At 57.3% G+C, this 57,548-nt stretch carries 57 protein-coding genes (2 of these 57 only partly in view); 43 read left to right on the top strand and 14 right to left on the bottom strand.

Translation table 11 applies throughout. The features are described 5' to 3' along the window. From ONV78_RS04120 to ONV78_RS04075, 10 genes are all read left to right on the top strand, one after another. On the top strand, positions 1-1,409 hold the 3' portion of the coding sequence (locus ONV78_RS04120; RefSeq protein ID WP_279501331.1) for an amino acid adenylation domain-containing protein. It extends 2,914 nt beyond the left edge of the window; only the last 1,409 of its 4,323 coding nucleotides appear in the window; the start codon falls outside the window, past its left edge; it ends in the stop codon at positions 1,407-1,409. Positions 1,410-1,432: 23 nt separating this feature from the next. Next, on the top strand, positions 1,433-2,716 hold the full coding sequence (locus tag ONV78_RS04115) for an aminotransferase class III-fold pyridoxal phosphate-dependent enzyme (protein ID WP_279501329.1): 1,284 nt from the start codon (positions 1,433-1,435) through the stop codon (positions 2,714-2,716). A gap of 8 nt (positions 2,717-2,724) precedes the next feature. After that, a complete protein-coding gene (locus ONV78_RS04110; RefSeq protein ID WP_279501327.1) occupies positions 2,725-4,287 on the top strand; it encodes an amidohydrolase family protein in 1,563 nt (520 codons plus the stop codon). 40 nt (positions 4,288-4,327) lie between these two features. After that, on the top strand, positions 4,328-5,533 hold the full coding sequence (locus ONV78_RS04105) for an MFS transporter (RefSeq protein WP_279501326.1): 1,206 nt from the start codon (positions 4,328-4,330) through the stop codon (positions 5,531-5,533). 441 nt (positions 5,534-5,974) lie between these two features. Beyond that, positions 5,975-6,997, top strand: a complete 1,023-nt coding sequence (locus ONV78_RS04100; RefSeq protein WP_279501324.1) for an iron-siderophore ABC transporter substrate-binding protein — start codon at positions 5,975-5,977, stop codon at positions 6,995-6,997. Between the two features lie 20 nt (positions 6,998-7,017). Next, positions 7,018-8,043: an iron ABC transporter permease gene (locus tag ONV78_RS04095; RefSeq protein ID WP_279501323.1), complete on the top strand. Its 1,026-nt coding sequence runs from the start codon at positions 7,018-7,020 to the stop codon at positions 8,041-8,043. Positions 8,044-8,060: 17 nt separating this feature from the next. Then, entirely contained in the window at positions 8,061-9,167 is a 1,107-nt protein-coding gene (locus tag ONV78_RS04090; RefSeq protein WP_279501321.1) for an iron ABC transporter permease, read from the top strand. 3 nt (positions 9,168-9,170) lie between these two features. After that, positions 9,171-10,025: an ABC transporter ATP-binding protein gene (locus ONV78_RS04085; RefSeq protein ID WP_279501320.1), complete on the top strand. Its 855-nt coding sequence runs from the start codon at positions 9,171-9,173 to the stop codon at positions 10,023-10,025. After that, complete coding sequence (locus ONV78_RS04080; RefSeq protein ID WP_279501319.1) at positions 10,018-10,824, top strand: 2,3-dihydro-2,3-dihydroxybenzoate dehydrogenase; 807 nt, start codon at positions 10,018-10,020, stop codon at positions 10,822-10,824. Before ONV78_RS04085 ends, ONV78_RS04080 begins: the two co-directional genes overlap by 8 nt. A 246-nt stretch (positions 10,825-11,070) precedes the next feature. Continuing rightward, on the top strand, positions 11,071-12,819 hold the full coding sequence (locus ONV78_RS04075; protein WP_279501317.1) for a glycoside hydrolase family 16 protein: 1,749 nt from the start codon (positions 11,071-11,073) through the stop codon (positions 12,817-12,819). Positions 12,820-12,935: 116 nt separating this feature from the next. Here the strand turns inward: ONV78_RS04075 and ONV78_RS04070 are convergent, their stop codons facing one another. Further along, entirely contained in the window at positions 12,936-13,358 is a 423-nt protein-coding gene (locus ONV78_RS04070; protein WP_216736139.1) for a hypothetical protein, read from the bottom strand. A 480-nt stretch (positions 13,359-13,838) separates the two neighbouring features. Here ONV78_RS04070 and ONV78_RS04065 point away from each other — a divergent pair, with 480 nt between their 5' ends. The 3 genes from ONV78_RS04065 to ONV78_RS04055 all read left to right on the top strand — a co-directional run bounded on the left by ONV78_RS04065 (position 13,839) and on the right by ONV78_RS04055 (position 15,651). Beyond that, positions 13,839-14,537 carry an alpha/beta hydrolase gene (locus tag ONV78_RS04065; protein WP_279501315.1) on the top strand — a complete coding sequence of 233 codons (699 nt, stop codon included), beginning with the start codon at positions 13,839-13,841 and terminating at the stop codon, positions 14,535-14,537. 158 nt (positions 14,538-14,695) lie between these two features. After that, the gene (locus tag ONV78_RS04060) at positions 14,696-15,247 is read left to right on the top strand and encodes a nucleotidyltransferase family protein (RefSeq protein WP_279501314.1); all 552 of its coding nucleotides are present in this window, start codon (positions 14,696-14,698) and stop codon (positions 15,245-15,247) included. Positions 15,248-15,351: 104 nt separating this feature from the next. Next, positions 15,352-15,651 carry a hypothetical protein gene (locus ONV78_RS04055; protein WP_279501313.1) on the top strand — a complete coding sequence of 100 codons (300 nt, stop codon included), beginning with the start codon at positions 15,352-15,354 and terminating at the stop codon, positions 15,649-15,651. Here ONV78_RS04055 and ONV78_RS04050 read toward each other — a convergent pair whose 3' ends face one another. Next, a complete protein-coding gene (locus ONV78_RS04050; protein ID WP_216736135.1) occupies positions 15,652-16,083 on the bottom strand; it encodes a DUF3429 domain-containing protein in 432 nt (143 codons plus the stop codon). A 164-nt stretch (positions 16,084-16,247) separates the two neighbouring features. On the opposite strand from ONV78_RS04050, the gene ONV78_RS04045 reads away from it, so the two are divergent. Further along, positions 16,248-18,536: a DUF255 domain-containing protein gene (locus tag ONV78_RS04045; RefSeq protein WP_279501311.1), complete on the top strand. Its 2,289-nt coding sequence runs from the start codon at positions 16,248-16,250 to the stop codon at positions 18,534-18,536. A gap of 176 nt (positions 18,537-18,712) precedes the next feature. Further along, entirely contained in the window at positions 18,713-19,690 is a 978-nt protein-coding gene (locus tag ONV78_RS04040) for a zinc transporter ZntB (RefSeq protein WP_216736133.1), read from the top strand. Here the strand turns inward: ONV78_RS04040 and ONV78_RS04035 are convergent. From ONV78_RS04035 to ONV78_RS04025, 3 genes are all read right to left on the bottom strand, one after another. Further along, complete coding sequence (locus ONV78_RS04035) at positions 19,687-20,604, bottom strand: alpha/beta hydrolase (RefSeq protein ID WP_216736132.1); 918 nt, start codon at positions 20,602-20,604, stop codon at positions 19,687-19,689. The genes ONV78_RS04040 and ONV78_RS04035 overlap by 4 nt on opposite strands. Positions 20,605-20,754: 150 nt before the next feature. Then, positions 20,755-21,441, bottom strand: coding sequence for a PspA/IM30 family protein (locus ONV78_RS04030; protein WP_279501306.1), 687 nt, complete (start codon positions 21,439-21,441; stop codon positions 20,755-20,757). Between the two features lie 63 nt (positions 21,442-21,504). Further along, positions 21,505-21,777 (bottom strand): YiaA/YiaB family inner membrane protein, encoded by a 273-nt coding sequence (locus tag ONV78_RS04025; protein ID WP_216736130.1) that lies wholly within the window; start codon positions 21,775-21,777, stop codon positions 21,505-21,507. A 234-nt stretch (positions 21,778-22,011) separates the two neighbouring features. Here ONV78_RS04025 and ONV78_RS04020 point away from each other — a divergent pair, with 234 nt between their 5' ends. Beyond that, positions 22,012-23,049, top strand: a complete 1,038-nt coding sequence (locus ONV78_RS04020; RefSeq protein WP_279501304.1) for an efflux RND transporter periplasmic adaptor subunit — start codon at positions 22,012-22,014, stop codon at positions 23,047-23,049. A 24-nt stretch (positions 23,050-23,073) separates the two neighbouring features. Then, positions 23,074-26,190: an efflux RND transporter permease subunit gene (locus tag ONV78_RS04015; RefSeq protein ID WP_279501303.1), complete on the top strand. Its 3,117-nt coding sequence runs from the start codon at positions 23,074-23,076 to the stop codon at positions 26,188-26,190. Here ONV78_RS04015 and ONV78_RS04010 read toward each other — a convergent pair. Both ONV78_RS04010 and ONV78_RS04005 read right to left on the bottom strand, forming a co-directional pair. After that, on the bottom strand, positions 26,168-27,265 hold the full coding sequence (locus ONV78_RS04010) for an EAL domain-containing protein (protein ID WP_216736127.1): 1,098 nt from the start codon (positions 27,263-27,265) through the stop codon (positions 26,168-26,170). The genes ONV78_RS04015 and ONV78_RS04010 overlap by 23 nt on opposite strands. Before the next feature lie 186 nt (positions 27,266-27,451). Further along, entirely contained in the window at positions 27,452-28,030 is a 579-nt protein-coding gene (locus tag ONV78_RS04005; RefSeq protein ID WP_279501301.1) for a methyltransferase domain-containing protein, read from the bottom strand. Positions 28,031-28,180: 150 nt separating this feature from the next. On the opposite strand from ONV78_RS04005, the gene ONV78_RS04000 reads away from it, so the two are divergent. Continuing rightward, positions 28,181-29,014, top strand: coding sequence for an AraC family transcriptional regulator (locus ONV78_RS04000; RefSeq protein ID WP_279501299.1), 834 nt, complete (start codon positions 28,181-28,183; stop codon positions 29,012-29,014). Between the two features lie 20 nt (positions 29,015-29,034). On the opposite strand, the gene ONV78_RS03995 is transcribed toward ONV78_RS04000, so the two are convergent. Beyond that, positions 29,035-29,325, bottom strand: a complete 291-nt coding sequence (locus ONV78_RS03995) for a DUF6471 domain-containing protein (RefSeq protein WP_253938221.1) — start codon at positions 29,323-29,325, stop codon at positions 29,035-29,037. 148 nt (positions 29,326-29,473) lie between these two features. Here ONV78_RS03995 and ONV78_RS03990 point away from each other — a divergent pair, with 148 nt between their 5' ends. From ONV78_RS03990 to ONV78_RS03935, 12 genes are all read left to right on the top strand, one after another. Beyond that, the gene (locus ONV78_RS03990) at positions 29,474-29,878 is read left to right on the top strand and encodes a YjfI family protein (RefSeq protein WP_011400283.1); all 405 of its coding nucleotides are present in this window, start codon (positions 29,474-29,476) and stop codon (positions 29,876-29,878) included. Further along, a complete protein-coding gene (locus ONV78_RS03985) occupies positions 29,875-30,558 on the top strand; it encodes a PspA/IM30 family protein (RefSeq protein ID WP_216736123.1) in 684 nt (227 codons plus the stop codon). The genes ONV78_RS03990 and ONV78_RS03985 overlap by 4 nt, the downstream gene beginning before the upstream one ends. A gap of 62 nt (positions 30,559-30,620) precedes the next feature. Continuing rightward, positions 30,621-31,622, top strand: coding sequence for a potassium channel family protein (locus ONV78_RS03980; protein WP_279501296.1), 1,002 nt, complete (start codon positions 30,621-30,623; stop codon positions 31,620-31,622). Continuing rightward, positions 31,615-32,259 carry a YjfK family protein gene (locus ONV78_RS03975; protein ID WP_279501294.1) on the top strand — a complete coding sequence of 215 codons (645 nt, stop codon included), beginning with the start codon at positions 31,615-31,617 and terminating at the stop codon, positions 32,257-32,259. The genes ONV78_RS03980 and ONV78_RS03975 overlap by 8 nt, the downstream gene beginning before the upstream one ends. 67 nt (positions 32,260-32,326) lie before the next feature. After that, positions 32,327-32,743 (top strand): DUF350 domain-containing protein, encoded by a 417-nt coding sequence (locus tag ONV78_RS03970; RefSeq protein WP_216736120.1) that lies wholly within the window; start codon positions 32,327-32,329, stop codon positions 32,741-32,743. 11 nt (positions 32,744-32,754) lie between these two features. Beyond that, positions 32,755-33,384, top strand: coding sequence for a DUF1190 family protein (locus ONV78_RS03965; protein WP_127974019.1), 630 nt, complete (start codon positions 32,755-32,757; stop codon positions 33,382-33,384). 3 nt (positions 33,385-33,387) lie between these two features. Beyond that, positions 33,388-34,551 (top strand): glutathionylspermidine synthase family protein, encoded by a 1,164-nt coding sequence (locus ONV78_RS03960; protein WP_279501290.1) that lies wholly within the window; start codon positions 33,388-33,390, stop codon positions 34,549-34,551. 369 nt (positions 34,552-34,920) lie between these two features. Next, entirely contained in the window at positions 34,921-35,901 is a 981-nt protein-coding gene (locus ONV78_RS03955; protein WP_216736118.1) for a TRAP transporter substrate-binding protein, read from the top strand. Positions 35,902-36,004: 103 nt separating this feature from the next. Then, complete coding sequence (locus ONV78_RS03950) at positions 36,005-36,565, top strand: TRAP transporter small permease (protein ID WP_279501288.1); 561 nt, start codon at positions 36,005-36,007, stop codon at positions 36,563-36,565. Continuing rightward, entirely contained in the window at positions 36,562-37,965 is a 1,404-nt protein-coding gene (locus ONV78_RS03945) for a TRAP transporter large permease subunit (RefSeq protein WP_127974024.1), read from the top strand. Before ONV78_RS03950 ends, ONV78_RS03945 begins: the two co-directional genes overlap by 4 nt. A gap of 217 nt (positions 37,966-38,182) precedes the next feature. Further along, the gene (locus ONV78_RS03940; protein WP_216736117.1) at positions 38,183-38,932 is read left to right on the top strand and encodes a transporter substrate-binding domain-containing protein; all 750 of its coding nucleotides are present in this window, start codon (positions 38,183-38,185) and stop codon (positions 38,930-38,932) included. A 297-nt stretch (positions 38,933-39,229) separates the two neighbouring features. Beyond that, positions 39,230-39,712, top strand: a complete 483-nt coding sequence (locus ONV78_RS03935; protein ID WP_127974026.1) for a peptidylprolyl isomerase — start codon at positions 39,230-39,232, stop codon at positions 39,710-39,712. Positions 39,713-39,771: 59 nt separating this feature from the next. Here ONV78_RS03935 and ONV78_RS03930 read toward each other — a convergent pair whose 3' ends face one another. The 3 genes from ONV78_RS03930 to ONV78_RS03920 all read right to left on the bottom strand — a co-directional run bounded on the left by ONV78_RS03930 (position 39,772) and on the right by ONV78_RS03920 (position 41,791). Continuing rightward, a complete protein-coding gene (locus ONV78_RS03930; RefSeq protein ID WP_279501285.1) occupies positions 39,772-40,554 on the bottom strand; it encodes a DNA-binding domain-containing protein in 783 nt (260 codons plus the stop codon). Further along, entirely contained in the window at positions 40,547-41,410 is an 864-nt protein-coding gene (locus ONV78_RS03925; protein WP_279501282.1) for a DUF692 domain-containing protein, read from the bottom strand. The genes ONV78_RS03930 and ONV78_RS03925 overlap by 8 nt, the downstream gene beginning before the upstream one ends. A gap of 120 nt (positions 41,411-41,530) precedes the next feature. Then, positions 41,531-41,791, bottom strand: a complete 261-nt coding sequence (locus ONV78_RS03920) for a hypothetical protein (protein ID WP_279501281.1) — start codon at positions 41,789-41,791, stop codon at positions 41,531-41,533. A 190-nt stretch (positions 41,792-41,981) separates the two neighbouring features. On the opposite strand from ONV78_RS03920, the gene ONV78_RS03915 reads away from it, so the two are divergent. From ONV78_RS03915 to ONV78_RS03865, 11 genes are all read left to right on the top strand, one after another. Then, positions 41,982-42,638, top strand: coding sequence for a thermostable hemolysin (locus tag ONV78_RS03915; protein ID WP_279501280.1), 657 nt, complete (start codon positions 41,982-41,984; stop codon positions 42,636-42,638). A 20-nt stretch (positions 42,639-42,658) separates the two neighbouring features. Then, positions 42,659-44,158, top strand: a complete 1,500-nt coding sequence (locus ONV78_RS03910) for an AMP-binding protein (protein ID WP_279501279.1) — start codon at positions 42,659-42,661, stop codon at positions 44,156-44,158. Continuing rightward, on the top strand, positions 44,155-44,847 hold the full coding sequence (locus tag ONV78_RS03905) for an iron-containing redox enzyme family protein (RefSeq protein ID WP_216736112.1): 693 nt from the start codon (positions 44,155-44,157) through the stop codon (positions 44,845-44,847). Before ONV78_RS03910 ends, ONV78_RS03905 begins: the two co-directional genes overlap by 4 nt. Beyond that, positions 44,837-45,637 (top strand): SDR family oxidoreductase, encoded by an 801-nt coding sequence (locus ONV78_RS03900; RefSeq protein WP_279501275.1) that lies wholly within the window; start codon positions 44,837-44,839, stop codon positions 45,635-45,637. The genes ONV78_RS03905 and ONV78_RS03900 overlap by 11 nt, the downstream gene beginning before the upstream one ends. 49 nt (positions 45,638-45,686) lie before the next feature. Next, positions 45,687-46,331, top strand: coding sequence for a hypothetical protein (locus ONV78_RS03895; protein ID WP_279501273.1), 645 nt, complete (start codon positions 45,687-45,689; stop codon positions 46,329-46,331). A gap of 22 nt (positions 46,332-46,353) precedes the next feature. Further along, positions 46,354-47,013, top strand: a complete 660-nt coding sequence (locus ONV78_RS03890) for a response regulator (RefSeq protein WP_127974035.1) — start codon at positions 46,354-46,356, stop codon at positions 47,011-47,013. Beyond that, entirely contained in the window at positions 47,013-48,401 is a 1,389-nt protein-coding gene (locus ONV78_RS03885; protein WP_279501271.1) for an ATP-binding protein, read from the top strand. The genes ONV78_RS03890 and ONV78_RS03885 overlap by 1 nt, the downstream gene beginning before the upstream one ends. Positions 48,402-48,519: 118 nt before the next feature. Then, positions 48,520-49,452, top strand: a complete 933-nt coding sequence (locus ONV78_RS03880) for an MBL fold metallo-hydrolase (protein ID WP_279501269.1) — start codon at positions 48,520-48,522, stop codon at positions 49,450-49,452. A 38-nt stretch (positions 49,453-49,490) separates the two neighbouring features. Continuing rightward, positions 49,491-50,327: a LysR family transcriptional regulator gene (locus ONV78_RS03875; protein WP_279501267.1), complete on the top strand. Its 837-nt coding sequence runs from the start codon at positions 49,491-49,493 to the stop codon at positions 50,325-50,327. Between the two features lie 92 nt (positions 50,328-50,419). Beyond that, positions 50,420-51,073 (top strand): sigma-70 family RNA polymerase sigma factor, encoded by a 654-nt coding sequence (locus ONV78_RS03870; protein WP_210408475.1) that lies wholly within the window; start codon positions 50,420-50,422, stop codon positions 51,071-51,073. Then, positions 51,070-51,735 (top strand): ChrR family anti-sigma-E factor, encoded by a 666-nt coding sequence (locus tag ONV78_RS03865; RefSeq protein ID WP_216736105.1) that lies wholly within the window; start codon positions 51,070-51,072, stop codon positions 51,733-51,735. Before ONV78_RS03870 ends, ONV78_RS03865 begins: the two co-directional genes overlap by 4 nt. Before the next feature lie 25 nt (positions 51,736-51,760). Here the strand turns inward: ONV78_RS03865 and ONV78_RS03860 are convergent, their stop codons facing one another. The 3 genes from ONV78_RS03860 to ONV78_RS03850 all read right to left on the bottom strand — a co-directional run bounded on the left by ONV78_RS03860 (position 51,761) and on the right by ONV78_RS03850 (position 56,067). Beyond that, positions 51,761-53,305 carry an amidase gene (locus tag ONV78_RS03860; protein WP_279501264.1) on the bottom strand — a complete coding sequence of 515 codons (1,545 nt, stop codon included), beginning with the start codon at positions 53,303-53,305 and terminating at the stop codon, positions 51,761-51,763. Then, a complete protein-coding gene (locus tag ONV78_RS03855) occupies positions 53,302-54,804 on the bottom strand; it encodes an AMP-binding protein (protein WP_279501263.1) in 1,503 nt (500 codons plus the stop codon). The genes ONV78_RS03860 and ONV78_RS03855 overlap by 4 nt, the downstream gene beginning before the upstream one ends. Before the next feature lie 348 nt (positions 54,805-55,152). After that, positions 55,153-56,067, bottom strand: a complete 915-nt coding sequence (locus ONV78_RS03850; protein ID WP_279501261.1) for a LysR family transcriptional regulator — start codon at positions 56,065-56,067, stop codon at positions 55,153-55,155. Positions 56,068-56,273: 206 nt separating this feature from the next. On the opposite strand from ONV78_RS03850, the gene ONV78_RS03845 reads away from it, so the two are divergent. After that, on the top strand, positions 56,274-56,636 hold the full coding sequence (locus tag ONV78_RS03845) for a LuxR C-terminal-related transcriptional regulator (RefSeq protein ID WP_127974043.1): 363 nt from the start codon (positions 56,274-56,276) through the stop codon (positions 56,634-56,636). A 519-nt stretch (positions 56,637-57,155) separates the two neighbouring features. Continuing rightward, positions 57,156-57,548, top strand: the beginning of a protein-coding gene (locus ONV78_RS03840; protein WP_279501257.1) for an NAD(P)/FAD-dependent oxidoreductase. 909 nt of this gene lie beyond the right edge of the window; only the first 393 of its 1,302 coding nucleotides appear in the window; the start codon lies at positions 57,156-57,158; its stop codon lies beyond the right edge, outside the window.

The raw sequence follows: 57,548 nt of genomic DNA, 5'->3' as shown, positions 1-57,548 counted from the left end.
AGGTCTGGCGCGACGTACTGGGCCAAAGCGCCATCAAGCCGGAAGACGACTTCTTTCTGCTGGGCGGTCAGTCCCTGCAATCCATTCAGGTGGCCAACAGACTGAGCGCGCGCATTGGGCGGGAAGTACCGGTCACTTTGATTTTTCAAAGCCCGACTGTCGCCGCGCTGGCTCAGGCGTTGTTTGCGACGGATGACGAGCAACCACAATCACGGGACCTGCGGGAACAGATTCTGGCGGACTGCGACGCTTTCGCCCAATCCCTGCCGCCGGCGCCGGCTGTTGCATTCGACCTGAACGCAGCGCCCAGACAGATATTGCTCACCGGGGCCACAGGGTTCGTCGGCGCGCAACTGCTGCATCAACTGCTCTATCAAACTGACGCCGATATCCTGTGCGCCGTGCGCGGCGCCACCGACGCCGAAGCCTTCTATCGTCTGGAGCAGGCGATGTCGGAACAGGGCCTGCCCTGCAGCGCGTTTCGGCGGGTGCGGGTACTGCTGGCGGATATGGAAAAGCCGCGCCTGGGACTGTCCGTGGCGGACTTCGAACAGCTCGCCCAGCACATAGACGCGGTCATCCATAACGCCGCCGTCACCAGCGTCATGCGTGATTACCAATCCCTGCGCGCCGCCAATGCATTGAGCACCGGCGAATTATTGAAGCTGGCCGCCGTGCGGGGCGTTCCCCTGCATCTGGTGTCCACCATCGCCGTGGCGCCGCCGGCGTCCGCCGCCCCCAGTCTGCGCGAGGACTTCACGCCCATTCATGACGGGCTGGGCGATGGCTATCAACAGAGCAAATGGGCCTCCGAACGCATGGCGGAAATCGCCCGCGACAAAGGCTATCCCGTCAATCTGTATCGACTCGCCCGGGTCACCGGCGCGTCCGATTTTGGCTATATCAACGCCAAAGACTTGGTGTGGAGCATCATTCAGGCGGGGATGCGCAGCGACGCATTGCCGGATCTGCCCATCAGCGAGCCCTGGACGCCAGTGGACGCGGTGGCGCAATTCATCGTCGCCGACGCCATGTCCCGCCCGGGCGGCGGCGTGTACAACGTCACCCCGCCCCAGGACGTCAGTCTGACGCGCATTTTCGGCTGGCTGCGGGAATACGGTTTCGACTTCGACACCCTGCCGCTGCCCCAGTGGAGCCAGCGCGTCAAAGAAAGAGGCGCGGAAGAGGATCAGGCGATCCTGGGCTTTTTTGAACAACGCAGTCATGACGCCGGCGCGCCCAGCTTCGAGCCCGGCGGCATCGACAACGGCAAATTTCGACAACGTATGGAGGAGCTGGGCCTGACGATGCCTGTCATCGATCAGCCCCTGTTCCACCGCTATCTGCAGTACGCCATTGAATCGGGCCTGTTGCGCACCGCAAACCGGACCGCTGTGAATAAACCCTAATTGATCTCATCACGAGGATAACTATGACATTGCCGGTAACTCCCAACAGGGAAACGCTGAACCTGACCAAGTCCTTCGAACTCGCCAAAGAGAGCGAGAAGCGGGTGGCGGGATTCACCCAGTCCATGATGAAAAAGCCGGAGCAGTTCGCTCCCGGCCATTTCCCGGTTTACATCGCCAGCGGCCAGGGCGCCATCGTCACTGACGTCGACGGCAATGAATACATCGATTTTATCTGCGGTCTCGCCGCCAACACGCTGGGACACAATCATCCCACTGTCGTCAGCGCCATCAGCGAAAACCTGTCCAAGGGCTTGATTCACTCCCTGCCGACCCCGGTGGAAGTCAAAGCGGCGCAAACCCTGGCCGACATCATTCCCGGCGCGGAAATGGCGCGCTTCTTCAAGACCGGCGCTGACGCCAACTCCGCCGCCGTGCGTCTGGCCCGCCACATCACCGGTAAAGAAGAAATCATCACCGTGGGCTACAACGGCTGGCACGATCAGTACATGTTCGACACCCCCGGCGTGCCGGAAGTCATTCGTCAGTACACCCACCGCATGCCGCTGTTCACGCCCATGGACGAACAACCAGTGCTGGATCTGATCGCCGAGCGCGGCGACAAGCTGGCGGCGGTATTGCTGTCGGTTCCTTACAACCGCGTGCTGACTGGCGAGTTCCTGCGTCAGGTGCGCAAAGCCTGTAATGACAAAGGCGTGTTGCTGGTGATGGACGAAGTGGTCACCGGTTTCCGTCTCGCTCTGGGCGGCGCGCAGGAATACTTCGACGTCTCCGCCGATCTGGTCACCCTGTCGAAAGGCATCGCCGCCGGCATGCCGTTGTCCGCGGTGGTCGGCTCCGCCAAGCACATGAAGCGCATGGAAGAGCTGCAGGTTTCCACCACATTCGGTGGTGAAATGCTGTCCCTGGAAGTGTGCGACGCTGTGTTGAACGAGTATCGCCGTTCGGATTTCGTCGGCCGTATCGCCGCACTGGGCGTACGCCTGAAGGAAGGCGTCAATAAAGTCTCCGCCGCGCTGGGAACGCCATTGCAGGTGGTGGGCTATGACCCTATCCCCATGTTCCTGTTCTCCAAAAATCCAGTGGAGCATGTGAAGCTCGCCGAGCCTTTCCTGGCGGAAATGGCGAAGCGCGGCGTCCTGCTGCGTCGTGAAGTCAACTTCATCTGCGGCGTGCATACGGAAGAGCAGATCGACTTCACCATCAACGCGGTGGAAGCCTCATTGCAAGCCATGCTGGACACCGGCCTGTTCGCCAAAGCGAATGAAGGGGCGGCGGCTCAATGATCTGCTGCATGAAACATGCGGGGGCGGCGTCCTGGCTGCATAAGCTGATGCTGTCCCAGGCCTCCCGTCCTGCGCCGCTCGCCGCCCAAGCGGCGGGTCCGGCGCAAGGCGAAGCGTTCAACGGGCTGGCGGCGGAACCCCGCCCCCGTGACGGCGGCCCGCAATCCGGCGAGGGCGTGCGCACTCTGATCAAAGGCGGCTTTTTGTACGCCGGCGATGACGCTAATACGGTAATCGAAAACAGCTGGGTGCTGGTGGTGGGCGATCGCATCGCCGCCATCGGTTCCGCCGAGCAGCCGGCGCCGGAGTGCGATCAGGTCATCGACGCCGCCGGCAAGCTGGTGCTGCCGGGACTGATCAATCCGCACTGGCATGAAAGTTTCGTAGCGCCCAACTTCGAGCGCCCGGACGATGCCGGTCTGGAGCCGACCCCCTACTCTAATGGCGGCGATATTGAAGCCCTGGGCTCCATGTTCGCCTTCATCTCCACCGTGGGACAGAAGCTGACCCATGCGGAAGGTGTCGCCATCGCGCGCTGGAGCATGTGGACGCAGTTGCGCTCTGGAACCACGGCGCTGGGCGACGTGGGTTCCGCCAACACCGCCGACGCCATGGCGCAGGCGGCGCTCGATCTGGGCATGCGCATCCGCGTCAGTCGCTGGGGATCAGACATCATGATTCCCAACGGCGCCAAAGAATTTCGCCGCATCGCCGACACCCAGGCGCAGGCGGACGACTGGGCTGCGTTAATGGAAACCTGGAACGACCACGCTTCAGGCCTGATCGGCGGCATGCCTTCCGTCATGGGCGCTTTCGGCAGTTCCGACGAACAATTGATCGCCCTCCGCGATATCGCCGACCGTTATCAGGCGCCCTACGCCACCCACCTGGCGCCGCTGCGTAATGAAACCGCCGCCGTGCAGGCGGTGTTCGGCCGCACGCCTGTGGGCCGCTTCGACGCTTTGGGCATGCTCACCGATCGTCTGCTGGCGGTGCACACCGCCTACGCCAGTGAAGACGAATATCGTCGCCTGCTGGAAACCGGCGTCAATATCTGCCACTCCCCCGCCCATTACGGCATGTTGGGCGAAGCCACCGTCAGCGAAACCGGCCAGATTGGACGCTTCATCAGGGACGGCGGACATGTGTCCTGCAGCACGGACGGCGATATCTCCTATATCGGCGGCATGCCGGAGGCCATGCGCGCCGCGCATCTGGGCCACAACGAAGCGCAGAACTGCAATACCGCCTGCCCGCCCACGTTGGCGCTGCGCATGGCCACCCTGAACGGCGCCCGCGCTTTGGGCTGGCGCGACCGCATCGGCTCCATCGAAGTCGGCAAGCAGGCGGATCTGGTGGTCATCGGTATCGACGACTGGCGCTATCGCCTCGGCAATCATCCGCTGCGCACCTTCCTGGTGGCGGGCGGCAGCCGGGACGTGGAGGCCGTCATGGTGGCCGGTCGCATTGTGGTGCGGGAAGGCCGCAGCGCCCTGTTCGACGAAGCCGAACTGCTGACGGATTACCGTCTGGCGGTGGCGTCGGCGCGCGCGCGCATACAACGCAAATAAACAGGATGTTTAACGCAACATGTCAGAGAAGGAAACCGCTATGACCACGTCCCCAACGGCAGCGCCGACAATGAACGGCCGAAGTCTTTTTCTACTCCTGGCCAGCACCATGACGGTGATGGCCGGCGCCACCCTGGCCCCGGCGCTGCCGGGTATGGAGGCCGCCTTTGCGCAAGAGGAAAATGCGGAATTCTGGGTCAAAATGATCCTGTCCGCGCCTGGCCTGTTGATCGCCTGCTGCGCTCCTATGGTGGGCTGGCTGCTGGATCACTGGAAGAAAAAGCAGGTACTGATTCTGGCGCTCTGTCTGTATGGCGTTTCCGGCGTGTCCGGTTACTTTCTGCATGACTCGCTGATCGCCATTTTGCTGGGACGCATCGCTCTGGGCGTGGCGGTGGCGGGCGTCATGGTCGCCTGCACCACGCTGGCCGGAGACTATTTCGCCGGTCCTCATCTGGCGCGATATATGGGCGTGCAAGCGGCGTTCGGCGGTTTCGGCGGCGTACTGTTTCTGGGCATGGCCGGCCTGTTGGCGGATATCGACTGGACAGCGCCGTTCCTGATCTACCTGTTCGCATTCATCGTGCTGCCGGGCGCCATGTTGTTTCTGGACGAGCCTGAGCGCAAAGCGATTCCCGGCGGCGACCTGGGCGGCGCGGCGCCAGCGCCTCCCGGCGGCCCCCTCGCTCTGTGCTACGCCCTGGCGGCGTTCGAAGTATTAGCGCTGTATATGGCGCCGCTGCATTACCCGTTCTATGTGGCCCAGTTCGGCGTGACGGACGGCTCAGAAATCGGCTTCGCCATCGCTGGCATGCTGCTGCTCACGGCGACGGTGTCCATGTACTACCGCAAATTCGGCGGCCTGTTCCCGTTCCCGGTATTGCATGGCGCCGGCTGGTTATTGATCGCTATAGGATGGGGACTGCTGGGCTTCGCTCCCAGTTACGGCGTCGCCCTCGCGGGCATGGCGGCGGCGGGCGTCGGCTTCGGGATGATTCGTCCGAACCTGATTGTCTGGCTGTTTTCTTATACTCCGCCGATGCTGCGCGGTCGCATTATCGGCGGCGTCACCACCTGTTTCTTTATTGGTCAGTTCCTGTGCCCGCTGTTAACCCAGCCGTTGATCGACCATTACGGTATTACCGCCACTTTCGCCGTCGCCGGAGGCGTATCGCTGATTTTGGCGGCGCTGTTGCTGGCGGCGAGTCTGAAAGCTGCGCCGGCGCCGTCTGCAGCTAAACCCTGATCACTCGCGGAGAGACAGACGGTTCGCCGCACTCTCCGTTACAAGTCAACCATTTCTATTTGCTAAGAGTTCCACCAAAGCGGAGAGTCATCTCCGCTAAGGAGGTGGAAGCCATCTTCACCCCCACACCCTTAACACCTCGCCCCCACCACCTGTCTCCAGCTATCGCGCTTTCAATTTGATCCGCCTGCATCATGCGTAGACATGTGTAAATAATAAAGGTGTTGATTATTTGAACACAAACGATAATGATTATCATTTTACAAGCATTTCATTCTATCGTAGAGTGTGCTCCGATAACGGCAAGAGTCCGGTTAAATTTTCGCCGGAGATGATAAACCCCCTTTCGTTTCCCAGGCCGCGCCACAGTTGCGTAGACCGTCCTTATTCTTGCCGAAGGAATCCACCCTGATTGCGACAGCATGCTGGAAGCAGGTGACTATGGCAGATAACAACTCCTCCCCGACCAAGAAATTCGCACTACTGGCTATCAGCGCCGCACTGGCCCTGGGCTTCACTGCGCTGGCCATGCAGAAACCGGATGCAACGCCGGAGACGGCGCAAACGGCGTCCGCAGCGCCCGCGGAACAACCCATATCCGCAGCCGCTACCGCCACCAAAGATATTACCGACGCCGCCGGCCGCCGCGTCAGCGTGCCGGTGGAGCCCAAGCGCGTACTGGCCCTGGGCGAGTTTGATATGGACGCCATGCTGGCGTTGGGCATGAAGCCGGTGGGAGTGACTGACGGCCGCGGCCAGCAGACGCCGCCCAACTACTTGAAGGATCTCAGCGTCGACATCGAGTCCATCGGACGCTTGGCGCAGCCCAGCATCGACAAAGTAATCGCCGCGCAGCCGGATCTGATTCTGACCGGCACCATTCAGGACGAGAAGCTGATTTCCCAGCTCCAGCAGATTGCTCCCACCGTGATCACCTCCGCGTCTTCGGAAAACTGGCGCGATATGTTCAAACGCATCGCCGTCGCCCTGAGCAAAGAGAGCGAAGCAGAGAATTTCCTGGCTAAATACGATGAAAAAGCGGCGAAAATCCGCGAAAACCTGGGAAATCCGGAAAATGTGTCCGTCAGTGTAGTGCGCTGGAGCCCCAAAGGCCCCACTTATATGCTGCGTGACGTATTCATCAGCCAGGTCATTGCGGATGTCGGCCTGTCCCGGCCTTCCGCGCAACAGGAAAGCGGCATTCACTCCGCGCCCTTGAGCCTGGAAGCCCTGCATGAAATCGACGGCGACTGGATCTTCGTCGGCACCCTCAGCCCAGTGGGCGACGCGGCGGATACCTTTGCGGAAATTCGCGACAACGCCGCCTTCAAACAATTGTCCGGCGTCAACAAAGGACATCTGGTGTTGATCGACGGCTCCTTGTGGACCAGCGTCGGCGGGCCTCTGGCCGCCATGGCGGCGCTGGACGACATTGAACAGGCCATGCTGGGCAAACAAGGGTAGTCGAGGTTAAAGGAGCATTGATGTCGCAGGCGCATCGCCCGGCTGTCAGCCGTCGTAACTGGGCGTCCGTCGCCATGTTGATGCTGGCGCTGTTCGGCGTCGTATTAACTTCCATGCTGGTGGGGTCCGGGCAACTGGACGCCGCCCACAGTCTCTCCTATCTGCTGTCTCCAGCGGACAACGCCGACGCCTACGTCAACATGGTGATGACGGAATTGCGTCTGCCCCGCACCCTCGCCGGCGTCATCATCGGCGTGGCCCTGGGCGTCGCCGGCAGCCTGCTGCAGAACGTCACCCGCAATCCTCTGGCCGAACCTGGCCTGCTGGGCATCAACGCCGGCGCCGCGCTGGGCGTGGTGATCGGCATCAGTTTCTTTCACGCCAGCAGTTCCTATTCCATGCTGATCTGGGCCATTTCCGGCGCCTTGGTCGGCAATGGCGCCGTCATGCTGGCGGCTCAAGTGGGCGCGGCCAGCATGACGCCATTGCGTCTGGTGCTGGCGGGCGTAGCCATCAACGCCGCGTTCCAGGGATTTACTTCCCTGCTGTTGCATGACCACATCGCCGCCTTTGATCAATACCGTTACTGGATTCTGGGCTCCTTGTCCGGCATCACCATGGAGGCGGTCAGCCAGATCGCTCCAGCGGTACTGGCGGCGCTTGCCCTGGCGGCGGCGCTAACGCGGCCGCTTTCCGCACTGACGTTAGGGGATGACTCCGCCAAAGCGCTGGGGCACAACCCAAATCTGATTCGCGCACTCTTGTCCCTCAGCATCACACTGCTGAGCGCCGCAGCGGTGGCCCTGGCCGGCCCCATCGTTCTGCTGGGACTGATCGCCGCTTACATCGCCCGGGCGCTGGCCGGACACCATCTGCGCAACCAGTTACTGTATTCCGCCGTCGCCGGCGCGTTTCTGCTGCTGTCCACGGACATTCTGGCGCGGGTGATCAATCGTCCTTTCGAAGCCCCGGTCAGCGCCGTGGTCGCCTTTATCGGCGTCCCGATCATTATTCGCATCGTCCATTCCAATCGCATGTTCAGTTAGGCCTGGAGGTATCCGCGATGAGCCGTATGTCGCCCTCTGTCGAGCAGGCCGCCCCATCTCTTGGGCTTCCTGACGCCACATCCTTCCTCCCGGCCGGTAGCCGGGTGGTCCGAATCGGCTCCCTTTCCATGACCTTCAACCTGCATGACTTGATAAGCGCTCTGCTTATCCTGCTGGTGATACTGTTGGCGGTTTGCGCGTCCCTGATGCTGGGCTCCACGCACCTGTCTCTGTCCCAGGTGTGGCAGGCCATATTGGGAGAAGGCAGTCCCGCCCACCAACTGCTGACCATGCAGATCCGTCTGCCCCGCATCGCCGCCGGGCTGGTGGTGGGCGCTTGTCTGGGCGCCGCCGGCTGTCTGTTGCAAGGGCTAGCACGCAACCGTCTGGCGACCCCTGACATCCTCGGCGTACATCAGGGCGCCACGTTGGCGGTGGTAATCGCTATGTTGGCGGGAGCGGGAAGCGTATTGGACACTTGGTGGGCGGCGATTATCGGCGCCTCCGCCACGCTGTTGGGCGTGTTGGCCTTCAGCGGACGCTTCGGCTCCAACGGTTACCGAATTCTGGTGATTGGTCTGGGACTGACCTACCTGCTGCGCGCCATGACGGAAGTGCTGGTGACCTACCTGCCTCTGCATGAAGCCAGCGCCATGTACACCTGGAGCATCGGCACGCTGCTGGGCAGAGATTACGCCATCGCCGCTCCCGCGTTTTTCGGTCTCTGCCTGTTGCTGCCGGTTGCGGTAGTGCTGGCGCGACAACTGACCTTATTGCAGTTCGGCGAAGACACCGCGGCTTCCCTGGGTTTGAATCCCGAGCGTCTGAAGATCGCCGTCGTATTGACCGTGGCGGTGCTGACCGCACTGTCAGTGACTGTATCCGGCCCTATCAACTTCATAGCGCTGATGGCGCCGGTGACCGCCAGCTTTCTGGCGCGCCCGGATCAAACGCCGGTGTTGCGCTCCAGCTTGCTGGGGGCCCTGTTCGTGATCGTGGCGGACACCATTGGGCGCATTTACAGCGACGTGGAGACGCCCATGGGCGTCATCGCCACCATGATGGGCGGGCCGTTCCTGCTGGCTGTCATCCTGTTTCAACCCCAATCCAGGCAAGGTAATTGATTGATGTCCGAGCCAAGACTCGCTATTCAGAACGTTTCCCTCAGTTACGCGAACGGGCGCGGCGGTAAAACCGACGCTGCGCCAACGGTGAAAGAGGTCAGCCTGCAAGCCCGGCCGGGAGAATTGATGATCATCGTCGGCCCCAACGGGTGCGGCAAATCCACCCTGCTGCGCGCCGTGGCGCGTCTGCATCGACCGGATTCCGGCCGCATTCTTCTGGAAGGCGAAGACGTTTGGTCGCTCAGCAGAAAACAGGCGGCGACCCGATTGGCCCTGTTGCCGCAAACGCCCACCGCGCCTGAAGGCATCCGCGTCGCGGATCTGGTCCGACATGGTCGCCATCCCCATCAGGGCTTGTTCCGCCAGTGGGCCAGCGCCGACGAAGACGCCCTGCGCCGCGCCCTGCTCGCCACCGACACCGCTGATCTCATGGACGCGCCTCTGGATCACCTTTCCGGCGGTCAGCGCCAACGTTGCTGGCTGGCCATGGCGCTGGCTCAGGAAACCAACCTTTTACTGCTGGACGAGCCCATCAGCATGCTCGATCTGGGGCATCAGGTTGAAGTGCTGAATCTGGTGCGCGACCTTTCCGCCAAAGGCATCACCATCATGATGGTGCTACATGACCTCATCGCCGCCGCTCGTTACGCCGACACCCTCACCGCCATGCGCGAAGGCAGGGTGGTGGCGAGCGGTCCACCCCGTGAGATTCTGACCCGGGATATGGTGCGCGAACTCTACAACGTCGACGCGCACATTCTGAGCGATCCTGACGGCAATCCGGTGGTTACTCCGGCGGTGGGCGGCGCGTTTTCTTCTCTGTCCCCCTCCAACAGCAAGGAGCAATCTTATGTCTGATTCCACTACACAGAGCGCCGGCGTGGATTTCGCCGGTAAAGTCGCCATCGTCACCGGCGCCGCGCAAGGCATTGGCGCCGCCGTCGTGGCGACACTGGCTGAACGCGGCGCCAAAGTCGCCGCTCTCGACGTGCAGGAAAAAGCCCTGCGCGACACCACTTCCACTCTCACCGCGAGGGGTTTGCAAGTGCGTCCTTTTGTCGTGGACATCAGCGACGCGGCGGCCATCGAAGCGGTGGTCGGCGATATCGAAGCCGGCCTGGGCGAAGTGGAAGTGCTGGTCAATGTGGCCGGTATTCTGCGCCTGGCGTCCGCCACGGAACTGACGTCCGACGACTGGCTGGACACCTTCGCCGTCAACACCCATGGCGTATTTTTCCTGAGCCGGGCAGTGGGCCGCCTGATGAAGGAGCGTCGGCGCGGCGCTATCGTCACGGTCGGCTCCAACGCCGCCGCCATACCCCGCACCAAAATGGCGGCCTACGCGGCGTCCAAAGCGGCGTCGACCCATTTCACCAAGTGTCTGGGACTGGAGCTGGCGGAATACGGCGTGCGCTGCAACATTGTCTCGCCCGGCTCCACCGACACCGCCATGCAGCGCCAGTTCTGGACAGACGACCAGGCGCTGGAGGCGGTATTGAACGGTTCTTTGGACTCCTATCGCACCGGCATTCCTCTCAAACGCATCGCCACCCCGGAAGACATCGCGGAAGCGGTGGCCTTCCTCGCCTCGGACAAAGCCTGTCACATCACCATGCACAATCTGTGCATCGACGGCGGCGCGACGCTGGGCGTCTGACATAGCCATCGATAATCACAAGGCGCACTGAAGCGCCTTGTTTCTATTCCCCGCCTCCCCGCCTGATTTTTAACTGTCTTCTAACTCTACGCCTTATTCCACATGGCCTAACTCAATCCGCCAATCCCACTCCTGGACAGACGCGGCTACAATGAAAGCGCTTTCAAAAATTTATCGGAAAGACGCCGGATCGGTCGCTCATTCACGCGCACTGGCTCCGCCGCAAAGCAACTCAGGAGGATGGCCTTGAAGACACGCACACTGACTATCGGGGCGCTGGCCCTGGGCGCGAGCGCCCTGCTTGCGCCCACCACGTTCGCCGCGGCCTACAACGCCGGCGTCGCCGCTGCAGGATTCGATGCGGAACAGGCGCAAACCGGCGTGAATCTGCATCCCTACGCAGAGCTGCGCAACTTACGCGATACTGGAATCTTCACCCTGTATGTGGACGTCATGAAACAGGGACAGGAAAGCCCGGCACATAGCTTTCAATGCCGTACGCCGGAACTCGCCACCCGCGCTCAGTTCCGCTGCGACGGCGACTTTCAGACTGATGAGCCAGGCGCTTATTTCGTTCGCGCCAGAGCGGGCAGCATTCAGGCCGGGGATTACTTCAACGGCAATAGCCGCTACCCCGGTCAGCAGGATTCAGCGACTTTGACCCTGGCGGAGCCTGAGGCTCCAGTGGATGACCTGACCATCGACGCTTTCGGCGACGCGTCCCGGTACGAAGGCTTACACCAGAATCTGCTTGGCGGCTGGACCGACGACGACGGCAGCCTGCAAAGCGATCAGGTCAGCAACGGCGCACTCAGGTTAATATCCGGAGGCAGCGGCTACTGGTACAGCGTGCTCGCCACGGACACCTGCTTCGACGCTTCGCCCTACACACACCTCAAGCTCTCCCTGAGCGCCTCTCAGCGCGCCGATCTCTCACTCAGCCTGCATACCCGCGACGATAGTTGCTCCACCCGTCAGGGAGCTTCACAGGCTGTTACCGTAACGGTGGAGCCCGGCGCTCAAGAAGTGTTGATTCCTCTACAGGACTTCCAGCTCGCCGATCTCAGCAAAGTCCATGCGCTGGTGGCGGATCACCTGCAAAGCGGAGTGGAATACGACATCGCGGACATCAGTCTGGTATCCCGTGACGATAACGATGATGGCGACGACAATGGCGATCCCGATCCGGGCGTTCCGCAGATCAACGATGAATTCACCGCCAACCAGGGCCAATGGTATTCACGCCGGCAGCCCAACGGCGCCGTGGATTTTGGCGCCGCCGACGCTGCGGCGGGGGATAACGCCTCGCTGTCATTGCTGTTCCCGGGCAATCCTGATCTGAACAGTGGCGACAATGCATCGCCGTACTACGCATCCGAAGTGGGCTACAACCAGAAAACCCATTACGGCCGCTACGAGACCCGAGTGAAATTCGCCTCCTGCAGCCCAGGCGAAGAGGCCGTCAATGGCATATTCATCTACGACAATGACGGCACGGATAAGAACAGCAATGGACTGGCGGACAATACGGAAATCGACATCGAGCTGTTGTGCGGCGAGCCTAACATACTGTGGCTGACCACCTGGACCGACTACGGCGGCGATAGTGAAAACCAGTTCCGCAAGAAGAGCCGCGCCATCGACATGGCCACTGGCGCATATCGCGAAACCCCGGCAGGCATGGAGGGCACGTATGAAACGGTTCCCGCAGGCGCTCTGCCCAATATCGGACTGGCGGATTTTCCCCGCGCCGACACCTATTACACTGTCGGTTTCGACTGGCATACCGATCGCATCCGCTGGTACATCAAGCTGGACGGCAAAGAGGTGACATTGTGGGATATGCGCGACGCGGCGATGGTTCCACAGCGTCCGGCCATTTTTATGCTGAATCTGTGGCATTCGCCCTGGCACTGGTTTGACTATGGTCCGGCGGACTATCCGGCCGCCAATGCGGAGATGAAAGTGGACTACTATCGCTTCACGCCCTTCTGAGCCAAAAAGCGACGCCCCGGGGAGTTATCCGCTCCGCGGGGCGTCTTGGTTGAGGTTGTAGTTATTATTTCTGTCGTACAAACACGATTAAAAGGGTTGGCGGTGAATACCCTGACTTACAAGTTTTCCCAATCAAATATATGCGGGGAGTTATTACTGCTGTCGGAACCGGCGTTACGACCCAGCCAGTTCAGCTCCGTCGCACAGTCCGCATCGCTGGCGCGCACGGGACCATACCACAGACTGGAAATACAGGATTTATCGGCCAGCGCAGATAAAGCGCCGCGCCAATCGGACAACTGCTGAAAACCAACAAAATCACCGGAGCCGGCGAAAGGATCAGACTGACTCCAAGCCGTTCCCACCACACCAGCGCTGGAACTGGATACAAAAGCGGAACTACGCGCTGAATCCGAAGGCGCAATGGAATAGGCAGTGAGGGACAGGCCGGCGGCGAATACCGACGCCAAAAACGCCGGAATGTGAGCGGATGTTTTCTTTACAAGCGCACGTCTTTTTAGAATTCTAGAGCACTTCACTGTGTTCGCCCCCTACGCGGGATGAAAAAGAGAGAGATGAAAAAACTATCTCACCGCCTTCGCCACCAGGAACGCGACTGGCTATGAGATAGTTTCTACGTGGCGTTGATCCACGGAGCTACCATAGCGATTGTCTTTAGGGAAAACACTCGGTTAAAGGGTGTAGAGCAATGCGCCTAGCGAGGGAGAGAAAAGGCTTAACACTTGGATAATCCGCCCGCTGAAAATCATGCAGAAGCGCCCTTCGGCACAGTAAAGTCAACGCTTGCGCGGGCGCTCTTGTTTTAGTGCATCCCGTTGATTATATTTGCTTTTCGCGACCGACCAGGACAAGTCGGATCGTTATGGCCGTTATGCCTAGGCGTACGCTGGAGATCACCGGCGCCGTCGCCCTCAACGGCCTGGGTGACGCGTAGTCAGGATAGTGCGTCACGTCAAAAAAATGAAAAAAGACTACTCGATAGGATAAAGGGAACTTAGATGGAACGATCCTATGACTATGCGGATATTGGTGACGTCAGCCTGCGTTATCTGGCGGAGGGTTCGGGCAACGCCACAGTTATTTTCGAATCTGACCTGGGCGGAGGCATCGATGATTGGGAGCGCGTGCAGCCCCTGATCAGTCTTTTCACCCGCACACTTTCCTACGACCGCGCCGACCTGCAGGACAACGACCCCAGCCTCTCCCCCAAAAGCGCCGAAAATATGGTCGCCGACCTGCGTAAACTGCTGCAGGTCGCCGATATCAAACCTCCCTACATCCTGGTCGGTCATTGCGCCGGCGCCGCCCATATCCGTTACTTCGCGCATAAGTATCCCAATGAAGTCGTCGGACAGGTGTTCGTGGACGGTTACGACGACGCAAAAGCCGCAGACAAAATAGAAAGCCATGACATTCAGGGCGCAACGAAAGGGGGGCAATCCATCCCCTTTCTCAATAACGCGCCAACCAGTATCCTTGTGGGCGACAATCCGCCAGAGACTTCGGCGCAAACGCCGGAACCGACTCGCCGCGACCGCAGGCAATGGATTGAAAGCCACCGCGAGTGGCTGCGGCATATGCCGCAAGCGCGATTCAGGGTGATCGCCAACGCCCGCCGTTATCTTCCGCTATCCCACCCGGACTTTGTGGTGGAGGAGATCAATCGGGTGTTGGCGGACGCTCGACGGGCGCTTTAAAACGGTTGCGGAGATTGCAATGGTTCCCAATGGATAATTTCTCACGCTGCTGTGCGAAACTTTCACGGACGCCGGGGGCCATCTGGAGAGACAATTCGCAGAACGCGTTCTCGCGAACGCCCCGATATCAAACAATAAACAGGAATGGAGTTTGTCATATGGAACAAGACACTATTGTACTGCTGAAAAAAGATTTACTGCGTATGCGTTGTCTGGCCGCCGCCAGATCGCTGGGCCTGAAGGACTGGTATCTTGCAGCAGGATTTCTGCGCAACGCCATCTGGGACCACCTGCACAAGCTCGCCCAGGCCACCCCGCTGAATGATGTTGATCTGGTGTATTTCGACTCCGACGACACCTCCGAAGAACGCGATAAGGAAATCGAAGCCAAGCTGAGAAAAATGGTCCCCGGCGTGAAATGGGAAGTGAAAAACCAGGCCAGGATGCACCTGCATCACCAACATGAACCCTATCAGGACACCGCCGACGCCATCTCTCACTGGGTTGAAGTGCCGACCTGCGTGGGCGTAAGACTGGAGCATCTGGACAAGTTCAAGTTCACCGCCAAGTTCGGCCTGTTGGAGAACTGGTCCATGCAAGTGCGACCGAATCCTGACGTGCGTTACGCGGAAGATATCTTCGTCTCCCGCGTATACGGCAAGCGTTGGCACCGCATCTGGCCGATGCTGCAAATTTCCGCCCTGCAATAGCCCCATCCTGCGCAGCGCCCTGGCCTAATTCCGCCAGGGCCCGCTATACTGAAGCGTCGCCCGGACACAACTCTTTTTCACGGCGCCGACCCGAGGTAAGCTCCATGCGCAAAATTCTTTTGTTGATTTCCATTTTCACACTTTCTCTCAACTTCAACGCATACGCCAAGGATGACAAAAAGCACGATCTGCCGCCGGGATTACAGAAAAAAGTCGACCGGGGCGGCCAGCTGCCTCCGGGCTGGCAAAAGAAGCTGCATAAGGGCGATATTCTGGATCAGACTGTTTACGACCACGGCGTGATTTACCCCGACGACGATGGCGTCGAAACGGTCTACGTAGAGGACAAGATCATCAAAATTATCAAGTCCACCCGGGAAATCATCGATATTCTGAATCATTGATCAGGCGAGCATGACCAGCGCCTGCATGATCGCGGCGCACAAGGTCAGGTGACAGCGCATCTGCTGATAATCCGCGCGCCAGTAGTCTTCCAGAACGAATCGATCCAGTCCGTAAAAGAACAGGAACGCCGCCGCCAGCGTCAATGAGCGCAGGCCGGGCGGCAGACCCGGCGCCATCCAGGCCAGAATCAGACAGACAATACTGGCCCACAATAACCGCGATGGCGTAGCCGGCCCTTCTCCCCGCAATCCAATCAACCAGACGCCGCCGGCCATGAACGCCAACAACGCCATGCTGTAGTAGTCGAACATAGACCGCAGCAGCGGGCCCTCCTCGCCGCCGAGAATGCAAGCCACGCCCAGAACCAGCAGCGGCGCGGCGCCCAGAATGGCGCTTATGCGCACGTATTTTTCACTTTCCCCGGCGATCATGCCTCCCCCCGTAGCCTCCAGATAGGCGAAACGTCGCCCTCCGCATCAGCTTTTACGCTCAAAAATCGGGGAAAGATCAGGGATTATTTTGCATGAAACGGAAGATATGCATTATGTTCATTAGTGCAGGGCTGTAAGCACTCATCGCCACAAAGGAAAGACCTATGTCCGCCAGTGATCCGCTGCAACTCGCCCGGGCCGGCAAACAAGGCAGTTACGCTGTGCGCACCCGTTACCGGCGTCGAGACGGAATTCCCGTCTATACCAATCACCTGATACTGGAAGGCTCGCCCTACCTGCTGCAGCACGCCCATAACCCCGTGAACTGGCGCGCCTGGAACGACGATACCTTCGCCCTGGCCAAAGCGGAGAACAAACCGATTTTTCTCTCTATCGGTTACAGCACTTGCCACTGGTGCCATGTCATGGAGGAAGAGAGCTTCGATAATGAAGAGGTAGCGCAAACGCTCAACCGCTACTTCATCCCTATCAAAGTGGACCGGGAACAGCGGCCCGATCTGGATGAGATTTATATGACCGCCGTGCAAATCATCACCGGGCATGGCGGTTGGCCCATGTCGAGCTTTCTCACCCCGGAAGGAAAGCCTTTCTTCGGCGGAACCTATTTCCCCCGCCCTCGTTTTATCAGCCTCCTGCAAAGAGTGCATGAATTGTGGGTGGAACAGCAGGAGAACTTGCTGGAACAGGGGCGTCGACTGTCGGACGCCGTCAGCGTTTACCTCAGGCCAAAGCCAATCTCGGAAGCTCTGGCGGAAAATCTGATCGAAACGGCGGTGGAGAAGCTGATTGGCTATAGCGATCGCGAATGGGGCGGCTTCGGCAGCGAACCCAAATTTCCCCAGGAACCCAACCTTCTATTTCTGCTCGACATCATTGAGCGCGATTCCCGACCGCTAGACCGACAGCCCGCCTGGAGCGTAGTAAAAAGCACACTGGACGCGCTGTTCGCCGGCGGCGTTTACGATCAGGCAGGCGGCGGCTTTCATCGTTACGCGGTGGATCAACGCTGGCAGGTTCCTCACTTTGAAAAAATGCTCTACAACCAGGCGCAGTTAGCGCGCTGCTACGCCCGCGCCTATAACTTGAGTCAAAATCCTGAGTATTTGAGGGTATGCCGGGAAACCCTGGATTACGCTCTCAGAGAAATGCGTTCTCCCGAAGGCGTATTTTATTCCGCCACGGATGCAGACAGCGAAGGCGAAGAAGGCAAATATTTCGTATGGAGCTATCAGGAACTGAGCCAGCTTCTCGACACACCGGGCCTAGCTCTCGCGGAACAGGTCTACGGCGCCACCCGTAAAGGCAATTTTGAAGGCGCCAATATTCTGCATCTGCCCTGCTCTTTACAGGAAAGCGCTGCGGCGTTGAGCCTGACTTACGAGGAGTTAGTGCAGCAACTGGCGGAACTGAAAGCCACCCTGCTACAGGCCAGAAGCCAACGCATTCCACCTTTACGTGATGACAAAGTGATAACGGAATGGAACGGCATGATGATCGCCGCACTGGCTGAAACCGCCGCCATCACCGGCATCAGCGCTTACGGAGACGCAGCTGTCGCCGCAGCAAACCAATTATGGCGCAGCCAGCGTGGGGAAGACGGCCTGTTCCATCGCATCAGCCTGGACAATCTGCCCAGCGACGACGCTCTGCTGGAAGACTACGTGCATTACATGGAAGGACTGCTGCAGTTGTACGACTACACCCATGACCACCTTTGGCTGGAGCGAATGGAAGCGTTGGCGACCACATTGGAAGAGCAGTTTCTGGACGCAGAACAGGGTGGATTTTTCATCACCCCCAAGAATGCGCAAGGTCCACTGCTGGTGCGCAGCAAGCATTGCGGCGACAACGCCACGGTCAGCGGCAATTCGCAGTTAGCGTCAGTGCTGGCGGCGCTGCGTCTGCGCACTGGCGACCTTAACGTACAACGCATGGCGGAAAACCAGATCGCCGCTTTCACCGGGCAAATCAACCGTCATCCTTTGTCTGCGCCGGTGTTTCTGAAAGGCCTGAACGAATGGCTGACGCCGAACCCGGTCAATCTGCAATACGCCGCATCCGGCCAAATGTGGGCCACCGTGGCGGTGAAGGAATACAAGGAAGATCACCTGTTGGAAGTACAACTGGATATACACATGAGCGAAGGCTGGCGCATTCAAAGCCACAACTGTCCCGCTCCCGATGGTCGCCGCACACAAGTAGAGTTGCTGTCGCACACTGATCACGACCTGCTGGACATACGTTACCCTCCTGCCAGCGTATGGACAGACCTCAATGAAAGCAACGCCTTAGAGGTCTATGACGATCACTGTCGCATCGAACTGACTTTACGTCGCTCCACACGGTCGCCGGTGCGTCTGGCTCTGCATTTTCAGACGTGCAACGAGCAGGTTTGTCATCGCCCACACACGCTCAACTTCAGCCTTTGGTGAACCGCCCGGTGAAAAGACGCAGGCATCTTGGCCGATTGCGCCTGCTGGCGACTGCATCTAGTCTTAGCCAAAAGCGTTCCCGGCTCTAGGCGCCCGCTAAAAGTTGATGTTTAATCCGGCGACTTGCTTAATCCGATCAACGTATTCCCGATCAACCTTAACGGAAGGAAGAGACGGTGACTGACTCCCAGCCTATTATTCACGCGTTTCAACTGGACGGCGGCGGCAGCGCAACGCCCATCCCCGTAGAAGAAGCCGCACAGGCGGCGCAGGACAAATCCCGCCTGACCTGGTTGCACATCAATGTGCTGCATCCCGGTGCGCTTAATCTGTTGGAAAATGAACTCGGCCTGGACTGGCTCATCGCCGAAGCGCTGATGGCCGACGAAACCCGCCCTCGGATGATGGAGCTGAATGAAGGAGTGTTGATCATTCTTCGCGGCGTCAACATGAACCAGGGGGCGGAACCGGAAGACATGGTGTCGCTACGGGCCTGGATCACCGAATATGGCGTCATCAGCGCCGGGCGGCGGCAACTCAAGGCGACGGCGGACATTATCGAAAAGCTGGAGCAGAATATGGGCCCCTGCGGCGCTGGCGAGTGGCTCACAGAGATGTGCGTAGAGCTTTATGACCATATGCAAAGCGCCGTCACCACACTGAACGAAACCACCGACGATCTGGAAGATCGCGTGTTGGTGTCTCAGGACGAGTCTATTCGCGAGTCCATCATTTCGACCCGCAAACGGGCGATCGTATTCCGGCGCTATATCTCGCCGCAGCGGGATGTGATCGCCCGACTGCAAACCTCGGAACTGCACTGGATCAGCGCCAACGACAAGCGCAGGCTGACGGAGGTGATGGACTGGCTGACCCGCTACGTGGAGGATCTGGACGCCATCCGCGAGCGCTCCCAGGTCATCAAAGACGAACTGGCGGCGGCCATGAACGACCGCCTGAACCGCCACCTGTATCTGCTCTCCATTGTCGCCGCAGTGTCACTGCCTCTGGGCTTGCTGACCGGCTTGTTCGGCATCAATATCGGCGGCATGCCGGGCGTGGAGGACGGCAATGCGTTCTGGATGTTCTCCGCCCTGCTGGGACTCCTGCTGGTGCTGGAAATCGTCTATCTGCGCAAAAAAGGCTGGATTTAGCCGACAGATCGCGCATGTTCGATGACTTTTTGCGCCAGTTTCGGCAATAAAGGCAGCGGCAGATCATGTCCCCAGCCGGGAATCATCTCTAACCTGGCGTGGGCGATGCTTTGCTTCAGCATCTGCCCATTCTTGGGTTTCATCAAGGGGTCCGCTGAACCATGCAAAATCAGCGTGGGCATGGTGATGCTTCGCGCCAGCTTTTCCAGGCTGCCGGTGGCGAGTATCGCCCGCATCTGCCGAACAATGCCCTTGGGGCGATAGCTACGCTGATAATCCCTGGCGATGCGCTGCAGAATGCGTTCTTTAGGCGTTGGGAAGGACGGACTTTGCACCGTTTCCCAAAACGCGACGCCTCGTCTCAGCGCGGCTTCCTGATGGTGTCCGCGCACGCCGCCGCCGTTGATGCGCCATAGCGTGCCGAGATCAGGCATGGGTTGTTTGGGGCTATTGTTGGAAGTCATCATCAAAGTCAGAGACTTGATCCGCTGCGGCTGCCGCGCCGCGACAATCTGCGAAATCATTCCTCCCATGGAGACGCCCACCAGGTGCGCGCGCTCAACCTTCAATGCATCGAGCAACGCAATGGCGTCATCCGCCATGTCGTAAAGGGTATAGGACGCCGTGACCGGCAGCCCCAGCTTGGAGCGCACAAAGTCCACCGGCACAGGAACCCGATGGGGACACTCGATTTCTGAGGAATGCCCGATATCCCGGTTATCGAGCCGGATCAGACGATAGCCCGCTTCAACCAGGGGCTCCAGAAACTCGGGCGGCCAAGCCGTCATCTGACAGGCGAGCCCCATGATGAGCAACATCGGCTCGCCATCAGGATCGCCCAGTTCTTCGTAACAAATCTGAATGGAGTTTACCTTGAGGTACTGCTCCCGGGGGTGGTAATACGCGTGGGTCATGGTCCGTACAATCGTAAAGCCGCTGTCTCAGCCTTCATTAAAGGTCAGGCAATCATATACGGGAAATTAAGGGCAATTGATTAACTTTCCAAGTTTTAACGCAAAAAACCGCGCAAATGCGCGGTTCATTACGGTTTATGTAGCGAACTGTCAGGCTGATTTTTTACGAATGCGATCCAGCACGGCGTCCGCCTCAGTTCTCGGGCCAATACCCGCTTTCCGCAATTTATCCTCCAGACCATCGTCATTCAGCCCTTCATCCAGCTGCTCCATGGCGCGTTTCATATCATCGAAACGCTCCTGACGATCCCTGATTCGTTGCAGGGAATCCTGCATATCACTGATGCGCGATCCCATGGAATTGGCGCGAACAGCCAGGGAAGCCGTCGCCTGTTGCGTGCTCTGTGTGGCCTGCACCATGCGCAGCTCACGTCGATAATTCTGAATGCTCTGGGCTGCGGATTGCAGACTCAGGCGCAACTTTCTCTCATGTTCTCCCAGCTTTTCCGACGCCTTGCGCTCATCCGCAAGCGTTTTTTCCTGATCCGCGATCACGGTGGCGAGATCATGAGCCAATTCCTCCAATCCCTTTTCCAGCGCCTGTCCAGCTTGCGTTTCCTTTTCCGCCAGATATCTGGCGCGACGGGCGATGCCGCGCTCCAGTCGCATTTTTTCCGCCATGACCCGGGCCAGATCGTGTTTGGCCTGTCCCATAGCGCACTCGCATTCATAGATTTCCTGTTCGAAGATGCGGATAGCGTTGGCGTCCACCACCCGCTCGGCGCTCTCACGCGTGGCGCCGCGTACGGCGGTCATCATTTTTTGCATGTAAAACATATAAAGCACCTCGTGATTCATAAGTCGTCCCTGGCGGACGGGTTGCGGTCTGCTTGCATCCGGTTACTCGGCGTAGTCCCGCAGCATTTGGTTGGTTCTGGCTTCATTGATCTTGTGGATAAGGCGATGGGATTCATGTTCATCGCGCATGGTTTTAGACAGCGTGATAGTCGAGCTGATGAGAAACAGCGTACTGATGCTGAAATAACCTTTGATAAGCAAATCCACCGGCATGAAAAAGATGCCGGCGGCCACTGCAGCCAGCGCAATGACGAAAGAAGACTTCACGTAAAACAACCAACCTTTGGAGTTACTCTGTATTTGTTCAACTGTCATGAGTTGTCTCTCTGTGTTCCGATGTCCCGCTCACTCTGCTGTCGCCCCCGCTATTTTTGAATCTATATCTGAATGGGTGCTGAATGGCCGCCTCCAAGTATCGCGATTCGATACCTTCGTTAAAAAACAGCACTCCTGATCCAGATATCACACCTTCACTCACCCAAATGTTGACACTGAATATTTTACAAACCTAAAATGTTTACACATAAAACATAAACAAGGATCACCTCCATGCGCCCCCTTTACCATGCCGTGACCTTCTCTCTGGCGACGCTGATCTATGGCGTTGCCCCTGTGGCCGCCGCAGACGAGCCTGTTGTGCATACGGAAACCGTTCGCCTGGAAACCTATACCCTCCCCATAGAAACCAGCGGCGTCCTCGCCAATCAATCGGAACAAACGCTGTCCTTTAAAACGCCAGGGATCGTGGCGAGAATCACCGTGAAAGAGGGTCAGAGAGTGCGCGCCGGGGAGCTAATCGCCATCCTCGACAGAGAGGAAATCGCCGCGGAAGTGGCGCAGGCGGAGGCTTACCGTGACGACGCCCGCCGCAATCTGGAGCGATTCAATAAGCTTTACGGCAGCAAGGTCGCCCCGCTGGAGCAGGTGCAATCCGCCGAAACCGCCTTACGGGTGGCGAGCGCCCGTCTCAAAGTCGCCCAATTCAATTTCAAGCATTCTGAAATCCTCGCCCCCAGCGATGGCGTCGTGCTGCGTCGCCTGATTGAGCCCAACGAACTGGTGAGCGCGCAGCGCCCCGCATTCGTTTTCGCCCAGGAAAATGCGGGTTGGGTTATTCGCGTTGGCGTCAGCGACAAAGAAATCGTTCGTCTAAGAGAGGGAGATAACGCGGAAGTGCGCTTAGACGCTTACCCGGGTCAGGCCCTGACTGGAGACGTTTACGAAACCGCAGCGAAAGCCAGTCCTGGCAGCGGCGTTTTCGAAGTGGAAGTGCGTCTGCATCCCCATGAGGCGCGCCTGTTATCAGGTATGGTCGCGCGCGTGACGCTGACGCCCAAAGCGGAGGAGAAATTGGTGATGATACCTCTCAGCGCCATCATCAGCGCCGGCGGTAAAAATGCGGAGGTTTTCGTACTGGACGCCAATAATCGCGCTCACCGCCGCCGTATCGTATTGCGTGACTTTTCCGCGTCCCAGGTCGCTGTGGTCCATGGTCTGAAGGCAGGGGAAACGCTGGTGACTCGCGGCGCCACCGGTCTGGTGGAAGGCATGCTGGCGACGCCTGTCGCGCTGGCTTCCAATCCCTGACTTATCTAACCGGAGTATCCCGCCATGCGCCTGCCGGAATTAGCGATTCGCAATCACGCCTTCGCCTGGGTCGCCGTATTACTTTTGCTCGGCCTCGGCCTGGTTTCCTTTCTCACCATGCCGCGCTCGGAAGATCCACAATTCGACTTCCCCACCACTCTCACCACCGTTCTGTATCCTGGCGCGACGCCCGTGGACATGGAGCGCCTGGTGGTCGATCCCATTGAAGACGCCATCAACGAACTGGAGGATCTGAAGTCGGTTTACACGGAGATCGAAGACGGTCTGGTGCTGGTGCGCACGGAGTTTCTGTACGGCAGCGACCCGGAAGATAAGTTTGAGGATGTCGTCGGCGCCATCCAAAGCATTCGCAGCGAGCTGCCCCCGGATCTAGCCCGTTTGAACACAGAGAAATTGTCGCCGGCGGATGTCAATATTCTGCAGATCGCTCTGGTTTCCAGCTCCGCGTCCACCAAAGAGTTCAAATACTACGCGGAGCGTTTGGAAACCCGCCTGGAGAGAGTCCCGGGGGTCAAACGCGTTGATGTAAAAGGGCTGGCGAATCTGGAAGTGCAGGTGAAAGCGGACTGGGTATTGCTGCGACGTCATGGCGTATCACTGGACGAACTGGCGGAAGTGGTGCGCAGAGCGGCGCAAAATCTGCCCGGGGGATACGTCAACGGCGACGACCGCCGTTTCAACGTTCGCACCAGCGGCGATTATAAAGACATTGCAACGCTCGCCCGCACTGTCGTCCGCACGCGCGACGGTCATGCGGTCTATATCGGCGACTTGGCGGATATCCGCCTGCAAGACGGCACGCCCACCTACAGCGCTCGCTATCAAGGCGAGCCCGCCGTCTTCATCACCGTGGTGCAGCGCAAAGGCAGCAATATCTTCGATGTCATGGCGGGAGTGAAAACCACGCTCAATGCCTTCTCGGCAGAGCTGCCGGAGACCTTCCAGACGCATCTCGCCCATGATCAGAGCGAGAGCGTCGACGAGCGGGTCGACGGCTTCTTCGAAAACCTTTGGCAGGGCCTGTTGTTGGTCGCCGTCGTAGTACTGACGTCTCTGGGCGCGCGCGCCGCTTTCGTTATTGTACTGGCGATCCCTTTTTCCATCCTCATCGGATTGGGATGGCTGGACCTGACCGGCTTTGGATTACAGCAAATGTCCATCGTCGGGTTGGTGATCGCTCTCGGCTTGCTGGTGGACAACGCCATCGTCGTCACGGAAAACGTCGAACGCTACCTGCGTCAGGGCGACAGCCGGGAAAACGCAGCCATTAAAGGGACTTCACAAGTCGGCTGGGCGGTGGTCAGCGGCACCGTCACCACCGTGCTGGCGTTCCTGCCAATCCTGTTACTGCAGAGCGGTTCCGGCACCTTTATTCGTTCAATGCCGGTCACTGTCATTCTGACCCTGGCCGCATCGCTGCTGATCGCCCTGACCATTACACCACTTCTGGCCAGTCGCTTTCTCAAAAGCGGCGTAACGTCCTCCGCGCCGGGGTGGTTATTGCGCTCACTGACAAACTTCGCAGACGGCCCCTACGCTCGCGGTCTGGCATGGAGTCTGCGCCGGCCATGGCTGGTGCTTCTGGTTTCCGTGCTGTTTCTGGCGGGAGCCATGTCTCTCTTCAGTCATGTAGGTGTGAGTCTGTTTCCAAAAGCGGAGAAATCCATGATTCTGGTGAACGTGGAAACGCCAGAGGGCTCCACTTTTGAATCCACCCGCAAAGCGGCGCAGGAAGTGGAGCAAAACCTGATGGCGCAGCCCGGAGTCACCGCAGTCGCGACTAATATCGGCAAGAGCAACCCGCGGGTTTACTACAACACCATGGACAGCAAACAGCAGCCTAATTACGCGCAACTGCTGGTGCAGCTGGCGCCACGTCCTTATCAGGAAATAGAACAATGGGTGAGCGAGCAGCGTGAACACTACAAGACATTCGCTGACGCACAGGTGCGCTTTAAGGAGTTTCATCAAGGACCGCCCGTGCAGGCGCCCATCACCATCCGCGTCACCGGAGACAATGTAGAGCGTCTACGGCAGGCGGCTCAGGATGTCAGCGACATCATCGCCAACACGGACGGGGCCATTAACGTGGACGCTCCTATCAGTCGCCATAAGGTGGATCTTCGCGTCAACATCAACCGTGACAAAGCGGCGTTTCATCATGTCAGTCTGGACGCCATCGACCTCACCGTGCGTGGCGGTCTGGTGGGGCTGAATGTTGGTTCGTTGCGGGATGACGAAGGGGAAGACTATCCGATTATCGTCACCGCCCGAGAGCGTGCAGAGCCGGAGCTGGACCAGTTTCAGCGCATGATGGTCGCCAATGCGGAAGGCGTGCTGACGCCGCTTACTCAGGTTGCAGATGTTGAGCTGGAGACCGCCGTTCCCAAGTTTCAGCACTATAACCTGGAACGTATGGCGATGGTGACCGCGGACGTCAAACCCGGATATCAGACCGAGGCCGTCACCAACTCGATCGTAGATAAACTGGACGCCTACTCCTGGCCACAAGGCGTGCACTATACCGTGGGCGGCGAGCAGGAAAACCGCAAGGAGTCATTCGGCGGCATGGCGAAGGCTTTGCTGGTGGCGATCATCGGCATCTTCGCCGTACTGGTGATGCAGTTCCGCTCTTTCTCACAGCCGTTGATCATTTTCGCCGCCTTGCCCTTCGCCATTATCGGGGCAATTCTGGGCCTCTATTTAACGGGCAATACCTTCTCGTTCACCGCCTTTGTAGGACTCACCTCACTGGTAGGCATAGTCGTCAACAATTCTATTATTCTGGTGGATTACGCCAACCAGATTCGCGCGGAAGGCGCGGATGTCAGCGAGGCGATGACGCTATCCGCCCGAACTCGCTTGATTCCAATCTTATTAACGTCGCTGACCACGATTGGAGGATTGCTTCCCCTGACTCTCACCGGATCATCAATGTGGGCGCCCATGGGCTGGACAATTATTGGCGGCCTCACCACCTCAACATTGCTGACGTTATTTGTGGTGCCAGTTCTATATCGCCTGTTTGAAGGTTCCGGTAGACAGGTCAAAACCACGAATGATACGCAGGACAATCAACGGGAAAGCGAAGCAATGACTACTTATTCAGCCACTCAGTGATGGGCATGGGGTAACCGAAGGCGAAGCCCTGGATAAGATCGAAATTCATGCGCTGGCATACCACAGCCTCTTCTTTGGAGCCGACGCCTTCCGCCAGCGCCTTCACTCCCATCTTGTGCACCATGGACACCAACAGCTCCAACAACTCCTGACGCTGCGGCGATTTGTGAATATTGCGAATCAGCGCGATATCAAACTTCACGACATCCGGCGGGGCTTCCGCCAATTCCACCAGACGCGCCTGCCCGGCGCCGAAATCATCATAGGCCAAGCCAATTCCCATCGTGCGTATTTCTTTGGCGAGGGCCTGAATCACCATAAAGTTGGTGACCGCCTGCTCATGAATCTCCAATACCAGCTCCACATTGGGATGGGTCTTGCGCACGTGCTCCAACGTGGCCAGCAAACGCGGGCCATCCAACAACTCTTGCGGATGCGTATTCACAAACAACGGCAACTTCAGTTTATGTTCGGCGGCGTCTTTAATGCCGATCACACGGAACAACTCGCTGAGTTCCACCGCCATATCAACACTCTCAGCAATGTTGAACAACGGCCCCGGACTGGGCAGCAGATTCGGGTGCGCGCCTCTTCCCAACAGCTCGTAGGCGACCGCCTTGCCTTTAATGTTGACGATGGGTTGAAACACGGCGTTCACCAAAGTTTGAGCGATCAATTCCTTCAAGTCTCTGGCGCCCAAGGGGATGCGCTGCGATAGATCGCCTTGCATTACCATGGTGGAATAGGTGGACTCCGTGGGCGTGGGCGGACGGTCTTCTTCATCCACCACACGCGCCTCGATGTGGGCGAAATGGATAACATCTCCGCTACAAACCGGGGTGACTTGATTGATGCGACAGTGATTGACGAAAGTGCCGTTGGTGGAGGACAAATCACGGACGAACAGCTGCCCTTCCTCTTGATGGAACTCTGCGTGCTGCCGGGATACGTCGGTGGCGTCTATGGTGAAACTGACGTTGTCACTGCGACCGACAACAAACGGAAACTCCCTGACCGGTAGACGCTTTAATTGATTACCCTGGCCTGAATAACATTCCAGATACCAACGTGTCACCGGTGCTTACCTCACAAACAACAGGCTTCCGAGCGGATTCACGTACACGCCCTCCCCGGGCGAAATGCTTGAACGCGATTATCATAATTGTGGCCCATAATCCCTATTAGTAAAGGAGATAATGGTGAAACAGTGTAAACCGCCCGACAGCCGCCATTATCGCCAAAGGCCCGGCCTGAAAGGCGTTCAGCCCTGTCCCCTGCGACATTGGTAAAGGTAACAAAGTACGTCTCCCCGCTGAGTGGGAACAATTCGAAAGTCCGTAAATCCCGCCTGCTTCAGGGCGCTTTGCAGCGCTTCCTCACTCAAAGCGGAGCGGTCCGTCACGTCTGCATCCTCGGCAAGGATCAACTGCCCACCTGGACGAATGACACGCGCCGTCTCAGCCAGCCCCGCCGGTATATCGCGCCAATGATGCAATGTATTCACCGCCCAGGCGATATCTATGGAGGCGTTCGCCAACGGAAGGGATTCCGCCGCGCCCGCCAGATACTCAATCGAAGCAGCGTTATCCTTATGCTCTTTGGCGAATTGCAGCATCAACGGAGTGGGTTCCACGCCCACCAGACGCCCCTTGGTCACCACCGCGGAGGCCAGCCGCAAAGCCTGTCCGCCGCCGCACCCAATATCCAGCACGCAGCTGTCCGGCTTTAAGTCCGCCGCCTCCACCACAAACTCGTTGCTTGGCCACTCACTGTAGTTTTCACAATACCAACGCGTGACCGCCTCATCCCATTCAGGCTGATAATGATTGCTCTCCGACATATTCGCTTATCCCTTGGTTGAACACTCGAATGATGTTAAACCCCGCAAGCGCCTGGACGCAGAGCGGAATATGGGAATAAATCGGCTGATATTTAGATTTTTTGCTGGATGAACTACGCTGGAAAAACATAAATCGGCTATATTCCTCCCATGCACGCAACACAACCCATTGCCGTCGAGCACGGCGTCATGAGCTTTAACGAACACAGTGAAGAGGCTTCCCACGCAGAACACGTGTTATCCCTGATTCTGGATGGCAGCGCGCGCATCAGGCACGGCGATGACATCACGCTGGGCGCGGGAGTCGTCACCCTGGTTCCTGCCGGCATGCCTCACCGCTTACTGTCGGCGAACAATCTGGAAGCCTGGTGGCTGGGCTTTTGCGCCGGCTGCCTGGATATCGATGAAACCCACCCCTTAATGTCCCCTTTCAAACGGGTCCGCTCAGGCATGCCTCCGATGATCACCGTAGACCCCACGCGGCGGGAACGTTTGCTGTCATTGTTTGCGGATCTGCGCGAGGAGTGCCAGCACAACACGCCTGAAACCAGCATTGTCACGCGTTGCCTGTTGCTGCTGATCTTATCGGAAATTAACCGCGCCATGCGGACGGATGCGCCAAGCGCGGCGCCACTTACGGACAGTCTGACAACGCGGGCGCTGGAGTATATTCAAAGTCACTGTCTGGAGAAGATATCGCTGCAGGATGTCGCCGCTGCAGTGCACCGCACGCCGGCTCATGTCGCCGCGGCGGTTAAGAAGTCTACGGGCTTTTCTGTCGGAGAGTGGATTACCCGCAACAAATTGCAGGCGGCCAGCCTGAAGCTGGCGCACACGGGGGAATCAGTGGAGAAAATCGCCGTCAGCGTGGGTTGGGGCGACGTCACCCATTTCATAAGACAGTTTAAAAAGCACTATGGCTCCACACCCGCCGCCTGGCGCAAGCAGGTCAGAGCCAATCATCGTACGGAGGAGGCGGTTTAGTGGAGCCAAGGCCGTGGAGTTCATTCCAGATCAGAGTGGTTCACGCCAAGGTCATGCAGGATGTCCATTAATTCTTCTCGCGCCAGTTTCCTCACATTCAGCACCAGAATGATCTGCAGAAATAAATCTGCGCCGAGAATCCCTTTATTTATCTTGTTGCGGAGATTATCCGCACTCTGCTGTGTGCCGATTCGGGCCAGTCTGTCGCTAAGGTCGCTATACTTAACGCCACGTTTGGCCATTTCGAATTTAATGATGCGCGAAGCCAGTTCTCTCCAGGAGTTCATTGACGGTTTGGTTTCGTTTGCCATGGCGTCCATTTCTTCTTTATGTAAAAAATAATTTACGTTTATGAGTTAAAATTTACTATAGAGCAAAAAAAGGTTTGTGCAAATAAAATTCTTGGTGTACATTTTTCTACAAGCCTTCAATCGGGGTAAAAATTAATAGGAGAACAAAATGAGCTGGGATCTCTTAAAGCTGGAAAGCCTTTTGAGTCAACGCGATGACTACGCAGTCACCAGAGAAGCGACCTGCCTGTGCATTACTAATAGCGACGGCATCGACGCCTATCTCGCGATCAGCGGCGAACAAATTATTGTCGAGTCTCTGCTGTTTGCAAAAGGCCAAGTTAAAGATTGCGCACTTCTGAATGACGACATTCTGAAGACGCATCAAATATTCCCTCTCACCACCATTGGCATCACCAATGTGGAAGGCGAGGACTATTACATGGCTTTCGGCGCCCTGTCGGCCCAATCCAAAGAAGAAAGCATCCTGATCGAGGTTGATATGTTGTTCCAAAACGTTGAAGCGTTTTTGGACGCGTACCAGAACCATCTTGTTAACGGAGTTGAATTATGAGCGTTTGGAAAAAATTAGTGACCGCCATCAAAGGCGGAGCCAACGAAGCGGCGGAAGCGGTTGTAGACAGTCAAGCGCTGCGCATTCTGGACCAGGAAATCCGTGAAGCCAAAGAAGAGTTGCGTAAGTCCGATCACGCACTGACCCAGATCATGGCGAAAAGAAAGCTGGCCGACCAGAAAGTGGCGAGCCTGAAAGCGTCTATCGCTGAATACGAAAGCCATGCCCGCAAAGCAGCGGACAGCGACCGCAACCTGGCGCTGGAATGCGCGCAGAAAGTGGTTGAGCTACGCGACCAAATGGACGCTGAGCAGAAATACGTGGATCAGTTCAATCAGTCTGAACAGACGTTGCGTCGCAATATTTCGCAAGCCAAGTCCAACCTGCGTCGCATGGAGCAGCAAATCGACATGGTGAAAGCAACTGAGTCCGTACAAAAAGCGCAAGTCGCTGTGTCTTCCCGTCACATGGGCGCCAACAGCAAAATGAAGACGGCTGCGGAATCGCTGCAACGCATTCAAAGCCGCCAGAACCAACGTTCGGCCGAGCTGGATGCAGCGGAAGAGCTGGCTTCAGAAGAAAGCGGCGACTCTCTGGACGCAAAACTGAAGGCGGCTGGCATTAACGGCTCCAACGCTAACGCAGACGACGAACTGGCGCGTATACTCGGAGGAAACTGAGTTTAAGAGTTCGTCCGATGCTAATAATAAATAAGATTAAGAGAATCTTTATCCGACACTTTATGGAGCTGCGATGGCAAGGAGTCGCCATCGCATTGCTTTCCTACGTGGGACTAAGTTATTTCTTTCTTTATTTGTCCGGCGAGACGGATTTACTGTCTCTGCCGGATTTTGCTTATTGGCTCGTCGTCACCGCATCCACTGTCGGATATGGAGACTTCTCTCCACAAACCTCCGGCGGCAAGATCGCCGTCTCCATATTCATCATTCCATTCGGTCTGAGTTTATTTGCGTTATTCGTAGGCAGAGTCGCTGTATTCGCCTCCTACCACTGGAAAAAGGGAGTGAAAGGTTTGAAACAACTTGATTGCGACAATCATATTCTCGTCATCGGCTGGAACGAAAGACGCACGCTGCACTTGATCCGGCTCCTGTTGCGTGAGCAACTCGGCAGTGAGGAAACCCGCCAGATAGTTCTCTGCGCCAAAGCGGATATTGAAAATCCAATGCCAGAGGAAATCGGCTTCGTCAGAGTTGAAAGCTATAACAACGACGAGCAAATGAGCATGGCCTGCCTGGAGCGCGCGTCCACCATCATCATCGACGCCCCGGAAGACGACGTCACCATGACCGCCGCCCTCTATTGCTCCAGTCGCAACAAAGACGCTCACATGATCGCCTATTTCAACGACGACAATCTGAGCCGCCTGTTGAAAGTTCATTGCCCCAACATAGAATGCACGCCGTCAGTGGACGTTGAGTTGCTGGCGAAGTCCGCCATGCATCCCGGCTCCAGCGCGCTGCATCAGGACCTGCTGAACGTGCAGGACGGCATGACGCAGTACTCCATAAAATATCCGGCTGAAGCCAATAGCGTCCCGCTGCGGGATTTGTTTCTGCCGCTAAAAGAACGTTATGATGCGATCCTGATTGCCGTCGGCGACGGCAAAGGGGCCGTTACTTTGAATCCACCTATGAGCCATACGGTTGCGCCGGGAACCACGATTTACTACATCGCGGACGAACGCATCGATGGACTTGATTGGGAGAAACTCTGTGTTTAGCAAGTTTTTCAAAAAAGATGAACCTAAGTCCCCTTCCGCACCGGAAATCATGGGCTTACGCCTCGGCGGCGCATTCGAACTCGACCAACTCAGACTACGACTGATAGAGCCTTCCGTGATTTTCGAAGGCGCAGCCAAAACCCAGTTAATTCAGGCGGTAGGTCAGGTGCAGTTGGACGCCAGCAGCACCCTGCTGCGCTTCTACACCGACGACGACGGCTTCATTCAGGTGGTGTTGAACGGCGGCATGACGGAAAACCATATTGAAGACGTCAAGCTCTGGTACTACTACGAAACCCGCGCCGTTGGCAGTCAGGCGGACTGGGATATGTTGATCAACTCCCAGATCAGCCAGCCCGAATACAGTATTGAAGGCCATCGCTTCCAACGTGTTTGGGAAAGTGTGGGAGAAGCGTCGCCTCCCGTGGCTATGACGGAAAAAACCACGACCGAAGCTGGCGAAGTCACTGAAACAGATCAGTTCGCCATGCTGTATGAAAGATCCGTGAATGAGGACCTGGACGAGTTTCTTATGGTCTGCGGCGAAGAAAAAATCATCGATAACCGCGCCGACCGCTGTCTGGTGCTGTCTACTGGCATTAATCTGCGGCCAGCGGACATCGTTATCATCGGATAAATGCGGGCTCCCGCATTTATCCTCCTCAACCCACAATACCTCATAATTATTAAAGAAGGAGCTGTCCATGGACGCTATCGCACATTCGCTGTTAGGCCTAACGAATTTTGCGATTTACTTTTCTTCCTCATTAGTCCTGCTGTTGGTGTTCAAATTCCTGTATACCCTGATTACGCCTCACGACGAGTGGAAGCTGGTCAAAGAAGATAAAAGCGTCGCCGCCGCGACAGGCCTTATCGGCGCTGTGATTGGTTTTTCCGTCGCACTCGCCGGAGCCGCCTCCAACTCCGTATCCCTGTTGGATTTCTGGGTCTGGGCGGCCGTGGCGTTGATTGCCCAGGTCGTCGCCTTCGCCATCATCCGCTTTATCTTCATGCCTAAAATCGTGCAGCGCATCACCGACGGCGAAGTGTCCGCAGGCGTCGTACTGGGCGGATTTTCCGTGGCGGTCGGCATCCTGAACGCGGCTTGCATGACCTACTAAGGAGCAGTGGAATGAAGCGTACGAAAGAAATTAATCTGGACAGGATGAAGAAGAACGGCCAGAGCTTTCTGCTGCGGCCCATCACTGTCGCTGTCGCCGGCGTCACGCTCACCGCCTGCTCGGATACTCGCGAAGCTCAGGTTTATAAAGACATGAGCGAGTGCATTAATGAAAACCCAAGCTATGCCTCAGAATGTGAAGCGGCGTACCAGCAAGCGCTGAAGCGGGCGAATGAGACCGCGCCCAAATATATGTCCATGCGGGACTGTGAAGCGGAGTTCGGCGCAAACGCCTGCACCAGCTACCAGGGCAGCTCAGGTCAGAGCTGGTTTATGCCCGCCATGGCCGGTTTCATGTTCGCCAAGATTCTGGACTCGAACCGCCGTTATGATTACCAGCCGGTGTTCACCTCCTATTATCGCGGCTCGCCGTTTTACGGCAGCTGGGTGACATCCGACGGCTATCGCTATGGCAGCACCTACAACCGCAAAGTCACGGTGGACAACAAAGCGTTTCAACCCAAGCCAGCGGTGACGCGGACCATTTCCCGCGGCGGCTTCGGCTCGACAGTGAACGCCAAGTCTTCCTGGAGCAGCTCTTCCAAGTCCAGCTCCAGTTCAAGAAGCAGCTGGGGCGGTTAAGCTATGCTGCGCATTCCGATCCAGGAGCGGGCCCATTGGCGTGATCTCGCCCATGAATACGGCTTCCAGTTTCACACCATGCATGGCGAGGCCTATTGGGACGAGAGCGCTTACTATCAGTTCTCTCTGGAGCAGATAGAAACCGGGCTCGAAGATCCCACGGCGGACATCCACCAGATGTGTCTGGAAGTGGTCGACCGTGTGGTGGAGGACGAGCGCCTGTTGCGGAAGTTCAGTATCCCTGAAATGTTCTGGGAAGCCGTGCGCGCTTCCTGGCGCGACCAACAGCCCAGTCTGTATTCGCGCCTCGATTTCGCTTACGACGGCCGCACCCCCGCCAAGTTGTATGAAAACAACGCCGATACGCCCACCAGTCTGTATGAGTCCGGCTTCTGGCAATGGTTGTGGCTGGAGGAAAGCGTGCGTAATGGACGCTTACCCCGCGCTTGCGACCAGTTCAATTCCCTGCAGGAAAAGCTGGTGCGCAGGCTCGCTGAAATCTATGCGCAAACCGACGGGCCGGAGTTCTACTTCAGTTGCTGCAAAGACACTGAAGAAGATCGCGGGACGATTCAGTACCTGCAGGACTGCGCCGCAGAAGCCGGCATTCCCAACCGCTTTATCTATATTGACGATATAGGACAGGGCGAGAACGGAGAATTCACCGACCTGGATGACCGGGTGATTGAGCTGATGTTCAAGCTGTATCCCTGGGAGTTCATGCAGCGGGAGGAATTCGCGCCGCTGATTCTGCAGAATCCAACGCGCTGGATTGAGCCCTTGTGGAAGTCTGTGCTGTCCAATAAAGCGCTACTGCCGATGTTGTGGAAAATGTTCCCGAATCACCCTAATTTGCTGCCGGCTTATTTCGAAGATGAAGTCGAGCATGCGCCAGGGGTGGATTTGGTGAAAAAACCGATATTCTCCCGCGAAGGCGCCAATGTGGCTCTGTATCGCGACGGCGAAGTACTCTTCGATACGGACGGCCCTTATGGCGAGGAAGGCTTTATCTTTCAGGCCTACCACCCTCTCCCCAAGTTCGGTGAAAACTACACGCTGATCGGCTCCTGGCTGGTGAACGATCAACCGGCGGGGATCTCAGTCAGAGAGGATAAAGCCCTTGTGACGCAGGACCTTTCCCGCTATCTGCCCCATGTGATTCTGTGAGGCGTTACTCACAGAATCACATGGGGATAGGATGGTTATTACCTGACCGTCCATTGATTACGCTACAGAACTTCAGCCGTTCTCCCTCTTCCATAGTTTGTTGCGCCAGGATTTAAGCGTTCAGACTTGCCCTCCGACACTGTCTCCGCAATTCCACCGGAGAAAAATATGCGGATTCCCGCCCACCGCCGACCAGGTAAATGGGTGGATTTCCACCCATTTAAAAATCCCGCTTTTCTGACAAATCCCAGTAACACACTGTTATTACTAAAATTTCACGTTAAAGCAGAAATTGGCCCGGAGGTTGCTCTTATGTAATCGACTATGGCTTTCGCCTAAACCCAACAAAAACAACATGCGAGGTATAACATGCGTTTCAAAAAACTCCTGACCGCCCTTGTTGGCGCTACGCTGTCTTTCTCTGTTTTCGCTGCTCCCATCCAGATCAAGTTTTCCCACGTTGTGGCGGAAAACACCCCCAAAGGACAGATGGCGATTAAATTCAAGCAATTGGTGGAAGAACGCCTGCCCGGCAAAGTTGAAGTAAAAGTATTCCCCAACTCTCAGTTGTTCGGCGACGACAACGTATTGGAAGCTATGCTGCTGGGCGACGTGCAATTGGCCGCGCCTTCCCTGTCCAAGTTCGACAACTACACCAAGAAACTGCAAGTGTTCGATCTGCCTTTCCTGTTTCAGGATATGGCGGCGGTAGAGCGCTTCCAGAATGGCCCCGCCGGTCAGGAACTGCTGTCCGCGCTGGAGCGTAAAGGTCTGGTTGGCCTGGGCTACCTGCATAACGGTATGAAGCAACTGTCCGCGAACGCCCCTATTCGCGTTCCTGCTGACATCGCTGGTAAGAAATTCCGTATCCAGACTTCCGACGTACTGGCTGCGCAATTCGAGGCCGTTAAAGCGGTTCCGGTGAAAAAGCCGTTCTCTGAAGTGTTCACCTTGCTGCAAACCAACGCTATCGATGGTCAGGAAAACACCTGGTCCAATATCTACTCCAAGAAGTTCTACGAAGTTCAGGACAACATCACTGAATCCAACCATGGTCTGCTGGACTACCTGGTGGTGACCTCTAAAGAGTTCTGGATGGATCTGCCTGACGACATGCGCGACACCATCAAGAAGAGCCTGGATGAGTCCATCGCCTACGGCAACAGCATCGCCGCGGAGAAAGACAACAGCGATAAAGAAGCCATCATTGCTTCCCGTCGCACCAAGGTATCGTCTCTGACTCCTGAAGAACGCAAGCAGTGGGTTGACGCAATGAAACCCGTCTGGAAGAAGTTCGAGAAGGAAATCGGCGCAGACCTGATCAAAGCCGCTGAAGCTTCCAATCAATAACCCTCTCGTAGAAAAGGAGCAACCGCCAGGTTGCTCCTATACTTTTGTTATTCGAGCTGTAGAACCGTTTTAAGCCGTACAATAACCAGAATTAGGTCCCATCATGTTTGGTCGAATCGTCCATCGCTTTGAAGAAAGCGTTCTGTGTCTGTTGTTGGTATCCATGACCCTGCTGGTGTTCTCGGAAACCATGCTTCGTTTCTTTTTCAACACCGGCCTGTTGTGGGCGGAAGAGGCCACCCTGTATTTGGGCGCCTGGATGGTGTTGTTTGGCGCTTCCTACGGCGTCAGGGTGAACGCGCACATTGGCGTGGACGCTTTCGTAAAACTGCTGCCCAGCGGTCCGCGCCGCGCGGTGGCCGCCCTCACGGTGGTGATGTGTCTGGTCTATTGCGGACTGTTCCTGTACGGCGGCTGGATCTATCTCGCCAAGATGTACAAGATCGGCATTGAGCTGAGCGATATTCCTGTGCCTCGCTGGGTCGCGCAAAGCATTCTGTTTATTGGATTCATCCTGCTGGCTATTCGTTTTCTGCAATTGCTGTGGGGAATCATCACTGGCAAATCCAACGGCTTTGAGTTCGTGGATGAAGCCAAAGAAAGCATGCATCTCGCCGATGAGACGGCGGACTCCTCCTCTCAAGCGCAAGGTAACCGCTCATGACCGCCGCCGTATTATTCATCCTGCTGTTCACCTGCATGCTGATGGGCATGCCGATCGCCGTGGCGTTGGGCCTGTCCAGTATTGTCACGATTTTGTTTTTCGCCCCGGACACGTCGCTCGCCTCCATTGCATTGAAGATGTTTGAGGCGACTTCAAGCCACTATACGTTGTTGGCGATTCCGTTTTTTATTCTGTCTTCGGCGTTTCTCTCCACCGGCGGCGTGGCGCGTCGTCTGATTGATTTCGCCGTCAGCAGCGTGGGCCACATTCGCGGCGGCCTGGGTATGGCGTCCGTCATGGCCTGTATGCTGTTCGCAGCGGTATCCGGGTCTTCACCCGCCACCGTGGCGGCGATCGGATCTATCGTCATCGCAGGCATGGTGCGTGCGGGCTATCCGCAAAGTTTCGGCGCTGGTCTTATCGCCAACGCCGGCACACTGGGGATTCTGATCCCGCCTTCCATCGTCATGCTGGTATACGCTGCGGCGACGGAAGTCTCCGCCGCGCGCATGTTCATGGCGGGCTTGATTCCCGGTCTGATGATGGGCGGCATTCTGATGATCGCCATCTATATCGCCGCCCGTATCAAGAAGTTGCCCTCGCAGCCGTTCCCAGGCGTTAAAACGCTGGTGAAAACAGGCGTTGTCGCAATGGGCGGACTCATGCTGATCGTGATCGTCCTGGGCTCTATTTACGGCGGCGTCGCCAGCCCGACGGAAGCGGCGGCGGTAGCGGCGGTATACGCGTACCTGATCGCCGTCATCGGCTATCGCGATATCGGCCCTCTGAAAAACGTCGCTTGGCGCAACCAAGGCGAAGCGATTCCCAGCGCAGTGATTCGCAACACCCTGCAGTGCGCTTTGGCGCTGCCTAAGTCAGTGGTGAATCAAGAAGTGCGTCATGTGGTGCTGGATGCCGCCAAGGTCAGTCTGATGCTGTTGTTCATCATCGCCAACGCCATGCTGTTCGCCCACGTGCTGACCTCCGAAGGCATTCCACAGGCCATCGCCGCGACCATCGTAGAGTGGGGCTTGCCGGCCTGGGGCTTCTTGATTGTGGTGAATATTCTGCTGCTGATGGCGGGCAACTTCATGGAGCCTTCCGCCATTCTGCTGATCATGGCGCCGATTCTGTTCCCCATCGCCACCCAGTTGGGCATCGACCCGATACACCTTGGCATTATTATGGTGGTGAACATGGAAATAGGCATGCTAACGCCGCCAGTAGGACTAAACTTATTTGTGACGGCGGGCATCACCAATCGCTCCATCGGTTGGGTTATTCGCGCCGCCCTGCCCTGGCTGGGCCTCCTCCTGGGCTTCCTGATTTTGATTACGTACGTGCCGCAGATTTCTTTGTTCCTGCCGGAATATATCGACAAGCTGCAGGGATACAACTAAACGGCGCATAACTAACGGAGGCGTTAGGGAGAGCGTAACGAGATTCGCAAACATCCGCAGACTCTCGCGGATATTCAGGGGTAGATCCCACTACCCCCTTTTTTGCTGACTGATGAGACAGAAAAACATAACAAATAATTATATAAAACAAGGAAATACAACCGTCGGGAATAACATGAAATAATAACAAGCAATATTCACATACCCGGAGGCAATAATGAAAATCCTAACTGCGGCCCTAACCGCTCTGTGCATGGGGGCGGCGACGCTGGCTTCCGCTGAAGACAAGCTGATCTTCAACACGCAGGATTTCAGACCTTTCACCTATCTCGAAAAAGGCGAAGTCGCCGGCCCAGGCACAGAGCTGGTAAAACTCATCTGTAAATCCTCCGAGATCCAATGCGAGTTCAATCTGTTGGACTGGACAATCGCCCAGCAACAGGCCAAGGAAAAGCAGGTGGACGGCCTCTATGTCATCGGATGGAATGATCAGCGCAGCGAATGGCTGCATTATTCCCTGCCCATCCTGAAAACCAGTTACGGCTTCTTTGTTAACGAAAGCGACACCCGGCAGTACTCGACGCTATATAACTTTTCCGAACATCAGGTTGGCGTCTTCGGTCCTTCCAACACGTCCAAAACGCTGGAGACCATTGGCACCGCCATGCCCACGATGAAAATCGTGCTGGCGAAAGACGATCTGGTGTCTTTCCGTATGCTGAGCGATAAAAAAGTGGATTCGGTCTATTCCAACCGCGATGTCGGCTTTGAAATTCTGCGCCAATTGGGCCTCAAGAATATTCGCTTCGCCTGGAACCATAAGTCGATCAACTACTATGTCGGCTTCGTGAAAGGCCATACGTCGCGCAAAGTGATCAACAAGTTCAACAAGACTCTGCGGCAGCTATATAAAGACGGCGAAGCCCAGAAGGTTCTGGATAAATATCAGTTGGAATCATCCATGTAAGCGGCGCTGCTGCAAACGCCTCAGCGCCTGCCGCAATCTATCCTCCGCGGATTGTCCGGCGGCCCTTGAGAACTGGGCATAACCTCACTAGACTGGCGGGTACGGCAGGCGGTCCCCTTTTGACAATGGGACCGCTCCAACTTAACTCTGAATATCGTTCCCTTGTTTTAACGCCAGTTGCCTATCTGCGCTTTTAAACCCGGTCCGATTGAGTTTTACGATAACGAGGCGGAAACACACGAGGGAACGCCCACGGCGGCGTGCTCAACCACCTCACCAAACCTTAAAGGTGCTTTTATGTCTGATATCAAACCCCGGGTTGTGAGCATTCACTACACTTTGACTAACGACGACGGCGAAGTGATCGACAGCTCCGTCGGCGGCGAGCCATTGGCCTATCTGGAAGGCGCGCAGAACATTATCCCGGGACTGGAAAACGCCCTGCGTGAACTGTCCGCTGGCGACAAGAAAAAAGTATCGGTCGACCCTGCCGACGCTTACGGCGAATACTCTGCTGAACTGGTTCAGGTCGTTCCGTTGGAAGCTTTCGAAGGCGTAGAGAAAGTTGAGCCTGGCATGCAGTTCCATGCACAGACTGCCGGCGGCGCGCGCGTCATTGTGGTAATGGAAGTGTCCGACGACACCGCCACTATCGACGCCAACCACCCTCTGGCGGGCCAAACTCTGCATTTTGACGTAGAAGTGATGGAAATGCGTGAGCCGACTGAAGAAGAAATGTCTCACGGCCACGTTCACGGCGAAGGCGGTCACCACCACTAAGTGGTTGATCCCTCACCTGGAAAGGCGACCTCGGTCGCCTTTTGCATTTCTGGGACCTGTCACGTCTCTTGCGTGAGTCCCTGCAGCAGCCCGGCCTGAGTCCAGCTTTGTAGCAACTGCGCCGCTCGTTGCGCCGCCGCGTCGCCATGCCACTCCCATAACAGCTCACACAAATCAGCGAAATTAGCGCCTTCGCTCACCGCTGTAATGGCGGCGGCTTCATCCACCGCCAGGGAACGAAACAAGGTCACCCACTCTGAACGCCACAATAGCCAGGTTTCCTCTTGCTCCAAAACCTGAGGTTCCGGCGGCGTCAGTTCTTCTTTCAACGCTTTCCAGATCGGCGCGGTATTGAAGCGATGGCGATGCAGCGTCAGCGCCGGGATGAAATCAAAGCGCAAGGTCGGCCAGGCCTCCGGCGCAATCGACTGAAACGCCGTCATGTCGATGGGCTGCGCGTCGCCGGCGTCAAACATAAGACGCAACAGGCGCTCCCATTCCGCCAGTTCAGCCAGCACGCCATGACGGCTATAGGGGTCCGTGCACGCCAGATAATCCGGCAATGCCTCGCCGAACCAGCGCACCGAGGTGTTGGAGGATGGATGCAGAATAATAAAGTCGCGACTCATCTGCTTGAAGGCGTCATCACCCAGTAGTCCGCGCACGGTAGGATAATCTTCCGACAACACACCGATCAGCTGGGTGAAATAGGCGTTGCGATAAATTTCGATACGTTGCGCCGCGCTTAATGGTCCCGCGCTCAACGCAGAATCCACCGAGCCGCCCTCCTGCGCACTAATCGCTGTCAGGAAATCGTGTTGCAGCCGGGATAAATCAGACATAGGCCGCCTCGCTCCGCACCGTTTCCAGTTGCGGGAACTCCGCTTCCGCAATACGGCGTAATGTCGCCAGTTCGCTCATCAGCTCTGAAAACTCGGGCATATTGTCATCCCGCTCGATCATCGCCGAGACTTTGCCGAAACGGCGCACCGCCAATCGATAAAGCTCCCATACCGGGTCCGCCACCGGAGCGTCATGGGTATCGACGATATAGTCGCCATAATCAGAATGGCCGGCGACATGAAACTGAATCACCCGATCCTGGGGAATGCCGTTCATATAAGTCAGTGCGTCAAACTGATGATTGCGCGCGCTCACGTATATGTTATTGATGTCCAGCAACAGCCAGCAGTCCGCTTCCTCGGCGACGGCGGCGACAAACTCCCACTCCGTCATGTCGGACTCACTGAAATTCACATAGCTGGATAAGTTTTCCAGGACAATGCGGCGTCCTAAAAACGATTGCACCTGCTTTACCCGCTCCGCCACATGACGCACGCTCTCAGCGTTATAAGGCAGCGGCAAAAGATCATGGGAATTATGGGCGCTAAGACCGGTCCAACAGAGATGGTCGGACACCCACAGCGGATTCACCCGCTCGATTAAGGCTTTCAGGCGAGTTAAATAACCCATATCCAACGCGGCGGTTGAGCCGATGGACAGAGACACGCCATGCATCGCCAGGGGATAGTGTTCACGAATACGGTCAAGGAAATACAGCGGTTTGCCGCCCTCAACCATGTAGTTCTCGCTGATGATCTCAAACCAGTCCACCTGCGGTCTGGTTTCCAGAATATGGGTGTAGTAATCGGGCCTGAGCCCTAGACCAAAACCGGAAAAAGCGGGACGGGTATTCATAGAGATTCAATGCGTCGTGATGAAATAAGAAGTCGAAAACAATATAGACCGTTTTCCTGAAAAGGCGCGTCCGGCGTCACCGCCGGACCAGCGCATATCAACGGTCAACAGGCCCCGCGATTACTTAACTGTGCCGCCTTTCGCTTTGCACTCGTCCGCAGTCATGCTCAGGAAACCTTGGCCCTGACAGCTGGCCATACCTTTGCAATCGTTGTTAGCGGTTTTACAGTCATTGTGACCGGCGCAGCTGTTAACGCCCCAGCAATGAACCTGGGCTTCCGCTGCTACTGCAGTAGTGGAAGTCAGCGCAGCAGTACCGAAAAATCCAGCAGCAGCGATAGCCAGAGCAGCGCCAGTGAGTTTCTTTTGTGATTGGTTCATAAGAGTATCCTTAAGCAGAAAATAGTGATTGAGATTTTTTTGTCGTCCCAGTTTTGCGACAACGATTGATTTGACCGGGCCGTTTCTGAAAAGTTCACGGGTTCTCATACTCAAAGAAAAATATTTTTCACTTAAGGGTTCCTTAAGCTTGCCAAATTAACCTGCATAGAGACATCCACGAGGAGGCTTTATGCAGCAACCGGACACACTTCCCGCCCCTGAGGCGACAACGGCTATCGACAATCGTTATATCCATGTCGGACCAGGACATCGTTCGCGAGCTGTCGCCGAATCATTCATCCGTCAACGCTTTGATCAGGAGTACGGCGCCAGCATCCGTTACTTCATGGAAAACTTTGTTCTCTGCTATGAGCAGGACAGGCTGATCTCCGTCCTGGGCTATCAAAGCGCCCAGTTCCGGCCGCTGTTTCTGGAGCAATATCTGGATGCGCCCATCGAACAGGTTCTGGCGCAGATTCAGGGCGCACCCTGTTCACGCAGCGGGATTATTGAAGTGGGCAATCTGGCGTCCACGACCCAGGGAGCGCTGCGCCGCCTGATTCTGGTGCTGGGCCGCTACTTTTCCGAACGCAAATATCAGTGGCTGACCCTGACCGTTATTCCAGAACTGTTGAACAGCTTCCGTCGCTTTGACCTGCCCATGATCGAACTCGCCAAAGCGAAGCCGGAAGCCTTAAGCCAGGACGCCGCCGATTGGGGCAGCTACTACGACAAATCCCCTACGGTTATGGCCATTTCCATTCCACACGGCATCCACCACCTGATCAGCAACCCGGTGATGGCGAAGGTTCTGGAGCGCTGTCCACAACCGGAACATGAAGACTGACTAACGCAGGGAGAGCTTGCATGACTGCAAACGCCTTAATACAACGCCTGCGCGAACACGCGCAGACCACGCCCACCCAAGTCGCGCTGGAGAATGAAAAAGGGGCGCTGACTTATGAGACGCTATGGCGCACGGTAGAAAATCTGTCCCGCAAACTGCAGGATCTGGGCGTTCGCCGCCTGGCGCTGGAGGCGGACAATGGGCCTGCCTGGATCTGCGCCGATCTGGCATGTTTACACGCTGGCGTCACATTGATACCCGTGCCTCTGTTTTTCTCCGCAACCCAGCGGGAACACTTGCTCAACGACGCCGCCATTGAAACGGTGATCGTGCAGGCCGCGCAGTCGCCAACCGCGGATGCGGTAGTCCTGGATGCGGACCTGGGCCTGTACGCGGTAGCGACCCAGGCTACATCGCCTGCTCAAGAGACCGCCGAAGATATCATCAAAGTCACTTACACCTCCGGCTCCACTGGTCAGCCCAAAGGCGCCCGTTTGAGCGCCGCCGCATTGGAGTCCGTGATGCTGAGTCTGGCGGAAGCCGTTGAAATCGATGACCCCATCGGCCACTTGTGTACGCTGCCGTTGGCCACCTTGCTGGAAAACATCGCGGGAGTATATGTCGCGCTATATAAAGGCGGCAGGGTTATCGCCCCCGGGCTCGCCAGTCTGGGACTAAGCGGCTCCAGCGGACTGGATCTGACGCAGTGGGCGCAGACACTGCAACGCTGGGATCCGCAAACGCTGATTCTCACGCCGGAGTTGCTGAAGGCGATGTTGTTTCTCATTGCGGGCGACCAACTGCGTTTGGAAAAACTGCAATTCGTCGCAGTAGGAGGCGCCAAAGTATCGCCCGTCCTGCACGCTCAGGCGACGCAACTGGGCGTCCCTGTGTACGAGGGCTACGGTTTGTCCGAATGCGCGTCCGTGGTCAGCCTCAACCGTCCGTCGGCGTCACGTCCCGGCAGCGTAGGCAAACCCTTGTCTCACGTTAGTCTGTCCTTCGCCGATGACGGAGAAATCATTGTCGCCGGCGCCGCCTATTGCGGCTACCTGGGAGAGCCTCTCCAGACCTCGGAAGCGGTGCACACAGGGGATATCGGCAGACTGGACGAAGATGGCTTCCTTTATCTCGAAGGCAGAAAGAAAAACCTGATCGTCACCGCATTTGGCCGCAATCTGTCGCCGGAATGGGTGGAAAGCGAGCTATTATCCGCACCCTGCATCGCCCAGGCCGCGTTATTCGGCGATGGCGAGCCTTTCAATGTCGCCGTGGTGACGCCCGCCAGACCTGACATCGGCCATGACCTGTTGATGCAGGCGGTGGCGCAGGTTAATCAGCGCCTGCCGGATTACGCCCAGGTGCGCAGCATCATTATCAGCGACGCTCCCTTCAGCGCCGCCAACGGTCAACTTACCGCCAACGGCCGGGTGCGCAGATGCGTCATCGCCGCCCGGCACAAGGACCGTCTCAACGACTTATTTCAATCTTCCCAGCCTTTCACCAGGAGCATGCCATGAGCTTTTACCAACGTCTGCAGGCGGAAACCCAACAGGAACGCAACCGACTGCTGTCCAGCCCGATTATCCAGGATGCGCTGCGCGGCGAAATTACACTGAGTCAGTATGTCGCGTTCCTGACTCAGGCCTACCACCACGTCAAACACACTGTGCCTCTGTTGATGAGTTGCGGCGGGCGTCTGCCGGAGCACTATGAATGGCTGCGGGAAGCGGTGGCGGAATACATTGAGGAAGAATGCGGCCATCAAGAGTGGATTCTGAACGACATCGCCGTTTGCGGCGGCGACAAGGAAGAGGTGCGACGCAGTCGTCCGCATCTGACCACGGAACTGATGGTGGCGTACGCTTATGACACCGTCATGCGGGTCAACCCACTGGGCTTTTTCGGCATGGTGCACGTGCTGGAAGGCACCAGCGTCACAACCGCCACACAGGCTGGCGAAATCATTCAGAAAACGCTGGGACTGCCTAATCAGGCGTTCAGCTACCTGTTCTCCCACGGCAGTCTGGATCAGGACCATATCTGCTTTTTCGAAGACCTGATGAACAAAATCGAGCGCCATGAAGACCAGCAGGCCATCATCCACGCCAGCAAGGTCTTCTACGAACTGTACGGCGCTGTCTTCCGCGCCCTGCCTCGCAACCATGAGAGCGAGGCGCTTAATCAGGAGAGTCACCATGCAGCTTAAAGATAAAACCATTCTGCTCACCGGCGCCACCGGCGGCATTGGCGAAGCTCTGGCGTTGCGGCTCGCCAAACAGGGCGCGGCGCTTGTCATCACAGGTAGAAACGCCGACAAACTGCAAAAGCTGCAGGCGCGCATTCTGGCCAACGGCGGACGCTGCCGCAGCATCGTGGCGGATATCAGCCTGGAGGCTGGGATCTCCATAGTCACTCAAGAGGCGGCGCGGGAGCCCAAGGTGAATATGCTCATCAACAACGCCGGCGTCAGCGATTTCAGTGAGTTTGAAGACCAAAGCCCGGAACGCATCCGCACTCTGATGGAAGCCAACGTCACCGGCCCCATGCTGCTGACCCAACGTCTGCTGCCGCTGTTGCGCATTCAGCAGGGCACCATCGTCAATATCGGCTCTACGTTCGGCTCTATCGGCTATCCCGGTTTCGCCGCCTATTGCGCCAGCAAGTTCGCCATGCGCGGTTTCAGTGAGGCTTTACAGCGGGAGCTGGCGGACTCGCCAATGCAGGTGCTGTACGTCGCGCCCCGCGCCACCCGCACCGCCATCAACAGCTCCGCCGTCGAATCCATGAATGCGGAGCTGGGCAACCACATGGACGAGCCGGACTGGGTGGCGGAGCAAATCTGCGCCGCCATCATTCGACGCTCTCCACGGGTGTACCTGGGCTGGCCGGAAAAGCTGTTTGTGCGTCTCAACGCCTTATGTCCGGCCCTTGTGGCGGCTTCCATCAGCAAGCAGCTGCCCATTATTCGCAAATATCTGGCGCGTCAGAACGCCTGAACCATTGGCTCACAACGTCATAGCGTCCGAACAATAGAGGAGAATTTTTATGTCATACACACTTTTCGCCCGCGCACTGATCGTAGCCGGAGCCATGTCCCTGGGAGCCGCCTCCGCGCATGCGGAAGAGGTCGCGGGTTACGTCAAAGACCTTTATCACGGCTGGGCGCACGTTCGTTATGAAGTCGACGCCAAAGAACAGGAAAAAGGTTATCAGAACCTGAAAGGTCAGGCGGATCAGGCGGTGGACGCACATCCTGAAGATCCTAATGTGTGGATCTGGAAAGGCGTCATCACCAGCACCTATGCCGGCGCCAAGGGCGGCCTCAAGGCCCTGTCCCTGGTGAAAGAGGCCCGGGACTGCTTCGAAAAGGCCATGACCCTCAACGCCAACGCCTTTGGCGGCTCCGCATACACCAGTCTCGGCGCGCTGTATTACCAGGTGCCAGGCTGGCCGCTCAGCTTCGGCGACGACAAGGAAGCCGGCAAACTGTTGCGCAAAGGCCTGGAAATCAACCCGGATGGTATTGACGCCAACTTCTTCTACGGAGACTATCTGCGAGAGCAAGGCGATCTTAAACAAGCTAAGCTATACCTTGAAAAGGCATTGCAGGCGACGCCGCGCCCTGATCGCCAAGTCGCCGACGCCGGACGTCGCGGCGAAATTCAGGCGCTGCTGAAAAAAATGAAATAAACACGGAGCATGATGTAGCGCAATGCGCATTTTATTGGTGGAGGATGACGAGTTACTGGCCGACGGCATCCAAACCAGTTTGACCCAACAGGCCAATACGGTGGACTGGGTGGCCTCTGGCGAGGCCGCTCTTCACGCTCTGAAGCTGGAGCAATTCAATCTCGTCATCCTGGACCTGGGATTGCCTGATATCGACGGACTCACTGTCTTGAAGCGCCTGCGTGATCGCGGCGACGAGATACCGGTTCTGATTCTCAGCGCCCGTGACCAGGTGCAGGATCGCGTCAAAGGTCTCGACGCCGGGGCCGACGATTATCTGCTAAAGCCTTTTGATGTGAGCGAACTCAAAGCCCGGTTGCGCGCGCTGAGCCGACGCGGCTCCGGTAACGCGCATCCGGAAATACAGATCGCCAATATCCGCATTCTGCCCTCTTCCTATCAAGTGTATAAAAACAACGAGGAAGTGCGCCTGTCGCGCAGGGAATATGCGCTCCTGTACGAGCTAGCCTCCCATCGCGGCAGGGTGCTGTCCAAAGATCAGTTGGAAGAGCTTGTCTACGGCTGGTCCGACGATGTGTCCAGCAACACCATGGAAGTCCATATTCACAACCTGCGCAAAAAGCTCAACGCCGACCTGATTAAAACCGTTCGCGGCATGGGTTACATGATCGAGAAGGAATAATGCGCTCCATCAAACGTTTTCTGCTGATTTCACTGATCGCCATTATCTGTCTGGGCGGTCTGTTCACCGCTCTGGCCAATTACCACGACTCCCAGGAGCAGGTGGAAGAGCTGTTCGACGCCGAGCTGGCGCAAATGGCCCGCATGCTGCAAAGCCTGCTGGCCAGCCAGATGAAGCGGACCAACCTGGATCACCTGCAAGACGCCCTGGTGTATGAAGACTACGCCATCGACGAGAGGGAAGAAGCGGGATTGAGCGATGGCGAGGAATACACGCCCCTGGGTCATAAATACGAGAAAAAGCTGGCCTTTCAGGTCTGGAGCGAGAGCGGCAAGCTGTTGATTCAGACCAAATCCGCGTCGCAGGGTTTCACCCGGCATCAGGCGGGTTTCAACTCCGACCAGGTCGATGGCGAGCCCTGGCGCACCTTTACCTTGTTCGATGAGAATCTGCGTATCTGGATTCAGGTAGCGCAGCAGGAAGACGTGCGCAGCGAGCTGACGGAGGAAATCGCCGAGCATGTGATTTGGCCGTCGCTGCTGCTGATTCCCATCATTCTGCTAGGCGTCAGCTGGGCGGTCACGCGGGCTTTGAAGCCTCTTTCCACCATATCCAAGGAGCTGAAGCAGCGGGACTACGCCAACCTGCAAGTACTGGATGACGCCAATTATCCCTCGGAACTCGCCATCCTGGTGGACGCCATCAACGACCTGTTCCAGCGTCTGCAGGCCACATCGGACCGCGAACGCCAGTTCACCGCCGACGCCGCCCATGAATTACGCACTCCTCTCGCCGGAGTGAAAGTGCATTTGCAGAACGCCCAGGAAATGGCGCAATCCGAGCCGGTTTCCGACTGCCTGCGCAAAGCCCTGCGCGGACTGGATCGTCTGATTCACATGGTGGAGCAGTTGTTGCAGCTCAGCCGTCTCGATCATGAGCGCGCGCTCAGCGACGCTCAGCCGGTGCAGATAGACATGCTGTGTCAGGATATCCTGCGGGAATCACAGCCCTTGATAGAAGAGAAGAATATCCGCGCAGAGTTCAATGCGGACGCCTGTGCGCCGATTCAGGGCAATCCCGCCGCCCTCAGCATCCTGCTGCGTAATCTGGTGGACAACGCCTTGCGTTATTCGCCCAAAGACTCGCAGATCACACTGCAAGTGAAGGATAAAACGCTGGTGATTGAAGATCAGGGTCCCGGCATTCCCCCGGAGCAGCGTCAGCAGGCGATGGAGCGATTTCACCGCGGCAAGCAGCAGAATGAGATCGGCAGCGGACTGGGCCTCTCCATCTGCCAGCGCATTGCGGATCTGCACAGGGCGCGCATTTCTTTGGATGATCGGCAGGACCAGCAGCCCGGGCTGCGCGTACAGGTATCGTTCCCTTGATCTTGATCACTCACGCCTTATCCATATAGTTTTTATTGCTTTTGCATAAAAACACTATATTTTAACTATAAAAACGTCTGTCTTATTCTGCTGGGACACCCACCCACAGGAATAAGACATGACGTTCTGGAGTCTTCACTCACGCACAGTTTTCATCAGCCGCCTGCAGGCAGTTGCGGCGGCCATGGTATTACAGCTCCTGGTAGCGCCATCCGGGCGCGCCGAGGAAATCAGTTTTTCTTACATTGAAACCGGGGCCTCCAGCGGCGCCCAGGAAGCCATGGTGGTGGCCAGCGGCAGCTGGTTCACCCGACGCAAGCTATCCCATGGCGCGGTGCTGATCCACCATCCAGACGGCGACTTGCTTTACGACACCGGACTGGGACGTCAGGTGGACGCTCAGTTCGAGGTGAATCCCTGGTGGGCGCGCTCGTTGTTCGCTTACGAGAAAGGCGTCCCTGTCGCCGACCAGTTGGCGGCGAACGCTTATGACGCCCATAACCTGAAGGCGATCGTACTGTCCCATCTGCACTGGGATCACGCCAGCGGCGTGGTGGATTTCCCCGGGGTTCCCATCTGGGTGCAACAAAAGGAGTACGATGCAGCCTTACAAGGCAAGCCGCCGGCCTTTCTGCATTCACAACTGGAGGGGCCGAATACCGACTTGCGTTTCCTGACGCTGGAGGACACTGAGTTCAAAGGTTTCAAGCGCAGTCTTGATGTCTACGCCGACGGGTCTGTCGTCTTGGTGGAGATTCCCGGACACACCCGCGGTCAGTTAGGGCTGTATTTGACTCTGAACGCGCAGACCCGGTATTTCTTTATCGGCGACGCCACCTGGACCCTGAAAGGGGTCCAGGATACCAGCCCACGCCCCGGATTCGTGCGCTGGCTGGCCAGCCTCAATGATGACGACAGCCTGACAGAGCGCATGGTGGCGCAGCTACACGCCCTGCAGGAGCAGGAACCGGATCTGACCATTGTGCCGGCGCATGATGAGTTGATCGCCGCCAGCCTGCCCCATTACCCTGAGTTCTCTTCGCAACAGTAAAGAGATCAAAGGCTTAACTTTCTAACAACGGAGCCAGTATGGATTTGAGAGCCTTGCGTTATTACGTCGCCGCGGTGGAGACCGGCAGCATCACGGCGGCGGCGGAACAGTGTCATGTGGCGCAACCGTCCATTTCCCTGGCGGTCAGTAAGCTGGAAAGCGAATTAGATACGCTGTTGCTGGAACGGGGCAAAAAGGGCGTGCGCACCACCCGCGCTGGTCGTGAACTGCATCATATGGCCCGCCGCTTATTGGCGCAAAGCGACGCCCTGGTGAAGCATTTCCAGCAAAGCGCCCCGTTGCCGCCGCTGCGTATTGGCCTGGATCTGGTGGTCAGCCTGGAGCGCGTCAAAGCGCTGCTGGCCCGCTTGACGCCACTGCAATCCCGGATGCAGTTGGAGCTGCTGCGCGGCGAGGAAAATACCGATATTCGCATCGTCAGCCGCGACCGCTGCCCGGAAAACTACCAATTCACCCCCCTCTGGCGGGATGAGTACTGCCTGTTGCTGCCCGCGGATCATCCCTTGTCCCTGCGAGGCCAGCTTGGCGTCAGCGACCTGAACGGCATTGGATTGGTGGAGCGCTCCTTCTGCGATCTGTCCGGACAATGGCGCGCCTTCGCGGAGCGGCATCAGCTGGATTTCACCATCACCGCCCGCACCGACAATGAAGAGTGGGCCCTGGCGCTAGTCGCCGCCGGCGTCGGCGCCAGCCTGGCTCCACAGGGCATCGACGCCAGCGCGCCCGACGGGATCATCGCCATCCCTCTGTCGCAGATTGAGGGATTCCCGGACATCAAACGGGAGCTGGGACTCGCCTGGTCTCCTCTGCTGCGTACGGAAATAAAGGAAGCGCTGCTTCCTTTGTTCGACTGAATTTAACTATCACTCGACTGACCTGATCCAAAACATCACTGGCAGCGTATTTAGAACATTATTTGCCCGGTTTATTTTGGAGCTGCTACGCTATGCAGGTAAGTAACAACGTCATAGTGCTACCGATTAATCGAAAGATGGACCCTAACCAACAGGACCCTGACGCAGGCGAGGACTCCGCCTCCTCTAGAGATGTCCTGGCGCCCTTAATAGAAGCGGTAGCCGCACAGCGGGACCGGGATGCGTTCCGTCAACTGTTCCAGGCGTTCGCCCCCAAAGTAAAGGCATACGCCATCAAACAGGGTATGCTGGAGCACGCAGAGGAGCTGGTGCAGGAAGTCATGGTCAACGTGTGGCGGCGCGCCGCCCAGTTCGACCGCGAGAAGGCGGCGGCTTCAACATGGCTGTTCGCCATCGCCCGTAATGCGCGCATCGACCTGCTGCGTAAACTGGGACGCTCCAGCCAGGAAACCCAGGTGGAAACAGACTATCTCTGGAGCCTGCCGGGGTCAGATGAACCTACCGGCGCGTTTCAGCAGGCCGTCATCGTACGCAATATTCGCCAATCGCTGGGAGATCTGCCGCAAGAACAACGAGACGTCATCGCCAAAGTCTATCTGGAAGACAAGTCTCATCAGCGGGTGGCGGAAGAACTCAGCCTGCCGCTGGGCACCGTGAAAAGCAGGGTCCGTCTGGCTCTGCAGAAACTGAAGGTGATTTTGCAGGAACGGGAAAAAGCAGTATGAGCCAACATCACCCCAGTGATGACATTCTGATGGAATACGCCGCGGGCTGCGCCTCAACGCATCTGGCCCTGTGCGTCGCCGTTCATCTGCAGTACTGCCCCCGCTGCCGCGCCGACATTCAGCGCTTCAACGCGCTGGGCGGAGAAATGCTGCAACAACTCCCCCAGGAAGACCTAAGCGAAGCGTTATTCGAACGCATCATGCTGCGTATCGATCTGGAGGAAAGCGCGCCAGCGACGCCGCAAAAACCCGTCGAAGACCTGCTGCAGCGCTGGCTGCCTGACGGCTTGAACGCCGTGAGCTGGCGCAAACAGTGGTTCAAAGTGTACGAGTACGTGCTGGAAGTCTCGCGTAAAGGCCGGCAGCGTCTCAGTCTGCAAAAGATCTCCGCCGGCGGCCGCGCGCCTCTGCACGGGCACTATGGCCAGGAGGTGACCGTCGTGCTGCAGGGAGGCTTTTCCGACGAATTGGGCGTGTATGAAGAAGGCGATTTCGTCATTCGCAGCGGGGATCAACGTCACCGCCCTCGCGCCCTGGAAAACGAGGACTGCATCTGCCTCGCTTATCTGGACGCGCCGGTGTGTCTGGCTGGCCCCATCGGTCGCTGGATCGAACGCTTTAGACGGTTGTTCATGCCGGATCTGAACGCGCCCGCCAGCTAACCAACACTGTCACGGCGGCGAGGCGTCACCCCTCCGCCGCCATCCGACCTCCCCAGTCATAACCCGGCGTTCTACGCCACGCCAAATGCGCGGCTGAAGTCATATCGGGAGGCTCCGCCAGCGGCGGTCGTCGCTGAAACCAGGGCAAGGCCCGCTCCATCTGCGCCGCCAGACTGAACAGAAGACGCTCCTGACCAATGCCCGCGGCAAACTGCACGCCAATGGGTAAATCATCCTGATTCCACCAAACCGGCAACATCATGGCGGGTTGGCCGCCCATATTGAACAAAGGAGAGAACGGGGTCAGAGAAAAACTCCTGGCGCGAATATTCTGCGCCAACAGATTCAACAGCGGCGTCATCGGAAAACTGCGCGCCAGCTCCAGCAACAGCTTCTCCTGTTGGGTATGGGCCAGCTCGCCAAGGCGCATCGGCGGCCCGGCCATCGCCGGGGTGAGCAATACGTCAAACTGCTGGAACAAGGCTTCCAGCCTGCGTCCCGCCTGATTCATAACCTGGGTCGCCCAGGCGAATTCCGCGGCGGTCTTGCTCAGCCCCAGGTTGAATAGAAGATGCGTCGCCAACTCCAGGTCGCCTCGACGCGGCCGACCGCTGGGGCTGACCTGCCGCACCATTTGCGCAGTTTCTCCCGCCACGATAGTCAAATAGGCCTGCGTCAGCTCTTCTTCATCCAGACTGAGCGTATGCTGGATCACCTCATGGCCCATGTCCTCGCAGACCATGGCGGCGCGATCCAGCGCCAGCAGGCTGTCATTATTCAGCGTGGCGCTGAAGAAAGGCTTTTCGCAAATGGCGATGCGCAAGGGACGACGCGCTCCCGTCAGCGCCCGGCGATAGCATTGCTCGGTATTCTCCAGTCCTGCGCTCACACTTAACAGCATGGCGCTGTCACGCACGCTGCGGGAGATCACATGATCCACCGCCATGCCCTGCAACCGCCGCCCCCACGTGAGGCCTTCCGGTTCCCGTCCTCTGGAGGGTTTGAAGCCAAACAGACCGCAGGACACCGCCGGCGCACGCAGAGAGCCGCCAATATCCACCGCATGCGCAACCGGAGTCATGCCCACCGCCACCGCCGCTGCGGCGCCGCCGCTGGAGCCCCCCGGCGACCGGCTCAAATCCCAGGGATTACGGGAAGCGCCAAAGAGTTGCGGCTCGGTCGTCACCGCCAGTCCCAACTCCGCTGTATTGGTCTTGCCGGCGATCACCAACCCTGCGCGTCGATACCGCTGCACCAGTTCACAGTCATGAAATACCGGGCGCGAGCAAAACAAACGTGAGCCGGCGGACGTCGGCGTCTTGCGCACTTCCGCATTCAGGTCCTGCAGCAAAAACGGCGCGCCATATAGAGGCTGTTGCGGGTGCAACTGGTCAAGTTGCGCTCTGGCCTGATCATAAAGTTTGTTGATCACCGCGTTCACCAACGGATTGCGGGACTCAATGCGAGCGATCGCCGCCTCCAGCAATTCGTCGGGGCTCAACTCTCCAGAGCGCGCCAGCTCCGCCAGCCCAATGGCGTCATACTTTTCATATTCGGGAAACGGGATCAAGACAGCGCCTCCCCTGCCTTGCTGTCCTCCTTCGGCGAGGCCATGCGTTTGGTGGCTTCGAGCAACTCATACACCGCGTCAATATCTTCTTGATAAGTTTGCTGGATGGCCTCGCGATTTTTACGTCCCGACGAATGCAGCAATCCATTGGCTACATTGAACGCCTGGGTTGCGCCAACCACCGCCTTGATCTGCGCGAACTCCGGCAAACGACGGTTTACCCTTTCCACAATGGCGGTCAGCTCGTCCGCGTCTTCCGCTACGACCACCGCCACCAGATTAGACTTTCCCGCGCCGAATACCGCCGCCTGCCGGATCTGTGGGTCTCCGGTCAGCTCCGCTTCGATCCAGTCCGGGGAGATTCTGCGTCCCTCAGCGGTCACCAGCACATCTTTTTTGCGCCCGCGTATAAATAAAAATCCTTCGTTGTCCATATATCCCAGGTCTCCGCTGTTCCATTGTGCATTGGGGCGACGCGGCTCGCCGCCCAGGTAACCGAGGCTCAGCGCCCCGCCCACCATGACTTCTCCCTCTTCACTGATACGCACTCGCGCGTGCGGTAAAGGTTTTCCCACAGAGCCTGGCTTATACGCCTTGGGCGTACTCAAACACACCATTGAGCCAGCTTCGTTCAAGCAGTACCCCGCATATACCGGCGCGCCCTGACGCCGCGCCGCATTGATCAGACGCCTGGAGGCGGGAGCGCCTATTAGGGTCACATGGCGCATGGTCTCCAGAGTCAGAGAACGGGACTGCATATAACTGAGCAGGGGTTTTAATAGTTCCGGGGTGATCAGCAGGGTGGAGGCGCGATAATCCACCAGGCTGCGATAGAGTTCCGCCGGATTGAAGACGGCGGCGCCAAATCCACACTGTTCGGCGGGAAGCATGATCGTCGCCGCGCCCGCCGCCAGGGCGGCGCCGGTTCCGGCCACCCGCTCCGCCAACGAGGTCAGCGGCAACAGGCAAAAATGGCGATCTTGCGCGGTAAGCTTGGCGCTGGCGCACACCGACGCGGTCACGGCGTCCAGCGTCTGACGGTTCAGGCATACGCCACGCAGCACGTTCTCGTCATTCACATGAAAAGCGATCCGGTCCACGTCCGCCATGGGATCGCTGTATAAACCGGTCAAAGCCAGCTGATGGCCACCGACCTGCAATAGACGGCTTTCCGGCCATAACTTGCGTAAACGCACACTGGCGGAGTCAAAGCAGATAACCGCTTCGAGACCCGCCTGGCGGATAGCATGACGCAACTGCTCATCGCTGAGCGTCGGGGGAAGCGGCGCGCACAGAGCGCCCGCGCGGATGGCGGCCAGATCGGCGACAATCCAGGCGACGTCATTGTCGCCCAGGATGCCCACACGACGAATCGAGTAGCTTTTCAAACGGATGACAAGCGCATCCGCCTCCTGACGGAGTTTCGCGAAACTCATACGTTCGCGAGCGGTGATCAGCGCATCGCCCTGGATGGTTTCCAAATACTGCAGAGTGCTCATAAGAGGCGATCCTCCACAGTTGCGCCATACCCAGCGCTTGCGCGCGCTGAGTCGAATGACGGCGATAACCGTAAGAGAGCGCTGGCGACAGCTCTTTCAGCGTCCATAACATCTTCCTTTACTTACGTTTTCCCTGGAATATGGTCCCGGACGCGGTCATGACCATAGATGCGCGGCAACAATCTGTTGCGCGCCGTCCTGCCGGCATGAAGAGCGGCCCTGATCATGGACGGCGGGCCGGAGTGCGCAGCAGAACTTAGCAGCCGGCCCAGTAGGTCAGTATCCGCGATTATTACGGTTATCAGGGAAGATGCTTATACTTTCCCCGACATTACCGGCATATTTCCCTCAAATTGCCGCGACCGGCTCAGCCGCGCCAACTTTCTGCGTCGCCCGGGTGAGACTTTCCCATAAGAAGCGCACAGCGGGTCCATGGGGCTTCTCTAATTTGCGCAACACATAAAGATCGACTTTCTCAGTAGCGTCACACGGAATATGAGGCACCGGCAGCAGCTCGCCCTGGGCCAGCTCTTCTTTGATTTCATGCAAAGGCAGACGCCCCCAGCCCAGACCGGCGAGGATCATGCGTTTTTTCAGATTGTGGTCGTTGACCGCCCATTTACCGCCGTTATCCACCAGCAGATAGCGCTCATCAAGACGCTTGATGGCGCTGTCCTCAACGACTATCTGGGTGCTTCGGCAGAGATCTGGCTCGCCATTGTTGCAGCGCAACAGGTTGGCGAGATAATCCGGCGTGGCCACGACTTTCAAGACAATCTGGCTGAACGGAGCGGCTTCCAGAGAAGCATGCACGCGCTCCTGATAGGTAATGGCGATGTCCGCGTGGTTATCCTGTAGACGCTGCATGGCGCCCTCCAGGGTTTCAATGTAGAAATCCACCTGGGTATTGGCGTAGCGCGCGGCGCATTCGCGCAGAGACGGCAACACTTTCTCCAATGGACAGATGTGATTAACGGCGACGCGGATGACTGGCTCGTATCCCATGGCCAGTTCGCGAGTATAGGAATCAAGATCGGAGAATTTCGCCAGAAGTTCGTTTACTTTTCCGGAGAAGGCTTCCCCTTTTTCGGTCAGTTTGGGGCGGTACCGGTCGCGCTGGAACAACAGGAAGCCAATTTCCTCCTCCAGCGCACGTATGGTTTTGCTTATCGCGGATTGGCTGCGGTAGAATTTTTTGGCCGCCGCCCTGAACCCGCCTTCGCTCACCACTGCGGCGAATATGCGTAGCTGTTCCCTAGTCATGTAAAATTTCCCTTTAATACAACATGATTACTTTACGGCAACACAAAATGAAAATTAATCATTATTTTTTAATCAGTTAGCGTCATAAGATAACAATAGAGCACTCGCTGGGCGCAGATAGGGAATGATTCCCGATCAAGGACGGCGCCAAAAAGGGACATGTTAAACAGTAATGGATGTAAGGATAGGACGTAAAAGTGCTTACCATGGTTACAAAAGGAAATGACCTCCCCACTGTGTACCGCAGCGCGCCTGCGGAAGACGATCTGCTGCCGTCGCTAGCGCGGCTGAGCGGCGTTCCAATTTCCATCCGAGAAGCGCAGACCATCGGACTCTGGCTATGCGGTTTATCCGCCAAAGAAAGCAGCCAGGTGCTGGGTTTGTCGCCACGAACGGTGGAGACTTACCGGGAAAACATCAAAAACAAGTTTTCCATCACCAACAAAATCAAGTTCTTTGACTTGCTGATACGCAACAAACTGCACATTCCGCTCGTATTGATGGGAGGCAGTTACATCACCGAGTATCAGTCGAACCACCAGGATCAGCCGTTGCAGGCTACCGGATAACCCCACCGGTACGCCCCGCCAAGGGACAAAACAAGAATAAGCTCCCGTCAGGACGCCCTCCCATGTCCGTATCCTATACGGATGCAGGGGGGCGCATTTCTCCCTAGACTGCCGCACTCGAGGGAAAACGCAGCGTTAAGGCGTCCTGATCAAGGCGACGGACCGATTTCGCCGGCGCATTCAGGGCGACAGGCTCCAAAAGAGCCGCTCTCGGTTGCAACGCTGATTCAACGCAAGCCGGCCGCCAATGGACGTCTCAGCATGATTCCTGAAGGTGATGGACCGACCCTGATTCACCCGACGCCGAGACGTACGTTTTACAGGCCTGCTTTTTGGAGGGCGCGCCCGCTTGATCCAGGCGGACAAGAGGCCCTCCCTTTTTTAGCCGCTCAGGGCGAAAGCCCAAAACAGATTTCGTCTTCACTCCCCCATATGCAAGTCAGCGGATTTTCTTTACCGTAGCCGGGATTTCCTGGGTATTTCGTCTTATAATCCCTAGCTATTTCGGGGAGTTGTTTTATGAGCATACCTAAAATAGTCGTCGTCGGCGGCGGCGCAGGGGGGCTGGAGCTGGTCACCCGCCTGGGCAATGCGCTCGGGAAGAAGAAACGGGTGGAGGTCCACCTGGTGGATTGCAACCCCACCCACTTATGGAAGCCGTTACTACATGAAGTCGCCACTGGCTCCATGGATTCCGGCATCGACGAAATCAGCTACCGTTCCCACGCTTTCTACCACGGCTTCACCTTCCATCTCGGCAAAATGCATAGTCTGGATCGCCAGGCGCGCACAATAAGCCTGGCGCCCATGCATGATGCGAGGGGCGATGAAATCAGTCCTGAACGCACGCTCGCTTATGATTATCTGGTGCTGGCCCTCGGCAGCCAGACCAACGACTTTGGCACCCCAGGC

The organism is Hahella sp. CR1, assembly GCF_029813005.1.
In the GTDB taxonomy this organism is placed as follows: Bacteria; Pseudomonadota; Gammaproteobacteria; order Pseudomonadales; family Oleiphilaceae; genus Hahella.
This window is presented reverse-complemented; position numbering and strand designations above follow the sequence as displayed.

Coding starts and splice junctions, on each gene's coding strand:
- ONV78_RS04035 (WP_216736132.1), bottom strand. CDS start 20,604: ATGACCCACGCGTATTACCACCCCCGGGAGCAGTACCTCAAGGTAAAC.
- ONV78_RS03845 (WP_127974043.1), top strand. CDS start 56,274: ATGGTTACAAAAGGAAATGACCTCCCCACTGTGTACCGCAGCGCGCCT.
- ONV78_RS03915 (WP_279501280.1), top strand. CDS start 41,982: ATGCAGCAACCGGACACACTTCCCGCCCCTGAGGCGACAACGGCTATC.
- ONV78_RS03960 (WP_279501290.1), top strand. CDS start 33,388: ATGCTGCGCATTCCGATCCAGGAGCGGGCCCATTGGCGTGATCTCGCC.
- ONV78_RS04060 (WP_279501314.1), top strand. CDS start 14,696: ATGGAACAAGACACTATTGTACTGCTGAAAAAAGATTTACTGCGTATG.
- ONV78_RS04000 (WP_279501299.1), top strand. CDS start 28,181: ATGCACGCAACACAACCCATTGCCGTCGAGCACGGCGTCATGAGCTTT.
- ONV78_RS03935 (WP_127974026.1), top strand. CDS start 39,230: ATGTCTGATATCAAACCCCGGGTTGTGAGCATTCACTACACTTTGACT.
- ONV78_RS04115 (WP_279501329.1), top strand. CDS start 1,433: ATGACATTGCCGGTAACTCCCAACAGGGAAACGCTGAACCTGACCAAG.
- ONV78_RS03920 (WP_279501281.1), bottom strand. CDS start 41,791: ATGAACCAATCACAAAAGAAACTCACTGGCGCTGCTCTGGCTATCGCT.
- ONV78_RS03900 (WP_279501275.1), top strand. CDS start 44,837: ATGCAGCTTAAAGATAAAACCATTCTGCTCACCGGCGCCACCGGCGGC.
- ONV78_RS04025 (WP_216736130.1), bottom strand. CDS start 21,777: ATGACAGTTGAACAAATACAGAGTAACTCCAAAGGTTGGTTGTTTTAC.
- ONV78_RS04020 (WP_279501304.1), top strand. CDS start 22,012: ATGCGCCCCCTTTACCATGCCGTGACCTTCTCTCTGGCGACGCTGATC.
- ONV78_RS03970 (WP_216736120.1), top strand. CDS start 32,327: ATGGACGCTATCGCACATTCGCTGTTAGGCCTAACGAATTTTGCGATT.
- ONV78_RS04110 (WP_279501327.1), top strand. CDS start 2,725: ATGAAACATGCGGGGGCGGCGTCCTGGCTGCATAAGCTGATGCTGTCC.
- ONV78_RS04005 (WP_279501301.1), bottom strand. CDS start 28,030: ATGTCGGAGAGCAATCATTATCAGCCTGAATGGGATGAGGCGGTCACG.
- ONV78_RS03870 (WP_210408475.1), top strand. CDS start 50,420: ATGCAGGTAAGTAACAACGTCATAGTGCTACCGATTAATCGAAAGATG.
- ONV78_RS03965 (WP_127974019.1), top strand. CDS start 32,755: ATGAAGCGTACGAAAGAAATTAATCTGGACAGGATGAAGAAGAACGGC.
- ONV78_RS03865 (WP_216736105.1), top strand. CDS start 51,070: ATGAGCCAACATCACCCCAGTGATGACATTCTGATGGAATACGCCGCG.
- ONV78_RS03905 (WP_216736112.1), top strand. CDS start 44,155: ATGAGCTTTTACCAACGTCTGCAGGCGGAAACCCAACAGGAACGCAAC.
- ONV78_RS04045 (WP_279501311.1), top strand. CDS start 16,248: ATGTCCGCCAGTGATCCGCTGCAACTCGCCCGGGCCGGCAAACAAGGC.
- ONV78_RS03895 (WP_279501273.1), top strand. CDS start 45,687: ATGTCATACACACTTTTCGCCCGCGCACTGATCGTAGCCGGAGCCATG.
- ONV78_RS03980 (WP_279501296.1), top strand. CDS start 30,621: ATGGAGCTGCGATGGCAAGGAGTCGCCATCGCATTGCTTTCCTACGTG.
- ONV78_RS03910 (WP_279501279.1), top strand. CDS start 42,659: ATGACTGCAAACGCCTTAATACAACGCCTGCGCGAACACGCGCAGACC.
- ONV78_RS03940 (WP_216736117.1), top strand. CDS start 38,183: ATGAAAATCCTAACTGCGGCCCTAACCGCTCTGTGCATGGGGGCGGCG.
- ONV78_RS03885 (WP_279501271.1), top strand. CDS start 47,013: ATGCGCTCCATCAAACGTTTTCTGCTGATTTCACTGATCGCCATTATC.
- ONV78_RS03890 (WP_127974035.1), top strand. CDS start 46,354: ATGCGCATTTTATTGGTGGAGGATGACGAGTTACTGGCCGACGGCATC.
- ONV78_RS03995 (WP_253938221.1), bottom strand. CDS start 29,325: ATGGCAAACGAAACCAAACCGTCAATGAACTCCTGGAGAGAACTGGCT.
- ONV78_RS03985 (WP_216736123.1), top strand. CDS start 29,875: ATGAGCGTTTGGAAAAAATTAGTGACCGCCATCAAAGGCGGAGCCAAC.
- ONV78_RS03930 (WP_279501285.1), bottom strand. CDS start 40,554: ATGTCTGATTTATCCCGGCTGCAACACGATTTCCTGACAGCGATTAGT.
- ONV78_RS04080 (WP_279501319.1), top strand. CDS start 10,018: ATGTCTGATTCCACTACACAGAGCGCCGGCGTGGATTTCGCCGGTAAA.
- ONV78_RS03875 (WP_279501267.1), top strand. CDS start 49,491: ATGGATTTGAGAGCCTTGCGTTATTACGTCGCCGCGGTGGAGACCGGC.
- ONV78_RS04095 (WP_279501323.1), top strand. CDS start 7,018: ATGTCGCAGGCGCATCGCCCGGCTGTCAGCCGTCGTAACTGGGCGTCC.
- ONV78_RS04015 (WP_279501303.1), top strand. CDS start 23,074: ATGCGCCTGCCGGAATTAGCGATTCGCAATCACGCCTTCGCCTGGGTC.
- ONV78_RS04085 (WP_279501320.1), top strand. CDS start 9,171: ATGTCCGAGCCAAGACTCGCTATTCAGAACGTTTCCCTCAGTTACGCG.
- ONV78_RS03990 (WP_011400283.1), top strand. CDS start 29,474: ATGAGCTGGGATCTCTTAAAGCTGGAAAGCCTTTTGAGTCAACGCGAT.
- ONV78_RS03850 (WP_279501261.1), bottom strand. CDS start 56,067: ATGACTAGGGAACAGCTACGCATATTCGCCGCAGTGGTGAGCGAAGGC.
- ONV78_RS04100 (WP_279501324.1), top strand. CDS start 5,975: ATGGCAGATAACAACTCCTCCCCGACCAAGAAATTCGCACTACTGGCT.
- ONV78_RS04105 (WP_279501326.1), top strand. CDS start 4,328: ATGACCACGTCCCCAACGGCAGCGCCGACAATGAACGGCCGAAGTCTT.
- ONV78_RS04055 (WP_279501313.1), top strand. CDS start 15,352: ATGCGCAAAATTCTTTTGTTGATTTCCATTTTCACACTTTCTCTCAAC.
- ONV78_RS03925 (WP_279501282.1), bottom strand. CDS start 41,410: ATGAATACCCGTCCCGCTTTTTCCGGTTTTGGTCTAGGGCTCAGGCCC.
- ONV78_RS03950 (WP_279501288.1), top strand. CDS start 36,005: ATGTTTGGTCGAATCGTCCATCGCTTTGAAGAAAGCGTTCTGTGTCTG.
- ONV78_RS04090 (WP_279501321.1), top strand. CDS start 8,061: ATGAGCCGTATGTCGCCCTCTGTCGAGCAGGCCGCCCCATCTCTTGGG.
- ONV78_RS03955 (WP_216736118.1), top strand. CDS start 34,921: ATGCGTTTCAAAAAACTCCTGACCGCCCTTGTTGGCGCTACGCTGTCT.
- ONV78_RS04050 (WP_216736135.1), bottom strand. CDS start 16,083: ATGATCGCCGGGGAAAGTGAAAAATACGTGCGCATAAGCGCCATTCTG.
- ONV78_RS03945 (WP_127974024.1), top strand. CDS start 36,562: ATGACCGCCGCCGTATTATTCATCCTGCTGTTCACCTGCATGCTGATG.
- ONV78_RS03880 (WP_279501269.1), top strand. CDS start 48,520: ATGACGTTCTGGAGTCTTCACTCACGCACAGTTTTCATCAGCCGCCTG.
- ONV78_RS03855 (WP_279501263.1), bottom strand. CDS start 54,804: ATGAGCACTCTGCAGTATTTGGAAACCATCCAGGGCGATGCGCTGATC.
- ONV78_RS04030 (WP_279501306.1), bottom strand. CDS start 21,441: ATGTTTTACATGCAAAAAATGATGACCGCCGTACGCGGCGCCACGCGT.
- ONV78_RS04065 (WP_279501315.1), top strand. CDS start 13,839: ATGGAACGATCCTATGACTATGCGGATATTGGTGACGTCAGCCTGCGT.